Consider the following 46362-nt stretch of genomic DNA (forward strand, 5'->3'; position numbering starts at 1 on the left):
TCAGCGGCGATCCTTCGCATCGAGTAGACAATCTCCGCTTTGCTATCGAGAACGGCACCACGTTCCACTCCGTGGATGACAGTGGCATCGACCGCGAGTTCTCGGGTTACGACGTGTCGAATTATCACCTCGCTTAAGAGCCCTTAAAGGCCGCCTTTCTAGTGAATTAGAAGGCGACCTTTTCTTATAGGATATGCAGCTATGACTGTCTATCCTCGCATGAAAACCTGGTCCTGGTATCTACCAGATCAGCCTCCCACCGGGGAAACTTCTCTCACCGAAACCACCAATTGGGCAAAGCCTGGTGCTGCCACTCGGCGGCTGCTGTTTGCCCAGCCTGTTGGCGTGGTGGGCCTACTCATAGCGGCCGCCATCAACTCACCGTTGGGTGCGCTGGTCTCCGTGGTCATTGGTCAGGCCACGCAGTACGCATTCAGCGATCCTTCCTGGCGAACACTGGGCGTTCCCGTACTGGTCACGGCATTGCTGCTCTACATCATGTACCTAGCGGAGGCCACAGCGGACGCCTTCACGGATCTTAGCCAAGCTCGCACCACGCATACCTTGCGCTTGGGCCTTTTACACAAGCTTCTCGACGCCTCCACCAAAGGACTCAGCCCCGGCCGCCTCCTCAACACGATGGACGAGGACTCGCACTACATCGGCCAACTCAAGCAGGTGCTTAACTTCCCGCTTTTCATGGCGGGATATCTCATCGGTGCCATCTTCAGCCTGGCTCCGATTTCCTGGGTGGTTTCCCTCGGGCTCATCGTGGGCGCGATCCTGACCGCCATTGCTTCGTGGGCCACCGCAAAGCCCCTGACGGGCGTTGCATCTGCCCGGCGCGCCAAGGAAAACACTGCGCTGGCCCTGGCCACTGACTTTGCCCAAGGCTCGCGCGTCATCAAAGGTCTCGGAGCCAACGAGGTGGCCAAAGAACGCTTCACTCTGGCTGCCCACGACGCCCTTATTTCGATGCTCCGCGAACTGCGCCTGAGCGTCCTGTTGTCGTGGCTGCGCCAAATGGTGCCCACCCTTTTTGCCGTCTTCCTTCTCACGTGGACGGCCTGGCAGACCTTCGAAGGAAACATCGAGCCCGGCGGCATGATGTCTATTACGATGCTCGCTCCTCCCGCGCTCACCGCGTTGGGCTTGTCGCTCGGCCATCTCACAGAGAACTGGGCAAAGGGCCAGGCGTCGGTGGAACGCGTGGGTGAGTTGCTGCAGGACCTGGGCAAAGGGGACGTCGCCAAGCAGGGCACCCCGGTAGACCTTGAACCAGGGCTCAACGTGTGGATACCGGAGACGGCTAAGGGCCGCGCGCTTGTCGACGCCTGGACCGCCCACCTTTCCGCCCACGGTGCTCTTTGCCCGCCGCACCGCATTTCAGTTTTGGAGGGCACCCTGGCCGATAACATCGACCCGCTTGGCACCCTCCCTACACAGCAGGTGCACGCTGCGCTGGAGGCTGCCGCCTGCGGCGACATCGTGACGCGCCTGGGCGGCTTTGGGCACGACGGCACTCTGCCTGACTCCCCTATCGGCGAGGCCGGCCTGAACCTTTCCGGTGGCCAGCGACAGCGCGTGGCTCTTGCCCGTGCGCTCGCGCAGGATCCCGAGGTGCTCGTGCTCGATAATCCCACCACGGGTCTCGACTCCCTGACCTTGGCCACCGTGGCCGAGCGCGTGGCTAAGCTGCGCCGCGGACGCGTGACCGTGGTGATAACCGCCGCCCCGACGTGGGCCGCCAACGCGGACAAGGTAGTGGCGCTGTGAGTCAGTCTCGTGCAGATGCACTCGCGCCGGCTTCAGCGCGCGAATCGTGGCGCTTCCTCAAGACTTTGCCCTCGGCGCCAACGCGCCCGAAGATGCTGCTGGTCTTTGCCGTTTTCACCGTCACCATCGTGATGATGAACTTAGGCTCCCAGGTCTTGGGCCGCGTGGTGGACATCATCCAAGGAATGGAGCTGCCTGTCATCGGCTCGGGCCGCCCAGCGATGCTCGCGGCGCTAGGCATCATTACCGCAGCGCTAATCGCGGAGGTTACCGGCCGCGCCATCGGAGGCTACATGATCAATGCCAAGGCGCGGCGCCTAGCCGTGGACCTGCGCACCGCGGCGCTGGATTCGGTGCTGCGTGCGCCGGTTCCCCGCGTGATGGAGCTGGGCACGGGCAACGTGATTACGCGTTTGTCCAAGGACATCGACACCGTGGTCACCTCTATCTCCATGATGGGCGAGCGCCTGGCCGTCACCCTGTTCATCCTGCCACTCACCGCGCTGAGCATGGTGCTCATCCACCCGGCTTACCTGCTGATCTTCGCGTTGGCGGTGCTTATCATGTACCCGTTCATCAAAGGCACCATCCGCGACATCCCGGAGATAGCAAATGAGGTCTCCTCCGTCGAGGCGCGCCGCAACAACGTCTTGCTCGACACCATCCGCGCCTTGGACACCCTGCGCCAATTCAAGCTCGGCGGCTGGGCCGAGCAGCGCATGGAGCGCTACTCCTGGGATACGGTGCAGGCCTGGGGCGATAAGGTCCCGCTCATCAACCGCATCATCGGCCAGGGCTCCATTAGCTTCGCGGTGCTGCTACTCGGAACCTTGTCCATGTCAGTGCCGATGGTGGTCTGGGACTGGGTCACGCAGGGCCAGGCGGCGGCCGCGGTGCTGCTGATCATGCGCCTTGAGGTGCACGTATTCAACATCTTGTTCTTTGCCGGTGAGATCCAGCATGCGGTCACTTCCCTAGGCCGCGCGGTTGCGTTGGCGCTGTTGAGCAGTGATATTCCGGACCAAGAGCAGGACTCGCTTTCGGCTGCGCCAGCGATACGCATCGACGGCGTCACCTACTCCTACCCCGGCGGCGCGGAGGTTCTGTACGGCATAGACCTTACCTTGGAGGCTGGTACCACGACCGCGCTGGTGGGAACCTCGGGTGCGGGCAAGTCCACTCTGGCGGCGCTGGTGGCGGGCCTGCAGTACCCCACGACCGGCACCATTCACCTCGATGCGGTGGACACCGCCACGGTTCCCAACACGTGGGTGACCGAGCACGTCGCGCTCATCACCCAGGAGGTTCACCTGTTTTCCGGCACGCTTCGCGACGACCTCCTCCTCGCCCTCCCCGGCGCCTCCGACGCCCAATTGTGGGCGGCGTTGCACGAAGTCGGCCTGGACGAGTCCTCGCGCTGGCTGCCTGACGGTCTCGATACGTTCATCGGCGCAGGTAACGAGGAAATCGGAGCGGAGGCCTCACAACAAATTTCGCTGGCGCGCATGATTTTGCGTCAGCCGCCGGTGCTCATCATGGATGAGGCGACGTCGGAAGCCGGCTCCGAGCATGCCGCGGTGCTGGAGTCTGCGGCACGTGCTGTAACCCGCGGGCGCACTGCGTTGGTGGTGGCTCACCGCTTAGACCAGGCCCGCGAGGCGGATCGCATCATCGTGATGGAGCAGGGCGAAATCGTCGAGGACGGCACGCACGCCTCCCTCATGGCGCTCGGCGGCCGCTATGCCAAGGCTTATGCGCAGTGGGAGCACGGCCACTAGGCTGGCCACCATGTCTGATTTCAAACTGCGCCCCTTAAGCGAGGCGGACCGCACCTACTTGGCCCGCCTCAACTTCCTCACGGACACTTTCGGTGAGGAGCACAAGGAGCTCACGCCGCAATTCGACGCCGACTTCGACTACTACCTCGCCGGATGGGAGCCCTCCCGCGGCGGCTTCATCGCGTGGGAGGGCAACGTTCCCGCTGGTGGCGTGTGGCTGAACTGGGGAACTGAGCAGCGCCACGGCTACGGGCACGTGGAAGAGGGAATTCCGGAGCTCGCCCTTGCTGTGGAGCCGCGCTACCGCTCGCAGGGCATGGGCACTTTACTTATTCGCGCCGCCACGGACCTCGCCCGCGACTTAGGCGCTCCCGGCGCCTCGCTCTCGGTGGCCCTGGCCAATGAGCGTGCGCACCGGCTCTACCTATTTATGGGGTTCGAGCCGGTCGGTGAGTCGGAGGGCCATGTGGTGCTGGTGAAGCGCTTCTAGGTCTAAGTAGCAAACGTGTCAGGAACGGTGCATGCACCAAACAACAAAGAAACCCGACACCATCACGGTGCCGGGTTCCGGGCTGTGGAGCATAGGAGAATCGAACTCCTGACCTTCTGCTTGCAAAGCAGATGCTCTACCAATTGAGCTAATGCCCCAGTGCGGTTAATACTACTCCACCGAGCCCGCGCGAAAAAATCCCCACCACAACACACCTAATTTACTTTACTTTTAAAGTAACCCGCCCAGCAGGCGCAATCTTCGATCTCCGTGAACGGGCAATTCCCCTAGCTGACCAGCACCGCCGTTGGCAGCCCAGCGACGGACCCATGCCCGCCCTCTTCGTCAGCCACAGTGCCTACGCCGGACACCACCTCGATGCCTTCGATGAGTGGGCGGCGCATGCCATTCACGCGGGCGACGTCGACAAGCTCATGGCCTACATGGACAAAGCACCGGGCGCGCGCATTGCCCACTCCACCGCCGATCATTACGTGCCGTTGCTGCTGACCATGGGCGCGGCCGACGACCCTCGCACCGCCAAGACCGTGTTTACTCGGCGCGGACTGGGCAACCACATCCGTTCGATCCAGGTGGCATAGGCTTTTACGCGAGTCACATTAGCCACAAAAGATAACAATTTTCACTTCCGTTGCGTGTCACTAGGGTTTTTATAGGAAGTAGCCACCATAATCAAGGATCTGTCCACTCCTCGCTTAGAAAGGTCCTTCACCATGCGCCGCCTCGCTGTTGCCACCGTTGCCTTCCTCACCGCCGCGGCCCTACCCGCGACGGCACAGGCCGCTCTTCCCCCGCTGCCCACGGTTGAACTACCGGCAGTTCAGCTGCCTAACCTCCAGCAAGAAGCCGACCGCTTCCTCAACACCCTTCCGCCGGAGTGGGGTTCCTCGCGGCCAGCACCGGCAGCGCAGCCCGCTCAGTACCCCGCACAACCAGCACAGTCCGCAGCGAAAACCGCCCCCAACTGCGCCAACTGCGTGGCCATCACCTATGACGATGGCCCCAGCCCCCTCACCAACCAGCTCCTCGACACCCTGAAGTCCAAGAATGCCCACGCCAGCTTCATGGTCCTAGCGCCCAACGCCACCGCGCACCCAGAGCTATTGCGTCGCATGCAGGCGGAGGGCCATACCATCGGCAACCACACCAACACGCACCGCGAGCTGAACAAGCTCGCCGCCGGCGACGTCGACGGGGAAATCAAGGCAGGTGCCAGCGCCATCAAGGCGGCAACCGGCCAGAGCCCTCGTTGGCTGCGCCCACCGTACGGCGCCACCAACGGCACTGTTGACGCCGCGGCCAAAGCCAACGGCCAAGCCGAGGCCATGTGGTCCGTGGACACGCTGGACTGGAAGGACCGCAACTCCGAGCACGTATGCAGCGCTGCAGTCAGCGGCGCGCAGCCGGGCGGCATCATCCTCATGCATGACATCCACGCCACCACGGTTAATGCTGCCAGCTGCGTCATCGACGGCCTGCGCGCCAAGGGCCTCGAGCCGGTCAGCCTCGATACTCTTATCCCCAACCCACAACCGGGCAAGCAGTACTACTCTCGGAGCTGATGATTGATTTCTCGGCCCCCGCAGATGTCGTTGCACCCCAACTCTTGGGGGCAACTCTCACCTTCAACGGCGTCAGCATCCGCCTCACCGAGGTTGAGGCCTACCTCGGCGAGGATGACGAGGCAGCGCACACCTACAACGGCCAGACCCCGCGCAACGCTACGATGTTCGGCCCACCCGGGCGCCTTTACGTCTACGCCTCCTACGGCATCCACCGCAACGGCAACATCGTGTGCGCCCCGGAGGGCACGGGCCAAGGATGTCTACTACGCGGCGGCGAGGTCATCGAAGGTACCGAGCTCGCTTTCCGACGCCGCGGCACCACCGACTTCCATAACCTCGCCCGTGGGCCGGGGAACCTCGGAAAAGCACTGGGATTCACGCTGGAAGATAACGGCACACCAATTCAACTCACCGAGCGTGAGCAAGAGCCGGAGTGGGTCTGCGGGCCGCGAATTGGCATCAGTAAGAATAAACAAGCACCTTTGCGCTTTTGGATTCCTTTCGACAAGACCGTCTCGGCGCGCAGAGGCCTGCCGCCGAGCTAATGAGGCCTAGTAACGCCCGCCGTAGCGTTCATCGCTCTCGATGGCCGCGAGGATGCGATCGTTGATCTGGTTGAGCTGGCGCACCTGCGTGCGAGTGAGGTTGTCCATCACGGAACGACGCGCCTGGGCGGCGTGCCCAGGCGCGGTGGCGACAACCTTATCCCAGCCGGCGTCGGTAAGCTGCGCCAGCGTGGTGCGGCCATCATTCGGATCTGGACGGCGCGTAACCCAACCTTGCTTCTCCAAACGCGTGACCACCTGGCTAAGCCGAGAGAGCGAGCCGTTCGCCGTGTACGCAAGGTCGCGCATGCGCATCTCACGATTCTCCGACTCGGAAAGACGAGACAGAACGGTGTACTCGAAGAAGCTCAAGCCGGCGTCGTCACGCAGCTGGGCATCCAGAATGCTGGTTAAGCGGATGGTGACTCCCATGAGGGATACAAAGGAAGAGAGTTCCTCCTCATCGAGCCACTTCTTGTCCTTCTCGGTCATGAAATTTATTCTAGCAACGAAGGTTTAGAGGTTAAGCATCTGCTAGGCAGATTTCAGCGCTTCCCGGAGAAGCTGCGCCGCCTGACTCGGAGTCTTGCCGACCTTCACGCCGGCCTCCTCAAGCGCAGCCTTCTTGCCCTCTGCGGTTCCGGATCCTCCAGAGACAATCGCTCCTGCGTGCCCCATGGTTTTGCCCTCCGGCGCGGTAAAACCAGCAATGTAGGCCACCACCGGCTTGGTCACGTGCTCCTTGATATAGCGTGCGGCATATTCTTCGGCGTCGCCGCCGATCTCGCCGATCATGATGATGGCCTCGGTCTCGGGGTCCTTCTCAAAGGCCTCGATAGCCGTGATGTGGGTAGTTCCGATGATCGGGTCACCGCCAATGCCCACGCAGGTGCTAAATCCAATGTCGGAGAGCTCATACATCATCTGATAGGTCAGCGTGCCAGACTTAGACACTAAACCAATCTTGCCCGGGTTCGGAGCAGTCTCCGCTGGGATGATGCCTGCGTTGGACTGGCCAGGGCTATAAAGACCTGGACAGTTGGGGCCAATGATGCGGGTCTTCGACTCGCGCGCAAGCGCGAAGAGCTCCGCGGTGTCCTTGACTGGAACTCCCTCGGTGATGATGACGACCAGCTCGATGCCCGCGCGGATGGCTTCCTCAGCCGCGTCCTTGGTGAACTTGGCGGGGACGAAGATGACGGTGACGTTGGCGTCGGTTGCCTGCATCGCCTCGCGCACGGAGCCGAAGACTGGAATCTGCTGGCCCTCGATGTCGACGCGCTCACCGGCCTTCTTGGGGTTGACGCCGCCCACGATATTCGATCCGGAGGCGAGCATGCGGCGTGTGTGCTTCATGCCTTCGGCGCCGGTCATACCTTGGACGATGATGCGGGAATCCTTGTTGAGAAAAATAGACATTGTTACTCCTATTCAGCCAGCTCCGCGGCCTTGCGAGCCGCTGCGTCCATGGTGGAAACCTGCTCCAGCTTGGGCAGGTGCGCGTCGTCGAGAATGCTGCGTCCAAGCTCTGCGTTGTTGCCGTCGAGACGTACGACGAGCGGTTTCGGCTCGATTCCATCGGAGGCCAGAATCTTGTAGGCCTGCACGATGCCCTTGGCTACCTCGTCGCAGGCGGTGATTCCGCCGAAGACGTTGACAAATACGGACTTGACCTGGGGATCCCCGAGGATCACTTCGAGGCCGTTAGTCATGACTTCTGCGTTGGCACCACCCCCGATGTCAAGGAAGTTCGCGGGCTTGGGTTGGTTAGGCAGATCCTCGCCCGCATATGCCACGACGTCGAGCGTGGACATCACCAGGCCCGCGCCGTTGCCGATGATGCCCACCGAGCCATCCAGCTTTACGTAATTCAGGCCCATCTGCTGCGCCTTGAGCTCCAGCGGATCCGTGGCACCGTGATCGTGCAGGGCAGCATGCTCGCTGTGGCGGAACTCCGCGTTGCCATCGAGCGTCACCTTGCCATCGAGGGCGATGATGTCACCCTGTGCGGTCTTCACCAGCGGGTTAACCTCCACCAGGGTGGCGTCTTCCGCAGTGTAGACCTTGTAGAGCTGCTTAAAGACGGGCACAAGCTTGGCGACGTCCTCCTCCACAAAGCCTGCTTCATAGGCCATGTCGCGGGCGAGAGTGTCTGTCATACCATCGAGGGGAGAGAAGCTGCGGCGAATGAGCGCTTCAGGACGCTCCGCGGCGAGCTTTTCGATCTCCACGCCACCTTCCTTGGAGAGCATCGCTAGGTAGCGGCGCTTGGTACGGTCCAAGAGGATCGAGAAGTAGTATTCCTCGGCGATGTCGGCGCCCTCGGCCACCATGACCTTGCGCACGGTGTGGTCTTTGATCTTGAGGCCGAGGATTTCCTCGGCCTTTTCTGCCGCCTCAGCTGGGCTCTTAGCCAGCTTCACACCGCCAGCCTTGCCGCGGCCGCCAGTCTTGACTTGGGCTTTGACCACAACAATGGGCGTGCCGAGCTTGGCGGCTGCTTCTTCGGCCTGGACGGCCGAGGTAGCGACGATACCTCGCAGGGTGGGTACGCCATGCTTTTCGAAAAGGTCCCTGGCCTGGTACTCGTAGAGGTCCACTGGATCTCCGTTTCTCGCAATTTCTGGATGGACAACTCTTCACAGAATCGCGGAAATCTGGCACCGAATCAACAGGTTAGGAGACATTCGTAAATGGCAACTTAACAAGCTTTACGGTTCGCTGAAATTTGGCCCTAAACTGCTCAATTATTCGATTTTCTAGACGAATAGCAATTAGCTAAGTTCGCCATTGGGGGCACCCGTCCCCCTGCTCTTCATCCTGTCGATGAGTGCCGGGAACGGTGCACGCCCCCAAACAACAAAGAAACCCGACACCATTACGGTGTCGGGTTCCGGGCTGTGGAGCATAGGAGAATCGAACTCCTGACCTTCTGCTTGCAAAGCAGATGCTCTACCAATTGAGCTAATGCCCCATTGTTCCGTGGTGGGCCTAGCAAGAATCGAACTTGCGACCTCATCGTTATCAGCGATGCGCTCTAACCGACTGAGCTATAGGCCCTTGTGCGGAACGAGTTGTAACTTTACATACTCTTTGCGAGATAACACAAATCGTATGGTCAGAGGGCTAATAAAAGCAGAAAACCGACACTTAAAATCAGGTGCCGGTTAAATGCTTTTCGTCTTAGTCGACGCTCTCTTGGATACCCAGTTTGAAACCACCGAAGACGTCCACGATGGAGTTGTAGATGAACGCCAGTAGCGGAGCCATCAACGTGCCGAACACGGCCACGATGGCACCGATCAACGCCGAGATGGACAAGACCACACCAAAAGTGACCTCGAAAGCGCCACCCACGCCGCCAACCAGGCTATTGAGGGAATCCCAGATTCCCGCCTGGTCCAAGGCGAAGTACAAGATGCATACCGCGAGGATCCATGCGACGAGGCCGACGAGGGACATCGCCAAGCCCACGCGAAACGCCGACATTGGGGAGATTCGCGTAAGGGTTACGTCTCGTCTTGCCATGGATTACTCCTCGTTGCCCTCATCATTAGTGTTCTTCGAATCCGCAATCTTCAGGTGCTCCTGCTGAACATCCTCCACGGACTTCTCGCCCTTGGCCACAGCCTGAGCGTCTTCCTCACCATGGTCCTCAACGTTGCGGTCGATTGCAAGCAATTCGACGTCGTTGGAAAGGTTGACCAGCCGAACGCCCATGGTCGCACGGGAAGAAGGACGGATCTGGTTAACCTCAGTACGGATAACACCGCCAGCAGAGGTGATTGCGAAGATCTCGTCTTCCTCGTCCACTGCAATCGCACCGATGAGCTTGCCGCGCTTCGGGGTGTACTTGAAGGTCATCACGCCCAGGCCGCCACGGCCCTGCGGGGTGTATTCCTCAATCGCCGTACGCTTGCCATAGCCGCCGGAGGTGGCCACGAGCAGGTACCCGCCGTCGTGGACCACGGACATCGACAGCAGCTGGTCATCGCCGCGGAAGCGCATACCCTTCACACCGGCTGTTGCACGGCCCATCGGGCGCAGCTGGTCGTCGTCAGCCGTGAAGCGGATGGCCTGGCCCTGCTCAGAGGTCAGCAGGATGTCATCGCCTTCGTCGACGAGGGAAGCACCGATGAGCGCATCGCCCTCGTTGAGGTTGATAGCGATGAGGCCAGCAGAACGAGCGGACTCATAGTCGGTGAGGCGGGACTTCTTGACGCGGCCCTGCTTGGTGGCCAGGACGAGGTAAGGAGCGTCCTCGTAGGACTGAATCTGAATGACCTGTGCGATCTTCTCCTCCGGCTGGAACTCCAGCAGGTTAGCCACGTGCTGGCCACGTGCGGTGCGGCCTGCCTCCGGCAGCTCATAAGCCTTGAGGCGGTAAACACGGCCGAAGTTGGTAAAGAAGAGGATCCAGTCGTGCGTGGAGCAGACGAAGAAGTTCTTGACGATGTCGTCCTGCTTGAGCTCCGCACCGCGCACGCCCTTCCCGCCGCGCTTCTGCGCCTTGTAGGCATCAACCTTGGTGCGCTTTGCGTAGCCAGTGGAGGTGATCGTGACGACCACGTTCTCGCGGGCGATAAGATCCTCGTCGGTGACGTCGCCAGAAGCGGCCACGATCTGGGTACGGCGCTCATCGCCGTACTTTTCGACGATCTCAGCGAGCTCGTCGTGGACGATCTGACGCTGGCGCTCCTCGCGGGCGAGGATATCCTTGAGGTCAGCAATGATCTCTTCGATCTCAGCCAACTCGTCAATGATCTTCTGACGCTCCAGGGCTGCCAGACGGCGCAGCTGCATCGCCAGGATGGCGTCTGCCTGTACATCATCTACCGCGAGAAGGGTTTTTAACCCTTCTCGCGCTTCGTCCACCGTTGGGGAACGGCGGATAAGCGCGATGACCTCGTCGAGCATATCGAGGGCCTTGACCAAACCACGCAGGATGTGGGCGCGCTTTTCGGCCTCATCCAGGCGGTACTGGGTACGGCGAACGATGACCTCGATCTGGTGCGCAACGTAGTAGCGCAGCATCTGATCCAGACGCAGGGTGCGCGGCACGCCATCGACGATGGAGAGCATGTTGGCGCCGAAGGAGGTCTGCAGCTGGGAGTGCTTGTAGAGGTTGTTGAGCACGACGCGAGCGACGGCATCGCGCTTCAGGGTGACCACGATGCGCATGCCGACGCGGTCGGAAGACTCGTCCTCGATCTTGGCGATGCCGGCGATCTTGCCGTTAGCCACGGACTCTGCGATGTTGGAGATCATGTTGTCCGGGTTGACCTGGTACGGCAGCTCGGTGATGACGATGGTCTGGCGGTTGCCGGACTCCTCGATGGAGGTCACGCCGCGCATACGGATGGAACCGCGGCCAGTGGTGTAGGCATCCTTGATGCCCTGATCGCCGACGATGAGACCTGCGGTTGGGAAGTCTGGGCCCTTCACGCGCTCCATGCAGGCTGCAAGTGCTTCCTCATCGGAGGCTTCTGGGTTATCCAGCAGCCAATAGATAGCCTCAGCCAGCTCGTTCAGGTTGTGCGGCGGGATGTTAGTGGCCATACCAACGGCGATGCCGCCGGAGCCGTTCATCAGCAGGTTCGGAACGCGGGAAGGCAGGATGTCAGGTTCCTGGGTTTTGCCGTCGTAGTTCGGGGAGAAGTCGACGGTGTTTTCGCGAATGTCACGGACCATTTCCATGGCCAGCGGGGTCATGCGGCACTCGGTGTAACGCATTGCCGCTGGGCCGTCGTTGCCGCGGGAACCGAAGTTACCCTGGCCGTCAACCAGCGGGTAGCGCATGTTCCAGGACTGCGCCAGACGCACCAACGTGTCATAAATTGCGGAGTCACCGTGCGGGTGGAACTGACCCATGGTGTCAGAAACCGGGCGGGCGGACTTTACGTAGCCGCGCTCTGGGCGGTAACCCGAGTCAAACATCGCATAAAGGATGCGGCGGTGCACGGGCTTGAGGCCATCGCGAACCTCCGGAAGCGCACGGCCGACGATGACGGACATGGCGTAGTCGATATAGCTCGACTCCATCTCCTCGTTGATATCAATCGGTTGAATACGATCAAAAAGATCGCCATTTTGGTCACTCATAACCGCAAATTCTACCCTCTGAGACCTTCCAGCGCCTCTTACGCCGCTCTGGTGATACCACAGTGATACCGTTTAGGCATGGCCATGACCCTTCGTTTAACACCCGAACAAGACCACGCGCTCACGCTCCTCGCCTCCGCCCAAGGCACCTCCAAGCACGAGGCGGTGGTGCGCGCGGTAGTTGCGGCTGCAGCACGCACGCTTTCCGACGCCGCCGTGCAAGACACCGCACGCCACCTCCTCCCCGGCCGTGCCGAGTTGGAAGCCGAAATCCGAAGGGCCCGCCCATGACGCCTGAGCAGCTCCTTCTCGTCGCCCGCGAGTTCTGCGCCCAGCACAAGGTGACGGTGACGAACTTTGGGGCATTGGTGGCCGCGGCGTCGTTAAGCACGGCGAAAATGGAGGGAATCGCAATCCACGGAAACAGGGTCCAGGCCGCCCGGGCCATGCGCGACCTGCTCGTGGCCTACCCCGCTTTAAACGCGCACAACGACGCCTTTGCCACTGTCTGCGCGCGCGTCTACATGGAAATAGAAGACAGGCTTTCTTTACGCTGACTTATTACTGCCCAGCTTCTCTCAAACGCGCCACCTCCGAAACCTTGCAGCTTCAGTAGGATTAGGCGCATGTCTAGTCTTTCCCAGCTCCTGGAAACCCCCATCCGCACTGCTGTGGTGGCAGAACTCGTCTCTTTGGTGGACAAGGTCGTCGCTGAGCAGTCCGGTATCACCGGCATGGCCATCAAGGGCGCGGTTTCCGCGGCAAAGAAGGTCGACTCCGACATCGTTTCCAAGGGCATCAACCGCATGCTCCCAGATCTGCTCGGTGAGCTGGAGTCTTACTGGCAGGAATTCCAGTCTTCCGCACAGGATGATTTTGGCTCCTACCTCGGCGGCAATGACAAGCGGGTCACGGATTCCTTGATGAACGTGGCAGACCGCAACGCCGATCAGATCAACAACGCGGCCCTGGCTAAGGCCTACAACTCTCTGCGCAACAAGGTCTCCAAGATCGTTGAGCCTCACGTCCCTGAGTTCGGCCGCATCCTACAAAAGCACATGCATTAAAGGGGTGTAGTCTGGCCCGCATGACTTCAAGCAATAACTATTCTGAATTCATCCGCAGCCGCCACTCTGCCCGTGCCTACCTGCCGGAATCCATCCCGGCAGAGGTAATTGAGCAGGTGCTTATCGACGCCCAATCGGCACCGTCTAGCTCCATCTTCAACGTTGAGCCGGGCCATGCTGACCTTTCCGAGAGCGTCACGCTTCCCGGAATCGACGTGGAACTGTAAGACGTATTAACCGCTAAAACAAGCTAAAGGCCTTGTAGATCATGTTTCTACAAGGCCTTTAGCTTTATCGGTCTGCGTGCAGGTCCGAACACCTAAAATTAAACGTCCAAGAAGCGAACGTCCTTCGCGCGGCGAGTAATGAAGGAACGGCGAGCCGAGACATCGTCACCCATGAGGATGGAGAAGAGCTCGTCAGCACGCTGCGCGTCTTCAAGGTCGACACGGCGCAGGATACGGGTGGACGGGTCGAGCGTGGTCTCCCACAGCTCGGACGCATTCATCTCGCCCAGACCCTTGTAACGCTGGATGCCGTCATCCTTGTTGATCTTGCGGTTGTTCTCCAGGCCCTCGGCGAGCAGCTTGTCGCGCTCGTCGTCAGAGAAGGCGTAGCCAGGTTCACCCTTGCCCCACTTGAGCTTGTACAGCGGCGGATTAGCCAAGTAGACGTGGCCATCCTCAACCAGCTGCGGCATGAAGCGGAAGAGCAGTGTCAGCAGCAGGGTTGCGATGTGCTGGCCGTCAACGTCGGCATCGGCCATCAGCACGATCTTGTTGTAGCGCAGCTTCTCAATGTCGAACTCTTCGTGGATACCGGTACCCAGAGCAGTAATGATTGCCTGGACCTCGGCGTTCTTCAGAACCTTGTCCATGCGGGCCTTCTCCACGTTCAGGATCTTGCCGCGCAGCGGCAAAATTGCCTGGAACATCGAATCACGGCCTGCCTTTGCGGAACCACCTGCGGAGTCACCCTCCACGATGTAAAGCTCCGAAATCTTCGGGTCCTTGGAACGGCAGTCAGCGAGCTTACCGGGCAGACCACCCAGGTCCGTTGCAGACTTGCGACGCACCATCTCACGGGCCTTACGCGCTGCAACACGTGCGTGCGCGGAGGAAACAGCCTTGTTGATGATGGCCTTTGCCTCAGCCGGGTTAGCATCGAACCAATCGTTGACGTGCTCGTTTACGGCACGCTGGACAAAGCCCTTGATCTCAGAGTTACCAAGCTTGGTCTTAGTCTGGCCCTCGAACTGTGGGTCACCGACCTTGACCGAGATGACTGCGGAGAGACCCTCACGGCAGTCCTCACCAGAAAGGTTGCCATCCTTTTCCTTGATGAGCTTGTGTTCCTTGGCGTAACGGTTCATCAAGGAGGTCAACGCAGCGCGGAAGCCCTCTTCGTGAGTACCGCCCTCATGGGTATTAATGGTGTTCGCAAAGGTATGAACAGACTCTTTGTAGCCCTGGTTCCACTGTAACGCCACCTCAACCTCGTGATCCTCTCCCTTGACATCGAAAGCCACGATGGTCGGGTGAATGGAGGTCTTGGTCTTGTTGAGGTGCTTTACGTAGTCAATCAGGCCGTCTGGGTAGTGGTAGACAACCTTCTTCTGCAGCTTCTTTGCCGGCTTTTCCTCGCTCGGACCATCAGCTTCAGCGTCAACGTCAATGTCATCGAAGGACTCAGCTTCGAGAGCGGTCTCACCAGACTCAGCATCGGCGATTGCCTCGAGCTCGAGCTGCTCCTTGGTCACGCGCTCGTCGATGAGCTCGATGGTCAGACCCTTGTTCAGGAAGGCCATCTCCTGGAGACGGCGAGCAATGGTCTGGTAATCATACTCGGTGGTCTCGAAGATCTCTGGGTCAGCCCAGAAACGGATGGTGGTACCCGTTCCGCGTGCATTTCCGCCTTCGACCAGTTCATCAGGAATAGCGTTAGAGAAGTTCTGGTACCAGTGCTTTCCATCGCGCTTGATCTCTGCTTCGACGCGGGTCGACAGTGCGTTCACGACGGAGATACCGACACCGTGCAGACCACCGGAAACGGCATAGGAATCAGAGTCGAACTTACCGCCGGCATGCAGCTGGGTCATAACAACCTGGACGGTTGGAGCACCGGTAGCGTGCATCTCAACAGGAATGCCACGGCCATCATCGATGACCTCGACGCCACCGTCAGCGAGCAGCTTGACGACGACCTTGGTGGCATAGCCAGCCATTGCCTCGTCCACCGAGTTATCTACAACCTCCCAAATGAGGTGGTGTAGACCGCGCACACCGGTAGAACCGATGTACATACCCGGGCGCTTGCGGACGGCCTCGAGGCCTTCCAGGATGGTAATTGAACCGGCATCATATGCGTGTTCTTCAGCCACGGAAACGTGTACTCCTTTTGGCTATAGCAAAATCTAAGACTTTAGCCATTCTACACTGTGTCCCCCTACTGAAGAGCACTCCACACCAGTCAGAGGGCGGAATTTAGCCCGATTTTTCGATCCGAGTTTTATAGCCTATCCGTAAGTATCTTGCGATCCTTGGGGCTTTACCCACTGCCGGCCTTGGTAGTTTCGATGCTGCTTTGGCCCCTGAATCCGCAGCTCAACGATGACATCGGGACCTAAGCGCTCCGCAATTTTCTTAAGGATCTGGCGCTGCAGATATCGCAGTTCGGTGGCCCAAACGGAAGCATCACAGGAAATATAGACCACCTTATCCTTGATGCGCTCGGGCTTTGTGTGGGCGGCGATCCGCTCCCCCACCAAATTGGTCCAGTTGCCCATAACCCATCCATCGGCAAGATCACTCTCCCAGCCACGGCGGGAGATTTCCTTACTCAATGCAGCCCCGAGACTAGGGACGTCGAGGCTGCGGCGCAGGCGCCGCCCATCGGGCCCAGTGGGCCTTCCCACCTGATATTTCCGTGGCTCCTTGGGAGCCTCGACGTTCATCTTTGGCGAAGGTTTGTTGAGCTTTGGCGCGTTCTTGGAATTCGAGCGCACACGATCAAAGAAGTCCTTGACGGGATCAGTCATCGCCACTCACTTGGTCATCAACTTTTGAAATTTCAGAAATTCTGCCATCCTCGGTGTCTGTCACCGTGACCTCGTAGCGCACGATGGGTTCCAGGTTGCCCGGCAGATCTTCATCAACTGCAGCGGTAATCAACACTTGCTCGGCCTCTGCGGCAAGATGCACGAGCTTTTCCCTGCGCTTGGCGTCCAGCTCAGCGAAGACATCATCAAGGATGAGAATCGGGTCGGTTCCATCTTGGCGCAATAAATTGAACTCGGCCAAGCGCAAAGAAATGGCGTATGACCACGTCTCGCCGTGGCTGGCAAAGCCCTTGGCGGGTTGCGTACCAAGGTTCAACACCAGATCGTCGCGATGCGGCCCCACCAAGGAAATTCCGCGCTCGATCTCACGCTGTCTCTTAGCAGCAAGTTCTGTCAGCATCACGGCTTCCAGGACTTCCCGATCAGAAACATCGATGGTGGACTTGTACTCGATATGAGCCGGCCGCGACTCCGGCGCCAGCCCTGCGTAGGCGGAAGGAATGAGTTCCGACAGGGCGTCGACAAGCGCCAAGCGTGCCTCGATGACCTGCGCACCGAGACGTGCCAGCTGCGCATCCCACACGTCCAAGGTGGCTAAGGCCGAGGCACCGTCGCTGTCCCCGTACCCACGACGCAAGCTTGACGACGCCGACTTCAACAGCGCATTGCGCTGCTTCAAGACCTTGTCATAATCGGCCTTTACGCCTGCTAAACGCGGGGTGCGCGACGCAATGATGTTGTCCAAATAGGTGCGGCGCTCAGCGGGCTCGCCGCGCACGACCGCAAGATCCTCCGGGGAGAACAACACGCTCTTAACCACGCCGAGTAACTCACGCGGACTCTTGAGCCGCGTGCGGTTGATCTGCGCTTGGTTGGCCGCATGCGGCTTGATGAGCAGATGGGCAGTCAGCTCTCGGCCCTGGTTTACGGCCGTCGTCGAAATGCGTGCATTTACTGCACTTTGCCGCACCAACGGCGCGTCATGGCTGACGCGGTGCGAGGACAAATGAGCTACGTATCCAATGGCCTCGACAATGTTGGTCTTGCCGTAGCCGTTGCGTCCGACGAACAACGTGATTCCCGGGCCGAGCTCAATGCTGAGCTCAGGCCACGAGCGAAAATCCCGGACGTCGAGTTCGCGGATGAACATTAACCTGGCAAGCGAACCGGCATGAGAAGGTAGGTGAAGTTAGTCTCCGGGGTTGGAAAGACTCCATCTTCATCTGCCAAAGGCATCTCTTCCGGCTCTGGGATCATGATGGCTGGGCGGGAAGGCTCGGTGAATCCGAAGACAACACGGTCGGTATGAACGACGGCCAAGCCGTCCTTCAGGTAACTCGGGTTGAAGGCGATGACGAATTCATCGCGGCCGGTGAAAGCGCATGGCAGGGTCTCATCGGCCTTACCGGAATCTGCACCAGCAGCCAGGGTGACCTGGCCTTCTGAGAACTCCATGCGGATCTGCGCGTTGCGGTCAGTCAGCAGGGACACACGGCGGATGGCTTCCTGCAGCGGCGCAACCTCGATGCTTGCCATAGCGGTGTGCGTCTTTGGCAGCAGCGGGGAGACGTTGGGGAAGTCTGCATCGAGCATGCGAGTGGTGGTTTCACGGTTGTCTGCGTGCAGACCGAACAGGCCTTCAGCGCCGATGTTCTCACCGGTACCCACCGCGATCTCAACCGGGATGTTGAGGTGCGTATCCAGGGAGCGGCCGGTGTCTTGCAAGGTCTTTGCAGGGACCAAGAGCTTGGCCTCGACGTCAGGTGAGGTGGGCTCCCATTCGAAGGTGCGCATGGCCAGGCGGAAACGGTCAGTGGCTGTCATTTCTACGTGAGAGCCGTGGATTTCCATGTGCACACCGGTGAGCATAGGCAGGGTGTCATCCTTGCCTGCTGCAGAGGCAACCTGGCTGATGGCCTCAACGAAGAGCTGTGGGTTCACCGTGCCGGTGACCTCGGGCAAGACTGGCAGCTGCGGGTAATCATCAAGCGGAATGACAGGCAGCTCGAAACGTGAAGAACCACAGGTCAGCAGAACCTTGGAGTCCTGCTGAGTCATCTCCACCTCCTTGTTCGGAAGAGAGGCAACGATGTCCGCGAGGAGTTTTCCTGCAACGGCGATGCGGCCTGGCTCATCGACCATGGCAGCGATGCGGACGCGGGTGGAAACCTCGTAATCAAAGCCCGTGAATTCCAAACCATTGTCATCCGCGGTGATCAGCATTGCGCGAAGCACTGGCTGCGTCACCTTGGAGGGCAGGCTGCGGGCTACCCAAGCAACTGCGTTAGCCAGATCATCCTTGGCAACACGAAATGACACAGATTGGTCCATGGTCTCGACGAGCTCCTTGCTGGGTTGTTGTGGTGAGGCGTTCTAACGCGGTGTTTTTTGTAAGTCACAAAAGCTGTTTCCAACTTACCGCATAGCTCCGACACGACAGATTTTTGTAATTCACTCTTTGCTCCGGGCCTTGGGCCCAGCGGAGCGTCGAATTACACACATCCTCTTTTTACTTCATAGATCAGAGAATTTAGTTAGTAGTAGTAATAACCGTTGTGAGATCTGTGGATAACCCTGTAAATGACAAGCTCTTTGCACTGATCAGCGTTGTGATCTGAGTTGTGGGATCTGTGTGATCAAATGACAAAAATTGTGAGTAACTGGGCGGGAGTCGGTTTTATCCACAACCTATCCCCAGAATTGTGGAATTTGATCACAGCGCTGATCACAGGCTCCTGATCAGCGGGAATGCGCTGTGGAAAAGAAATTTGTGAGCAAGATCTACGAATTACAACAATGAAATTACACAACTGTGAATAACGCTGTGGATAAAAAATAACCCGCCACCTAGGCAGGTGGCGGGCGGTTTTAAACAGAAGCTGGCGGTGAATACTCAACACCGAATACAGAACACCGATTACAGAACTAAGAGTGGCTGTGATTCTTGATGCGTTGGGTCAGCGCCTGGATCTCGTCATAGGTATTGCGATTTTCTGTCATCTCCTTACGGATCTTGCGGTCTGCATAGATAACAGTGGTGTGGTCCTTGCCTCCGAATTGATCACCGATCTTGGGCAATGACAATTCAGTGAGCTCGCGGCACAGGTACATGGCGAGCTGACGCGCGTGCGCGACGGCGCGCTTCTTTCCAGCACCGCGCAGGGTCTCGACGTCGATATTGAAGTACTCTGCGGTGACCTCCATGATGGCGGTTGCTGTAATTTCGCGACCCGCGGAGTCCGGAGCGAGATCATGCAGAGCAATTTCTGCCATCTCCAAGCTGATCGGCTCGTTGACCAAGGAGGAATAAGCAGAGACGCGAATGAGCGCGCCTTCCAACTCACGAATCGAAGATTCAAAGCGCGAAGCAATCAGTTCGAGCACCGAGCGATCGACTTCCGTGCCATCCGCGGCAGCCTTCTTCATCAAAATCGCAATGCGCGTTTCGAGATCTGGCGGTTGGATGTCCGTGATGAGACCGCCCTCGAAGCGGGTACGCAGGCGATCCTCCAGGGTGGTCAGCTGCTTTGGCGGACGGTCGGAGGACAAGATGATTTGTTTGTTGGCCTGGTGCAACGCATTAAAGGTATGGAAGAACTCCTCTTGCGTGGACTCCTTGCCTTCCAAGAACTGAATGTCATCAACCATCAAGATGTCGAGGTTGCGGTAGCGGCGCTTGAATGACTCTTGGCGGTCATCTCGCAGGGAGTTGATGTAGTCGTTCGTAAATTCCTCAGAGGATACGTACTTCACGCGCAGGCCCGGATGCAGCAGCTGCGCGTAATTTCCGGCAGCGTGCAAAAGGTGAGTCTTACCCAGGCCAGAACCGCCCCAAATGAACAACGGGTTATAGGCACGCGCAGGGTTCTCAGCCACGGCCACGGCCGCGCCATTGGCGAAGCGGTTTGAAGAACCAATAACGAAATTTTCGAAAGTGTGCTTCGGGTTCAGCGACTCTTCCCTATTGGGATCATGAGCCGGTGCCTCGCGCGGAATGCGGGCATTGGAGTGTTGTTGCTGGTTGTAGTGATTGGCAAGCTCATCCAAGCTGGCCGGAGCGTGGCTGGTTTGCCAGGCTGGTGGCTGTGTTTGGTTGGCTTCCTGCTGGATGGGACGCTGAACCTGCTGCTGGTTAGGTTGCGGCACAGAGTGCTGCCCGTAGTGCTGCGTCGAAGCAGATGACTGAAACGGCGCCTGGTTTTGAGGCTGGCTTTGAGTGCTGGCGGTGTCGTTAAGCGCTGCGTCATCCTCCGGGTTCGCCAGAGTTACAGCGAGTGAACATGGGCGACCCAAATGGCGTGCGAGGGCGCGCGAGATGTGCGGACCTAAGTCATTCTCGATGACGGATTTGGCCGTTTCGTTGTGTGCTGCCAGCAACGCATAACCATCCATCATCATGATGGGTCGCGCGAGCTGGAGGTACAGCCGCTGCGTGTGGTTAAAGTTCGGTACATCTGAGTTGGGTTTCTCAGATTGAGCGAGCAGGTCTTCGACTACTGCTCGCCAGCTGGCGTTAAGCACCGCTTGTTGATCAGACAAAGCGCCTACCTTGTGTGGACCCTAGTGTGGGACCCTAGTTTGGACGGAGAAAATAACAGTGAATTTCACGGAAGTATCCACATTGGGATTTGCGGTACGACCTCGATCTCCACAGAGTTATCCACAAGTGTGGATGAATTGTTTATCCACAGCCTATCGGATAGCTGTGGATAACTCGCTATAGGGTACTTTAGGGTCTTTAGCTGCTAAAATGCAAAAAGTCTAAAGTGCAGATTTAGAGTTATTCACAGTCTGTGGGTAGCTGTGGAATTCGATTCTTTAGTTTTACCGCCGAGTTAGCGGGACTGTCTAACGCTTTTCGGCGCTTGCACGGCGTGAACTTAAAATGCAAGCCGCCGTATGTGCTCTGACCCCGCAAAGTAGCCGTTTAGCTGCAGATAAAAACATCTTTGTAATTTTGGGTACACCCGGGTGTCGATTTGTTTCAGGGTGCATTCGTCACGTAATCTGTCATGGTCTATCGCAACAAACCGATGTTGCGCGTGAGGGTGAACCCATCCGAGGGTTACTAACCACTCACGCAACCATTCATCAGTGGGGCTCAGGAATTTACTTCCCGGAGCCCTGCGCACAACTTCAAGGAGATAATCGTGGCAAAGGGTAAGCGTACCTTCCAGCCCAACAACCGTCGTCGTGCTCGTAAGCACGGCTTCCGCACCCGCATGAGCACCCGTGCAGGTCGCGCAATCGTCGCAGCTCGCCGTAAGAAGGGCCGCGCAAAGCTGTCGGCATAATCGTGCTTCCAGCCCAGCATAAGCTCACCTCACCCGCGGAATTCCGCAGGACGATTAAGGGCGGGCGCCGGGCGGGTACACGCACTGTTGTTGTGCACTACCGTAACAACAAAAGCCAAGACTTAAGTCACGACATCGCAGCCTCTGGCCCGCGATTCGGACTTGTGGTCTCGAAAGCCGTCGGGAACGCAGTGGTTCGCCACCGCACCTCCCGGCGGCTTCGGCATGTGTGCATGTCGCTTTTCGACGCCCTCCCTCCCACCGCCGACATTGTCATCCGGGCGCTTCCTGCTAGCGCAGCGGCCTCTAGTGAGCAACTCGCAAAAGATATCCGTAAGGCACTGCGCAAATGGGATATCTAAATTCCTCCGGTGAGGAAATACCGCACGCGCATGGGGCGGCAAAACCGATGGTGAAGGCGGTGCGCTTCTACCAAAAGTATCTGTCACCCCTTAAGATGGTTTCCACCTGTCGTTTTGAACCGACATGCAGTGCCTATGCCCTTGAAGCACTCTCCGTTCACGGAGCTTTCAAAGGCACCGGCATGGCCATCGCTAGGGTCTGCAAATGCGGCCCTTGGCATCCGGGAGGATTTGATCCTGTACCCGGCACGAACAACAACTGAGGAAAATCCTTGCTTAATTTCATCTACTGGCCAATCTCGGCCGTCCTCTGGTTCTGGCACTGGCTGTTGAGCTTCGTGATGGATCCCGCCCAGGGCATCACGTGGATTCTATCCATTGTCTTGCTGACGTGGACACTGAAGGCTGTGATGGTCAAGCCAACCATTACCCAGCTGCGCTCGTCCCGCAAGATGCAGGAAATCCAGCCGCAAATCCAGGAGCTGCGTACCAAGTACGCGAATGACCAAACCAAGGCTGCGCAAGAGATGCAGCGCATCTACAAGGAATCTGGCGTTCGCCCGATGGCAGGCTGCCTGCCAGTCTTAGCTCAGATCCCAATGTTCATTGGTCTGTTCCACGTTCTGCGCTCCTTCGACCGTACGGTTCAGGTCGCAGGTGGCATTGGACACCCAGCAGGCGAGCCGATGAGCGTCGACGCCAACGCGAACACTGCGAACTACATCTTCAAGCCGGAATTGGTGCAGCAGTTCCTGGACGCCAAGATCTTTGGCGTTCCGCTGATTGCTAACTTGCGCGTGAACTCGCCGATTCTGGATCAGCAGGGCATCACGATGTCGCAGGCAGCGGTCATCATCGTTCCGTTGATTGTCATCATTGCGGTTTTGACCCACTTCAATGCCCGTATGTCGCTCAACCGCCAGGAGGCACGCCGTGCTTCCGGTAAGACTGCCGCCCCGCAGGGTCAGAACGCGGAGATGATGCAGCAGCAGATGGCCATCATGAACAAGATGATGCTCTGGGTCATGCCAGGCATGCTGGTCTTCTCCGGTGCTATTTGGCCTATTGGTTTGCTGTTCTACATGTTGGCCAATACCGTCTGGACCTTCTTCCAGACTCGCATCGTGTACAAGAAGATGGACGAGGAAGAAGAGCGCGAGCTGGCTGCTAAGGCTGAGCTTAAGCGCACCTCTGCTCCTAAGCCGGGCGTTCGCAAGAAGGACAACCGCACCAAGAAGCAGCGCAAGAACAGCAACAACAACTAAACACAACCTCACACAGGAGTTTTAAGTGTCCGAATTGGACCCGTCTGAAGTATTTGGCTCCCGTCTGCACCTCGCGCAGACTTACCACGATTCACTCGCTACAGACGGGTCCATTCGTGGTTTTATGGGCCCCCGCGAAGTGCCTCGCCTATGGGATCGCCACATCCTGAATTGCGCCGTGATCGGCGAAGTGATGCCGGAAGGCGCCCGCGTCATCGACGTCGGAAGTGGCGCAGGCCTGCCTGGCATCCCACTGGCTATCGCCCGCCCAGATCTCGACATCACTTTGATTGAGCCACTCCTCAAGCGCTCTAATTACCTCCTAGAGGTCAAGGAGATGCTCGGCCTCGACAACGTCACCGTTATCCGTGGCCGCGCCGAGGAAGGCCCTGTGAAGAAGGCTGTGAAGGGTGCTGACATCGTTACCTCCCGCGCAGTCGCTCCGCTGGGCAAGCTCGCCAAGTGGTCTCTGCCGTTGGTGAAGATTGGCGGCGAGATGATTGCACTCAAGGGTTCCTCGGTTCATGAGGAGCTGGAGCGTGACGCCGCTGACATCAAACGCGCGGGCGGCGGAAAAGCCGAGGTCACAACCATTAAGGGCACGACTATCATCCGTGTCCCTCGCGTGAACTAGAGTAGACGGCATGACTAATCCACGTCTTATCACCATCGCGAATCAGAAGGGCGGCGTCGGCAAGACCACGTCGGCTGTCAATCTTGCCGCGGCACTTGCTGAAGCCGGCAAGAAAGTGTTGGTGATCGACCTGGACCCGCAGGGCAATGCCTCCACTGCCGTGGGTGCTGCTCATACCTCGGGCACTGACTCTAGCTATGAGGTACTTCTCGGGGACCGCACCGCGGAACAGGCTATGCAGCCCTCCCCCGGCAGCCCTAATCTTTTCTGCATCCCAGCCACGATTGACTTGGCGGGTGCTGAGATCGAAATGGTCTCCTTGGTGCGTCGTGAGTTCCGTCTTTATGACGCGCTGCACAACGGCTTCCTTGAGGAGCATGGCTTCGAATACGTTTTCATCGACTGCCCGCCTTCCCTCGGCTTGCTCACCATCAACGCAATGACGTGTGCCGAAGAGGTCATCATTCCTATTCAGTGTGAGTACTACGCCCTGGAGGGGGTGGGGCAGCTGTTGGGTAACATCTCCATGATTCGTGAGCACCTCAACGAGGAGCTACACATCTCCGCGGTATTGCTCACCATGTATGACGCCCGCACGAAGTTGGCCGAGCAAGTGGCTAGTGAAGTGCGCGAACAGTTCGGTGCCGTAGTTCTTGGTAATGTAATTCCGCGTTCGGTGCGTGTGTCCGAGGCACCAGGTTATGGCAAGACTGTTATTCAATATGACCCAACCTCCACCGGTGCGCGAGCTTATTCGGCGGCGGCCCGGGAACTGAATTCCCGCGGTGATTATCGCCCACACCCCACCACTGGCGCCATTGGTGTTAGCCCAGAGATTTACGCGGAATTGGAAGGATAATAAAGCATGGCAGAACATAAGCAAGGTGGACTCGGTAAAGGTCTGGCAGCTCTTATTCCTTCCGGCCCTGATGCACCCTCCCGTAAGCCGCGCCTGGGCAACGACGCTGCTGACATCATCCTTGGTGCTGCTACCGGTGGTCCAGCTGGTGATAAGCGCCGCGTGAAGGGTGCTCCGACTATCCAGCAGTCCAACTCCAAAAAGCGTCAGGCCAAGCCTTCCGTCATCGGAGCCACCTACCGTGAGATTGCGGTCGGTGACATCATTCCGAACCCTAAGCAGCCACGTACCGTCTTTGACGAAGAGGGCCTCGCAGAGCTCGTTCACTCCATTAAGGAGTTTGGTCTCCTGCAGCCGGTCGTTGTGCGCCCGGCTGATGAGGGCGGCTTCGAGCTCATCATGGGTGAGCGCCGTTGGCGTGCATCCTCCAAGGCAGGGCTTGCAACCATCCCGGCGATTGTCCGCGACACCAAGGATGACGACCTCCTGCGTGATGCGTTGCTGGAGAACATCCACCGCGTTCAGCTGAACCCGCTGGAAGAGGCGCATGCCTACCAACAGTTGCTGGAAGAGTTCGGTGTTACCCAGAACGAGCTGGCTGATCGCATTGGCCGTTCCCGCCCGCAGGTGACCAACATGATTCGCCTGCTCAAGCTTCCTGTCAACGTCCAAAAGCGCGTTGCGGCTGGCACCTTGTCGGGCGGCCACGCCCGTGCAATTCTTGGTCTTCCGGACTCCGAGGCCATGGAGATCGTGGCTAACCGCGTCATCGCAGAGGGCCTCTCCGTGCGCGCCACGGAGGAGGCTGTAACCCTCTACAAGAAGGGCGAGAAGCCACAGAAGGAAAAGAAGCCTGCTGCTGCCCAGCCGCAATACTTCACCGACTCTGCTGAGCGTCTTTCCGATCGCTTCGACACCAAGGTCACCGTGACCATGGGCAAGCGTAAGGGCAAGATGGTCGTGGAGTTCGGAGATCAGGAAGACTTTGAGCGCATCCTCGCGCTCATCGAGGGCAAGTAATGCTGGTCGAGTCCGTCAAGGAAGGGGTGACCATCAACCCCTTGGCGGCTCGCTCTGTTTTCTGGGAGCTCAAAACTGCCGTCGTTGATCCGGCCTTTGAGAAGGAGGCTTGGATCTCGGCGATGCTGCTCAGCCACGGCGACTGTGGACTTACCGTTGGCGATGAAGCCACGGTGTTCTTTTGCCCTTCTGAGTACGCACCAGGTGCCGCGAAACTTCCTTCCTCACCGGTATCTGAGGATGCGGCTATTTTGTCCTCGTTGTTTGTGAAATCGCACCGTGCGGCGCGGGGTTTAGAAGCAGTGCTTCTCGACGCCGCGGTGATGAACCTTACCTCGCGCGATTTCAGCGCTGTCGAGGCTTTTGGCTACCGCGACGCCAAGGAGGCGGAGTTCCTCCTACGCGAAAAACCCGCCTTCATCGGGTTGCTTCCAGTGGAAACACTCGAATCAGCGGGTTTCATGGTGGTGCAAGACCACCCAATTACGCCTCGTCTGCGCCTTGATCTCCCACCAGCATTCGATCTGCTTTCGGATGCGGCAGTGGAAGATATGCTGGCTAGGGCCTTGGCCTAAGCCCTTGGCCCGCGTTGGCCAAAGGAGGCTTAGGCCTTCTCGGCGCGCAGTAGTTCGTCGAACTTGTAGGTGCCTGTTACTGCGGTGTCCTCATCCAACAGGTAGAGACGTTTAACGGAAACAACGATTGCCTCCGCGATGTCATCTCGCATGTGTGGGTTGGTCAAGATAGCCACGTCACCTGGGTTGGTGAGGTAGCCCATGACAACCTGCACAACCGGCATCTGAGTAAGACGCAACAGATCCCATGTGCGACCGTGGTTCCAGCAGTTCTGCAACGGCGTACGTGCGACAATCTCACGCTGGATGAAGCCGGAGAGGGTCTCACCGATCAGTGAGGAGTTGCCCTGCTCTGATCCGAAGTAGAAGGTCGCAACACCGTTAGCTTTGTCATTTTGGTAGCTGTCGCAAGCCAAAGAAATGACAAGATCAGCGCCGAAAGCGTTGGCCAGCTCAGCGCGGTCCTTAGTGGTGGGGTTATCCGTGCGAGGGCGGGAGATGATGGTCTCCATGCCCGCGGCAATCATACGGCCGGCGACGCGCTCGGCAAGATCCCACAAGAGGTCTTCCTCGCTGATTTCACCAAAGCGCCCTTTAACGCGTTGGCCTTTGTCCGCACCGCCGAGCGCAGGATCGATGACCACTCGCTTGCCGGCCAACTTTGGGCCAGCGTTGCGAACTCGCTCGCGCTCCTGAATGTTGTGTGCAGAACCGCCCGTTATGCGGCGCCCCAACAGGCTCAACGCATTGATGGTCGTGGGGCCGCAGACACCATCATTTTGCAGCCCGTAGTTCAATTGGTATTCAGCCAGCGCCGCGTGAGTGTCTGGGCCGAAGTGACCGTCCACACGCTGTTGATAAAAGCCAAGCTCCTGGAGCTGCTGTTGGAGTTGCGCGACATCGTCACCAACCTGAACGTTGCCCGGCTCGTACGCCAGTACGCGTGCACCAAGGGTATAAGACGCTTGGCGCAGCTCACGAAGGGTGAGATCATCAATGACGCCGCTGGGCACTATGCCGCGGGACTGCTGGAAGGCCTTGATGACCTCGGATAGTTCGGCGTCAAAGATTTTGTCTGACTCGGAGTACTTTTGCTGTTTCCAGTCGGACAGAGTTCCCTGGTAATCCTTCATGAGGCCGAGGCGGGCGAGGGTTGCACGTGCCTCAGCGACTCGGACACTTTGGTCGCCAATGTGAAGGACGCGATTCACACCTACCCCTTTCTCGTGTTAATACTGTGCGTCCTGAGACGCATGTGAATAAGGCTACCAGCTAGAGCTGCTTTTGAATCTGCGCCACGATGTCAGACTTCGAACGAAGTCCAACAAATTCGTCGACCTTCTCACCGTTGCGGAAAATCAGCACGGAAGGGATTGACATGATCTGGAACATGGCGCCAAGAGTGCGCTCTTCATCGACGTTGACCTTGACGACCTTGACGTCGTCACCAAGCTCGCCCGCGACATCATCGAGGATTGGGGAAAGCTTCTTGCAAGGGCCACACCATTCAGCCCAGAAGTCAACGACGACAGGCTTGGAGGCGGAGGACTCGATTACTTCGGTACGGAAGGAGTCGGTGGTTACGTTTTTTACGTTGCTCATGAATGTTTAACGGCTTTCTGCGAGGAAATGTTCAGCATCGATGGCTGCGCGGCAGCCGGAGCCTGCTGCGGTAATAGCCTGCTGGTAGTGGTCATCGACCAAGTCGCCGCAGGCAAAGACACCCGGAAGGTTGGTCTTGGTGGAAGGCTGATCAACAACGACGTAGCCGCCTTCGTTGAGCGCAACTTGGCCTTCAAGGAAGGCGGAGCGCGGATCGTGGCCAATGGCAACGAACATTGCGGTTACGTCCAGCGTCGAAACCTCACCCGTGATTGCGTCCTTGATCTCGAGCCCGGCGACCTTGCCTTCGCCCTCGATCACACGCTCCACTGTCTTATTCGTAGCCCACTTGATCTGTGGATTGGCCTTTGCACGCTCCAGCATGATCTTGGAAGCGCGGAAGTTCTCAGAGCGGTGGATGATGGTGACGGTCTCGGCGAACTTGGTGAGGAAGGTTGCTTCCTCCATTGCGGAGTCGCCGCCGCCCACAACGGCGATGTTGTGGCCCTTGAAGAAGAAGCCGTCGCAGGTAGCGCAGGCGGAAACGCCACGGCCGGAAAGCTCTGCCTCGCCTGGAATGCCCAGGTAGCGTGGAGCGGCGCCGGTGGCGAGGATGACGGCGCGGGCCTCAAAGACCTCGTCGCCTACGTGCAGCTTCTTGATCTCGCCTTCGAGCTCGACCGAGTCAACAACCTCCATGCGCAGGTCAGCGCCGAAGCGGATTGCCTGGGAGCGCATTTCCTCCATGAGCTCTGGGCCCATGATGCCCTTCTGGAAGCCTGGGTAGTTCTCCACCTCGGTGGTGTTCATGAGCTCGCCGCCGTACTCGAAACCCTCGAATACGATCGGCTTGAGCTCAGCGCGCGCGGCATAAAGCGCAGCGGTGTAACCGGCAGGGCCGGAGCCTACGATGGCGACATCGTGGACGGTCATTTAAATAACTCCCTTGCAATGTACTGCTGGATCAACCCCACAGATCCTACCCGCGCTACGTTAAATAACGGGTATCAGAAACGGGGTTGATGCTTAAACGTGACCTCTCATTCAACGAGAGGTCAGGGAGCGTTATTCCTTTTTAAGTATTTGCTCCCTGCAGCATTGCTTCTCGAAGCGCTCGCCGCGCCCGTGCGCGGCGGGACTTAATGGTGCCGGGAGCGACTCCCTGGAAAGCAGCTACTTCGGCGATGGCGTAGCCCTCGACGTCGGTCCAATACAGGGCCTCGCGGTGGTCTTTGTGGAGAAGCTCCATGGCCTCCCGGACGGCCAGTGTGTCCTCGAGGTTCTCGTTGGGGTTGTGAGCCAAGAGATGATTTCTGTCATCTTCGACAAAGTCCACGTCCAGCGAAGCATTTTCGCGGTTGGCTCGGTGGTTGAGGAAGTCATATCCCGAATTCATCACCAAACGGTGCAGCCATGTAGATAACGCGGATTCCCTGCGGTATTTGTGCAGGTTGCAGCTTGCGCGCAAGAGTGCTTCTTGGAGTACATCCTGCGCATCGGTGTCGTTGTGCGTATAGCGTCGTGCCACCATGGTCAGCCTGGCACGGTGTCTTTCCACGATGAGCGAAAAGGCTTTGTTATCCCCTGCTATGAATGCGTCAACAAGTTCGTGATCACTGCGATCAGCCATGTAGATTCCCCCCGGATCAACAAGTACTTAAACCTGTTTTATCCGAGGGGTTCTACCGGACGCTAGCGAAGAGTGTCTACTCTATTGACCATTTTTCACGCGCAAGGTGCGGCGCAGGTGATCCTGGCACTCCAGCAGCACGCGGCGCAGCGCACGCGGACGCTCCTCGCGCAGGAATTCGTCGGTGGCGGCATCGGCCATCTCGAGCTCCGGGTAAAGGCCGCGGACCAGGCGATTGGCGATCTCGATCGGATGCTCCTGCCAGATCTTGTCGAGTACCTGGAAGAACTCCTCCGCAAAAGGCTCGGTGAGGTGCTTCGAACGCGGCGCATTGAATGCGGCGAGCAAGGAATCCACCTCTGCGTTGGAGTAGGCGCCCGGCTCGCGGACCATGTCGAAGACCTCGCGCTTGCAGCCCGGGAAGGAGCGGGAAACGCCCAGGTAAGCAGCTGCACCGGTCAAAGTGTTGTCGCGCTCCTTCTCGGCGTCGAGTTCTTCCTGGGAGACCGCTTCGCGTGCCGCGAGCGCACGCAGCACCGCCCAGCGGATGTCGGGATCGGTGGCGTCGTCAAGCACTGCGCGCAAACGGTCGTTGCCCGGCTCCGGGGTACTACCCAGCGCATTGATAGCGGCGCGGGTCAGCAGCAAGTGCGTATCCGTGCCCTTCTCCGCTTGCTGCAGCAGCTCCCAGATCTGGGTGGCATAATCCGGGGACTCCGGAAGGTAGTGGTTGACCGCGAATTGGGCGTTGGACAAAGCAGTGGTGAGCAGGGAGGGAGCCTCCCCTACGGCGTGCTTAAGCACGGTGTCGACGTAGTTTTGGGCCGGCCACTCGCCATCGCGGGTGAGGTTCCACAGGGAAGTCCAGATGACCGCGCGGGAGAGCTCGTCATCAATATCAGAGAGCTTGTCCTGGATGGTCTGCAAGGAGGTCTCGTCGAAGCGCACCTTGGCGTAGGTGTGGTCGCCGTCGTTAAGCAGCAACAGCGCCGGTGCCTGCAGGCCGGAAGCCTCGTCGACAATCGTGCGCGGGCCAGCGACATCGATGTCGAGGACTGCGTACTTGTGCAGGGAGGCGTCGAAAAGCGCAGCGTTCAAGCGGTGCGGACGCGTGCGGTCTTCTGCCTCGGCGAGGATCGCTAGCTCGGTGATCTTGTCACCCTCAACGTGCAGCTCCGGCGCCAGGGTGTCCGGGCCCCAGGTCTTGAGCCATGCGGTGGACCAGGCATCCAGGTCGCGGTCGGTGTGTTGCTTGAGGGCGCTGAGCAGATCGTCGAAGGTCGCGGCCGCAAAAGCATGGTTACGGAAGTAGTCGCGGGCGCCGGCGTAGAAGTTCTCGCGGCCCACGTAATGCACCAGCTGCTTGAGCACCGAAGCGCCCTTGGCGTAGGTGATGCCGTCGAAGTTCTGGCGGGCGGCGTCAACGTCAGGGATGTCTGCCTTGATGGGGTGCGTGGTGGGCAGCTGATCCTGCAGGTACGCCCAGTTCTTGCGCTGACCTGCGAAGTTGGTCCATGCCTCGGTGTATGCGGTGGCCTCGACGGAAGAATCTGCGCCCATGAACTCGGCAAAGGATTCCTTGAGCCATAGGTCATCCCACCACTGCGGGGTGACGAGATCGCCGAACCACATGTGGGACATCTCGTGAAGGATGGTGTTTGTGCGGCCCGCGCGCTGCGCACGGGTAGCGCGGGAGCGGAAAAGATAGGACTCGGTGAAGGTCACGAGGCCTGGGTTCTCCATGGCGCCGAGGTTGTACTCGGGAACGAAGATGGAGTCATACTTGCCCCACGGGTACGGGAACTTGTAGGCCTCGTCGAAGAAATCCATACCCTGAGCGGTGATTTCCAGGATCTCGTCATCGAGGTAGCCCTCCATCGAGGCGCGCGCGAAGGCGCGGAGCTCGATGTCGCGCCAGGTGCGCGTCTTAACAATGTAGGGACCGGCGGCAAAGGAGGTTAGGTAGGTGGACAGCAGTGGGGTCTCGTTGAACTCCACGGTTACGGCGTTCGCGGCAGTTGCGTTTTCCGCTGCTTGGCGACGCACCTCCGGCTGATTGGAGAGCACCTGCCAACCCTCTGGCGCGGTGATGGTGGTGTAGAAGACCGCCTTGAGATCCGGCTGGTCAAAGCACGGGAAGATGCGTCGGGCATCGGATGGCTCCAAGTGGGAGTACAGGTAGGTGTTGCCGTCCGCGTTGTCCACCATGCGGTGCATGCCTTGGCCGGTGCGGGAGAACGCAGAGACACCTTGGATTTCCACGGTGATCTCTTCTCCCACCGGCAGCTCGTGGAGGTATATGCGACTGTCGTGGAAGTCGACCTCTACGTCCTCGCCCTGCACAGCGACCTTCGTAACCTGCTCGCCGAGGTAGTCCACAAAGAGCTCGGGCTCCTGGGTGCTAAAGGTGATTCGGGAGGTTACAGGGAAGGTCAGGTTGTCTTGTGCTCCTGAAACATCGAGGTGGAGATGGTAGGAGCTGAGATCGATCGCCTGGGTGCGGGCGATGGCTTCAGCATGCGTGAGGCTGCCTGCCTGGTGAGAAGAGTTCGAGTTAGACATGACGGTCATTTTAGAACCTGGCTGTGGCAGTGGCTAGCACTTAGTTGCATACGAAAAACGCCCCAGGTTTTCCTGGGGCGTTGCGCGTTAGCAGCAGTGTGCTGTGTGAATTACTGCTTGATTGCAGAGACCTCGAGCTCGATCTTGATCTCCTCGGAGACCAGGACGCCGCCGGTCTTCAGCGGTGCGTTGAAGTCGATGCCGTAATCAAGACGGTTGATCTTGGTGGTTGCCTCGAAGCCGAAGCGGGTGTTGCCGAACGGATCCTCAGCGAGGCCCTCGGTCTCAACGTCCAGGGTGACCGGCTTGGTAACGCCCTTGATGGTGAGGTCGCCGGTAACGGTGCCGTTGCCAGCCTCGTCAACGTTGAAGGAGGTAGCGGTGAAGGTCAGCTCCGGGTACTTCTCTACTGCGAAGAAGTCGTCGCCCTTAACGTGGCCGTCGCGGTCATCGTTGCCGGTGTTGATGGAAGCGGACTTGATGGTGACGTCAGCCTTGGAATCAGCGATGTTCTCTGCAACGGTGATGGTGCCCTCGAAGTCCTCGAACTTGCCGCGGGTCTTGGTAACCATTGCGTGGCGAGCAACGAAGCCGATGGTGGTGTGTGCTGGGTCGAGTACGTAGGTACCTGCAATCATGATGTTCTCCTAAAAAATTCCGCTTTGTCTGTGACGGCGAGTTCCGGAAACGAGTTCTTGAAACCGCGCGGTCGAAACTGTCGTTTGTTGATGTAACAACATATAGCTTACTCGCGCCACTAAATTAGTCAACGCTTGAAGTAATATTGCTATTTCCAAAAGGGAACGCCACCATGCCTGAGCTGGCATGATGGCGCTATAAGGAGATGAATAAAATTAGGACAAGCCCACGGTTTGTAGTTCGGAGACTGCGACCTTGCCGTCGAACATGATGAGGACTCCGTCGAAGCCCTTCTGCACCTTCTTCAGCTCGATGTCCTGCTTGCTGGCGCTGAGTTTGCCCTTAGCCAGCTCGGTGCCCTCGGGGTCCTCCGGATCAAACTTATCAGTGTTCACGCCATAGACGGTGAACTTAGTGCCCGTGGAACCGTACTGGCTAACCTGCAGCACATGCAGCTGAGTCGGCTTCTCCAAGGTAACGAGTGCGCCCTCGGCGATGTCCACTCGTGCGGAACCCTTGCCGTCGACGAGTGCCTTCTGTTCCTTGTTATCCGGAACAGTGAACGCTGACTTTTCCTTGAGTAGCACCGGCGGGGTGTTCGGGAAGCTGGTCACGGTCTGCGTCGGCTTGGTTACGGGTGATTCCTCCCCCACCAAAGACATGATCCACGCGGTCAGTGCAGCCATACCCACAACAAAGATGGTGGCAAAGACGCCCAAGATGATCGCGCCCGATCCCGAGTAGCCGCGGCCACCGAAGCCTGGAGTGGCTTCAGGAGCTTCGACCTTTTCTTCATGCACTTCCAGAGTCTGCTCAGTCTCGTTTGCATATGCATGCAAGACCTTTGCGCGCTCCTCGAGCGACTGCTCAGAATGTGCAACGTCGCGTAGTTCCTGTGGCGTAGATGCCGTGGATTCGGTCAGCAACGTAATGGTGGAGTTGATTCCATCGACGTCCGTTTCCACACTATTGCGCTCGAGTACGGCAGGGAACGCCAGCTTGGCGACGCCGTCCGTAGCGATACGGATGCGGTTGCGGTTATCGATACCCAGTACAAGATCGTGCTCGTGCGCTGTAGTTGCGGCGTCGACCAGCGGAGCGAGCGCACGTGCTACTGCACGCGGATCGAGGTCGCCTTCTTCCGCAACCGTCTTAAGCGGCGTGCCCTCAATCCAGTCGGCCACCACAAGGCAACCCTGGCGGTAGGACAGAATCTGGATGTTGGATGCCACCGCTTCCAATCCAAGCTCGGCGAGTTTGCGGGTGTTGCGAGAAACGTCGGCAGAACGACGTGCTGCCACTGCTGGGGTTGCCGGAGCCATCGGAGCCTCGCCCGTTGTGTCTACGAAGGTCAGGGAAACGACGCGGCCGGTGGCTTGTTCGCGGGCCTTCCAGAAGCGAGCGCCGGGGACCGAACCGTAGTCGGCAAGGAGGCGGAAGCGTCCGTCGGATACTGGAGCACCTGGTACCAGGCGCGGGCCGCGGACAATGCCGGCCGACATAGGCGGTGGGACTGGCGAGGAGTTGAACGCATCCTGGTTGAAGATCGGTTGGATTTCCTGGATCTCCGGCTCCTCGACCTCGATGGCTTCGGCGTCGTCGATCTTGATAAGACGGTTCATTCCCGGAATGCGCTGCAGCTGGCGGCCCAGGTTGATAACCTCTGGCAAGCCGGAGCGTGAGAGCACCAGGCCAGTTGCAATAACGAAGGTAAGTCCTACCACCATCAAGCGGATGAGCTCGACGAAAGGCGGTAGGGAGTCCGGTAGAACGAGATTGATGACCATGTTGAGGACAAAGGCCACAACGAGGCCAGCTACGGAAGACAACGTGGCCCACAAGGTGGTGCCCAGGACTTCCTTTCCACCGAGGCTGCCCAGCTTGCGCTTGAGGAGGAAGCCGCCGATAACCGCACCGGCAATGAAACCAAAGCCGTTTGCCGTACCCAGAAGAATAACAACGCGCTCTGGGGAATCCGCCACGTGTGGTGCGAGCATGGATAGAACAACCTTGGTGAAGGTAATTCCGGCAATGATGAAGGTCGGTGTCCAGGCTTCTTCACGGGCATAGAACACGCGTAGATGCAGTAGCACCAACGCATAAGGAATAAGTGTAAATGCCGAGAAGCTGAGGGTTAGGCCCAGCAGCTCAGCGGCATCTGCGTCAAAGGCACCGTACTGGAAGAGGCCGCGGGCAATCGGAATGCCGAATCCGGTCATAAAGATGACGATTGGAATCAGCGCGATGAAGGTCAGCTTGGTGCCTAGGGTGAGATCGCGTACGACGGCCTTGACGTCACCGTCCGCTGCATTGCGGGACAGGCGTGGCATGATTGCGGTGAGCAACGTGACGCCAATAACGCCATATGGAACCTGCAGCAACAGCCATGCCTGCTGGTAAGTAAAGGGAGCACCTTTATCTGCCTGCGATGCAATACGCGAGGTGATGATGTAGCCCAGCTGGGATACGGCAACGTAAGCCACGATCGCCATGGCCATGCCGCCGAACTGCTTGAGGCGATCGTCCAAACCCCACAGCGGTTTGAGGTTGATGCCTGCCTTCTTTAAGTACGGGAACAAGATCAGGCATTGGACAATGACACCTAAAGTGGTACCCAGTGCCAGCAAGAGAACGTGAGGGTCAGAAACCGGAGATGGTGCCTCTGGGTGCAAGGACCCTGGTACCACTTGATATGCCACCAGCACCGCGATGGAGATGATGTTGTTGACCACCGGTGCCCAAGCACCAGGTCCAAAAACATTCTTGGTATTGAGTACCGCTTGGAAAAGCGCAAAGAGGCCGTAGAAGAAGATCTGCGGGAGAAGCAGATATGCGAAGGACGTTGCCTGGGTGGCATTAACCTCGCCGTCATCTGTCAACATAATGGTTGTCAGTTGGGGCGCAAAAATGCATGAGGCCACCGTGACAATACCCAGCAAAGTGAACGCCAAGGTAAAGAGGCGACGTACAAAGTTCTCTCCCCTATCCGCGTCTTCCTTCTCGGCACGCACCAGGACTGGGACGACCAAGGAAGTTAGGACAGCTCCGAGGACAATCTCAGTGATGAGGTTGGGAAGTTGGTTCGCTGTGGTGAACGCGGAAGAAATCGCGGGACCGAGCGACGAACCGATGAGAACGTTGCGCAGGAAGCCTGTGATGCGGGAGATCAGCGTGGCAATCGCCATGGATCCGGTGGCGCGAACAACCGCGCCGTCGGAAGTAGCAGTCTCTACATGTTCGCCTTTCAACGCGGATTTGTCTTCCGCCACTGGCATCGGTGCAACCCTCTTTTCCGGCACAGGTGCCGGCGGCGTGGGCGTCACAATGCGACGACGAGAGCCATTTTCATTAGTCATAAAAGGAACTAACTATCTCTTTAGGAACTTTTCTTTTTTCTCCGCCCCAGCCGGAATAGCAGGGCCAAAATGAGAGTTAGAGCGGCGATGGCGCCGACTCCGTACACGCTTACGATACCGGCACGGGTCTGAACTGCGATATTTACCGGCTCGGAGATGGCCTGTTTGGACGGCGTGGCCAACCACAAGCTGATGTTAGTTCGGTCGACGTTAGGCATGTTTGCGGTCATGGATACCGTAATGGAACCCTTTGCCGGTATGCGCACGCGCGACGGAGTGTTAAGCGTTGCTGTTTCAGATTCGTAGATGAGCGAGGCGTCGACAGGCAGCGGAAGCCCGTTTTCTGCCACGATGAGCAGCGGCGATGACTCCGAGACGCGCGTGTAAACGTTGCCAGGTGGGATCAGCGACACTGAGGAGCGCAACGTGCGCAACACCTCAGATTGCTTGCTCAGGCGGTCGTTGAAGTCACCCGACAGCGCCACAAGGAGGTCGCGGCGTAGTGGGAGCGTGAAGTCGTAGCGCGTCATCGCAATAGCCGGATCGTTGACCATGATGTTGGTCAACTCGTCCGTGTAGCGCGCCTGCTGTTCCACGCGCACGATGTCGGCGTCACTGAAAGCAGACTCGTCCTCATAGGGCGTGCCCAATGGGCGGTCGGTCTCTTCAAGTGGCAGATCCGTCACCGCACGGGGGCGCACCTTTCCGGCGTCCAACAGCTTCGTTGCTGTGTCGAGGACCTGCTCCCCTGTTTCCGGGCTCAGATAGTTCGGCAGCTTTGCCACCACGTCACCCTCGGATGCCGCCACGCTAACCGACGCCGCGCTGGTCAAGGCCTGCGAGGCCGGCGAGTCTTGCGCGAAATCATAGCGCAGGAAGGGGTTCGTGTAACCTGCGCCGGGGTTTAGCAGGGAGCCAAGAGAGGCGTCGAAAGTGGCTGCCTGACCCACCCAACCGGTGTTATTTGCTACGAGCGCCGGCCGCTTAAATTTGTGGTTTACGTACCCTGAACTGGGAAGCAGCAATGTGGACGTGGGTTTGCCCACGATGTCTTCGTAAGTGCGATTGAGCGCCTCGTAGGTGAGGAAGTCATTATTAACATGAGCTACGGCATTAATGTCCGTGTTTGCCCACGGCAGCGGCATGTGGCACTGCAGGTTTTGAAGGCGCTCGATCCAAGCCTTGGCATCGGCTGCTCCAGTACCCGGCTTGCCGCGCTGCGAAGCGTCGTCATTGAACCAGGAGTCACGTAAGCGCTTGGGGCGCTCGGCGATGGAGGGACGCGTGTCATTGACCGTGTAGCCTTCGGCCATGCGGTTTACGGTATCCACTAACGCGGGATCCAGTGCGACGCAGCCTGCGCCTTTGAGATCGTGATCGAGGTAGGAATCCAGCAGCTTATCAAGGCGGCCGCCTTCGCGCAGCTCCTCCGCCAGGTGATCATCGCTCAAGATGAGCGACTCTCCCCCGGTTTCTCCAGGCACGATGTTGATCTCCGAGGTGATCGGGTAAATCACTGTCAGTGCGTTCGGTTCTTCGGGCAGATCCGCGGCATCTTCTGTTTCAGCGCTTGGTGCTTTCTCGGCGTTGAATTCAAAGATCATCCGCTCGTCGGCGAAGCTGTTGGCTTGGCCCTCCTGTATTCCCGTCAGGGTGAACTGGAGCGGGTAGTTTCCCGGCTCCGTCATGGCCAGCGTGGGTTCCTGCCCCAGCGAGAGCGGGACCTTGAAAGTTACTTCCTTGGTCTCACCAGGATCGATTGAGGCTATGCTTTGCGACGCCCCATAGTACGGGTAGGTGCCCGCCGCCAGCTCTTCCTGAGCCTGCTCGGTGGTTGACACCGCATCGTTGCGGCGGCTGTTGATCTGGAGATCCTCCACCTTGTTCTCGGTGGGATTGTGAATGCGGAAGGTCGCTTCCATGACCCCGTCTTCGGTGGCTTCAGAAAGCAGATCGAAGTCGAGGGTGCCCGGAAGTCTGGTTTGCGCTTGCGCAGGAACCGGGGCTGCTAATAGGCCTGCGAGTATCAGCGCTGAAAGCCGCTTCACCGCGGAGTCGCCTTTCCTGCGGCGGCTTCCTTTCGTGCCAAGTCCGGCAAGAGGTCATGAGCGATGCGCGCCAGCTTGCGTTCGTCGGCGTAAGCGAGGTGCTCGATGAGCTCCGAGACAGGAACCCACGAAACCTCGGTGACTTCTGGATCCTCGTCGTTAAGGATGCCGTCGACAAAGCGCAGCAGGTGATGGTGCACCGTCTTGTGGATACGCACCCCATCAGAGACGAACCAGTAATCGATCATGCCCAGGTCCGCAAAGACCTTGCCGTGAATGCCGGTTTCCTCCCAGACCTCACGCTCGGCGGTGACGTGTTTATCCTCGCCGTTTTCCACGTGGCCTTTGGGCATCGACCACAGCAGGCGGCCGCGCCGGTCGAGGCGGCCGATCAGGGCTACGTAAATGCGCGAAAGATCGACGTTGTCTCCGTCGACTGCCTCAGCGAGCCCAGACACGACAAGTCCACCCGCGGAGGTCTCATCACGCGTTGTCATGCGCGTGATGGAGTTGCGCTGCGGGCGCCTTTCCGGGCGGCGGCCGCGACGCCGCCTGCGGGAGCCTTGTTCGTGCTTAGTCATCCTTGCTAATCGTAGTAGACTAACACCCGTGAATTTTCAGGACACTCAGCTAAACGGCGTTGAAACGACTCTTGCCTCGCTCAGTGGCCTCGCAGAGCAATTTCGAGCTCGCGGAAACCGGCTTTACCTCGTCGGCGGTTCCGTGCGTGATGCGTTGTTGTCGCGCTTGGGCCACGATCTAGATTTCACCACCGACGCTCGCCCCGAGGTGGTCCAGGAAATCCTCGATGGATGGGCCGAGACTGTCTGGGACACAGGCATCGACTTCGGTACCGTCTCGGCTGTATATAAGGGACAGCAGATCGAGATCACCACGTTCCGCTCCGACTCCTACGACGGGGATTCCCGCAATCCGGAGGTTGTCTTCGGCGATTCCCTGGAGGGCGACCTCGTGCGTCGTGACTTTAAGGTCAATGCCATGGCCATCGAGCTCAAAGAGGATGGTTACGAGTTCCATGACCCCATGGGAGGGTTGACGGATCTCAAGAACAAGATCCTCGATACCCCGGATAAGCCGGAGATTTCCTTCCACGACGATCCGCTACGCATGCTGCGCGCAGCGCGCTTTGCCTCCCAGCTGGAGTTTGACGTGGCCGAGCGCGTCAAGACCGCGATGACTGAAATGGCGGGTGAAATCCGCAGGATCACCGTCGAGCGCGTGCAGGTGGAGCTCGACAAACTCATGTTGGGCAAGAACCCGGAAACCGGCATTGAACTGCTGGTTGATACGGGAATTCTGGATCATATTTTCCCCGAGATTCCTGCCCTGCGCATGGCTCCCGACGAGCACGCGCAGCACAAAGATGTCTACGCGCACTCCCTCACGGTCTTGCGCCAGGCCATCGATCAGGAGGAGGAGCCCGACCTGATCCTGCGCTGGGCGGCGCTGCTTCACGATGTCGGTAAGCCTGACACGCGTGACACCACCGACGGCAAGGTGACCTTCCACCACCACGAAGTCGTTGGTGCGAAGTTGGTGCGCAAGCGCCTGCGGAAGCTGAAGTACCCCAAGGCCACCATCGAGGCCATCGGGCAGCTGGTGTACCTGCATATGCGCTTCCATGGCTTCGGCGAAGGTCAGTGGACCGACTCCGCTGTGCGCCGCTACGTCACCGATGCTGGTGACCTGCTCCCCCGCCTCCACAAGATCGTGCGCGCGGATTGCACCACCCGTAACGCCAAGAAGGCACGGCGCCTGCAGCGCACCTACGACCATCTTGAGGAGCGCATCGCTGAGATCGCCGCCAAGGAGGACCTCGCCCGCGTACGTCCTGACCTCGACGGTAACGAGATCATGGAGATCCTCGGGCTCAACCCAGGGCCCGAGGTGGGTCAAGCGTGGTCCTACCTCAAGGAGCTGCGCTTGGAGGAAGGACCCCTCGAGCGTGACGTTGCTATTGCGAAGCTGCGCGAGTGGTGGGAGTCTAGGTAGAACATGTATGCCGACAGACTTTTCAACGCCCTAGAGCGCAACGAACCAGGACCGGGTCAGCTGCTCGTCGCCGCGCCGGGAACGCTTTCCCCTGAGTTTGCTCGCTCCGTCATCCTTGTCATTGAGCACAATGACATGATGACCTTTGGTGTGGACCTGACCAAGCGCTCGGAGGTGGCCGTCTTTAACGTGCTGCCCGAGTGGCTGCCGGTCGTGGCCAAGCCCCAGGCCTTGTACATCGGTGGGCCGCTGAATCAGCAGTCCGTCGTGGCTCTCGGAATGACCAAACAGGGCGTTCGCATTGAGGAGCACCCGCAGCTCAACAAGCTGGCCCCGCGCCTTGTTCATGTCGATCTGCGCTCAGAACCCGAGGACATCGCTGAACTCGTCACCGGCGCGCGGCTTTTCGCCGGGTACGCCGAGTGGGGCCCTGGCCAACTCGCAGAAGAGATTGAGCGGGGCGATTGGTACGTGGCTCCCGCACTTGCTCAAGACGTCCTGACACCTGGCGCGGCGGATCTGTGGGGCGACGTGATGAAGCGTCAACCGATGCCGCTGCCTTTGTACTCCACCTACCCTGCAAACATCGACGATAACTAGTGATCTAGTATTTCCTCATGCGCGAGGAGATACTAAAGGGCCTGAAAGATACATGGGCGGTGGCCGTGGGTCTTGTCCCACTCGGCCTCGCCTTTGGAATTTTGATTGTCCAGACCGGCTTTGCATGGTGGTGGGCACCCATTTTTTCGGTGGTGATTTACGCCGGTTCGATGGAGTTTCTCGCAATCAGCATGGTCACTGGTGGAACGAGTGCGATTACCTCGTTGGTCACCGCTTTCATGGTGAACTTCCGCCACATCTTTTATGGCCTCACGTTCCCGCGGGACAATATTAAGAGCCTCTTGGGCCGCGCCTATTCCACATATGCCCTCACGGACGAGTCTTATGCCATCGTTTCCGCCAAGCCGCGTGACGAGCGATTGTCCGGTGTCCACATTCTCACCATCCAGGTCTTTTGTCAGTTATTGTGGGTGCTCAGCGGCATCGTGGGTGCGCTGGCTGGGCAGATTATCCCGCCAAAAGTTAAAGGACTCGAGTTCGCTCTCGTGGCGCTCTTCGTAGTTTTGGCCATGAATTCTTTTCACAACAATAAGGACTACTCGCTGCCTTTGTCTGCTGCAGTCTGCGGCATTCTCGCCACGGTGCTCTTTCCTGGCCAGGTTCTCATGGTGGCGTTGGTGGCTTATTTCTGCTTGCTCCTCCTGCGCTACTTCTCGCCGCGTCTGGATTCTGCGATGGTGCTGCGAAAGGGTGAGCGCTAATGCCAGCCGGTGTAACCCTCTCCATGGTCGCTGCAGTCCTCATCCCGGTCTGCATCGTTACCGTGTTGCTTAGGCAGCTTCCCTATTCCTTCATCAAGGCGCTCAAGGGCAGTCAGTTTATTGGGCTGCTTGGCATGACGATGCCTGTCGGCGTTATGACAGTGCTCGTGGTCTATACGGTCTTTGGGCAAAAAGAAGCGCCCGGCGGAATCCTCGCCGCTCTGATTGGCGTGGCGATTACTGCCGGGCTGCACTGGTGGCGGAAGGACTCCGCCCTCTCCATCTTTGGCGGCACCGCTGCCTACATGGTGCTGGTTAACTTCGTATTCTAAAGCTCTCCGTAAAGAGCCACTGCTTCGCGCCATAGCGCCGCGAATTCGTCAGCGGAAATGTGCTCTGCCGTGATGTCGGGGAAGTCGTTGTAGGTGTTGGGATGTGGCACTTGGCGCTGGGGAATGTCTGCGTTTCCCACGGCTTTGGAAGGAGTGGCTGCGCCTGCGACGGCGTCGTTTGGCGCCAGCGCAATCATGCGCAGCATGGTGCAGGTATTAGCATCGACCTCTTCCATCTCCGCGATGTGGATGGCGGAACCTACGCCGGGAATTTCCATGGTGGTGCGGACGTACATCAGAGTGCTCATGACTGCCCAGCATACCGGGCCGCGAGCCAGGAGCAGATCATGAGCTGAACCTGGTGGTAGATCATGAGCGGCAGAATCAGCAGGCCCAGCGAGGTGCTGCCGGAGGCGAAGATGACCGAGGCCATCGGTAGTCCTGTAGCGAGGGACTTCTTAGAACCACAGAATTCGATGGCAATGACGTCTGCGCGGGGGAAGCCAAGCTTGGAGCCCAGGATCTTGGTGAGCCAGAGCATAAAGGCGACCATCAAGATCGATAGGACCACCAAGAACACAATCTCCCAGATGCTGATTGAGCCCCAGATGCCATCGACTACTCCCTTGGAGAACGCGGCGTAGACCACCATTGTGATGGAGCCGCGGTCGACAATCTTCGTGCCTTTGCTTGCTGCGAAGTCCTTGACCCACTTACGGGTTAGCTGGCCGAGGATGAATGGTGCAAGCAACAGGAGGCTGATTTCGACGAAGACTGAGCTGTCGATAGAGATGCCATTTCCAGCGCCCATCAGAGCCATGACCAACAGCGGCGTCATGATGACGCCCACTAGGTTCGATGCCGACGCTGACACGATTGCGCCGGCGATGTTTCCCTTGGCCACTGACGTAAATGTCACGGAGGACTGGACGGTGGACGGCACCAAGGTGAGGTACAAGATGCCGAGGTACATGTCGTGGGAAATGAACAGAGTTAGCGGGCGCAGAGCCAAGCCGAGGATCGGGTACAGGACGAAGGTAAACGCCAAGATAGTCAGGTGTAGGCGCCAGTTCTTCAGACCGTTGAGGGCTTCTTGCGTGGACAGGCGCGCGCCGTAGAGGTAGAACAGCAACGCGATGACCACGTTGGTCAGCGAGTCAAAGACCTCAGCAAAGTGGCCGCGTGCCGGAAAGATGATCGCCACGACCACTGCGGAAATGATGAGGAGAATAAGCGGATCTATCCTCTTTAGGCGCGAAGTCATCCTCAAAGCATATCGGTAGCATAGGCCCATGACTAAACTATTTTCTCCGATTATCCTGCGTGACTTCGAGTTCCCCAACCGTGCGTGGTTACCGCCGATGTGTCAGTACCAGGCGGTAGAGGGTCTTCCGCAGGATTGGCACTTAGTTCATTACGGCTCCCGTGCGGCCGGCGGTTTTGGCCTCATCATTGTCGAAGCTACCGCTGTATCCCCCGAAGGCAGGATCTCCCCTAATTGCGCCGGAATCTGGAATGATGAACAGCGCGACAAGTGGAAAGAGATTGTCGAGTTTTCCCACAGCCTTAACGCGCCGATCGGCATCCAGCTTGGCCACGCCGGCCGCAAGGCATCGACTCATCCGATGCTGCCTGGCTATGCCCGTGGCTCGGTCCCGTTAGAGGAGGGCGGCTGGGAAACGATAGGCCCTTCCGCGATTAGCTACCCGGGTTACACTGCCCCGCGCGAGATGAGCACGCAAGACGTTGCTGCAACAGTTGAGGATTTTGCCGCTGCGGCGAAGCGTGCCGTGGAGGCAGGATTCGACACCATTGAACTGCACGGTGCCCATGGCTACTTGCTACACAACTTCTTGAGTCCGTTGAGCAACCAGCGTTCCGACTCCTACGGTGGCAGCTTTGAGAACCGCGTCCGTTTCCCTCTTGAGGTGGTTGATGCGGTTCGTGCTGTTATCCCTCAGGGGATGCCGTTGATCATGCGCGTTTCGGCGACTGATTGGGTTACTGACCGTCTTGCCTGGGACGTGGAGCAAACCATCGAATTTGCCAGGCTCTTGCGGGAACATGGCGTTGACTTCGTCGATGTTTCTACTGGCGGCAACGAGCACGCCGAAATCCCCGTGGGGCCCGAGTACCAGGTGGAGTACGCCACGCGAGTTCGAGAGGCGGGGCTTCCAGTATCAACGGTGGGTCTCATTACCGAGGCGCAGCACGCGGAGCAGATTCTTTCAGATGATCGTGCTGATGTCATCGAGATTGGGCGTGCCGCATTGAAGGACGCCTACTGGGCACGCCACGCGGCTGAGGAACTGGGTGAGCCATTGGAGCCCCTCCCCTCCTATAGCCGTGCAAAGTAATTATGATGTTTCACGTGAAACAATGGATTCACGTGAAACACTCTCATGCTACTGGGCGCCTAAAGCCCTAGATAGTCAGCCCCGTAATTCAATAGTGTTAATTTAAAGCGCTGTTGTGGCTTAAGCAGAGACGTTCTTGACGGTGGTGCCGTCCGACTCGACGCTGTACTCGGTCAGTGGCTTGGTGCCCGGGCCGTCGATGACCGAACCGTCAGCAAGGTTATAAGACGTGAAGTGGGAAGTGCAGGTGGCGGTCATGCCATCAATCTTGGTAATCAAGCTTCCCTGGTGAGGGCAGGTTTGGGAGTATGCCTTAAACTCCCCTTCTGTTGGCTGGGCAAAGATCACTTTGTCCACCATGATCGCCGATCCCACTGGGATCTCAGTGGCGGCAATCTCTGCGCTTGGCTCCTTGCCACACGCAGCAAGGTAGGCGCCGGCGAATGTTGTTGCGGCGCCGAGGAGGAACATACGACGAGAGCACGTATTCATGTTTCTAGACTATCTCACTCTCTAAGCTATCTCACTCTTTAGACTTCTAGGTCCCAAGTGGGAACAGAGTCTGCGTTTGCTCCCCCGAGATCGTAAGACCCAACCTCGTTTCCGAGATCATCGTAAATGGCTAATGCAGAATCTTGTTTGTCGGCGCCGCTGGTGCCTACGTTGTTGATGATGGCGCCTACGGCGATCGCGGATACCGCTACTGCCGCGACGGCGAGGCTTTTGATGTTCATTTCTTTCATGTCATCCATTGTGCGCGCGAGTTCTGCGTGCGGCACGCTTCCGCGCCGTTTCCAAGCGGCTTGGTGCAATCTTCCCAGACTTTACCCAGCTTCAGATTTTCAGAATTTGATTAACGGCAGAATATCGTCACCACTGACGTAGTTTTTAACCTGTAGAGCGGGCCCTGCCGTTTTAGTCACTGTGTCTTTAAAATTGGGTATAAAGATAGCCCCCGAAATCGAGGGCTGAAACTGTTTTTAGGCGTGGTCTGACTTTTCAGCGGCCTTGCGGAGTGCGCCGAGATCAACCTCGGGTGCCTCCGAACCACAACCACCGTCGCCGCAATTACAGCTATCGCCGCAACCCTCTTCTTCCTTGTGGGCCTCGTCCCACAGGAATGCAGCGCGGGAGCCCATGTTGGAACCGATGGACAGGGCGAGCACCGCGATGACGAAAGTTAACGCCGGGATTGTCCACATCCAACCAGAGGCGGAGATTGCTACGATGCCACCGAAAACAAGGGAGACTCCTGCGAGTGCCCAGAACGGGCCGGCGATCGCGTGTGCATTATCCCAAGCCTCTTTGGATTTGCGGATTTCCACCAGGCGAAGTCCTACAACGCTATTGCCCGGAAGTTTTCGTGCGGTGGCCAGTCCACCGACAACGAGGAGAATAGCGGCAAGGATAAAGAAGATGATTGCAATCGCGAGCATGCCCCTTAGTTTAACCCTGAATTTGTCAGAAGAAAATCGAGGGTAGCCTGCCAAAATAATCCATCAGTTATATGTAATTTATTCACGTACTTTGGTAATATTCTGAGCGTGTCGACCAATAGAAATTTGTGGTCACACTCAGCGCACGACAATGAAAAGAAAACGATATGAACCTCAAGGGTATTACTAACTCTTTGCTCTTCAAGATCATCGTTGCGATCATTCTAGGTATCATTGCCAGCTCTTTCTTCCCGGAGTGGGCCGGCCGTCTTTTTGCCACCTTTAACGGATTGTTCAGTAACTTCCTGGGTTTCTTCATCCCAGTTTTGATCTTCGCTCTCGTCGCTCCTGCTATCGCTGGCCTCGGCCGCGGTGCCGGTAAGTGGCTTGGCATCACCGCCGGAATTGCCTATGGCTCTACTATCATTTCCGGTCTGATTGCATACGGTCTCTCGATTGCCCTCTACCCCACCCTTCTGGCGGGTCAGTCCATCAACACTAATGTCTCCGATATTGAGGAAGGCGCACTCGCTCCCTACTTCACCGTCGAGATGCCGGCGCCATTTGAGGTCATGTCGGCGTTGTTGCTTTCCTTCTGCATTGGCGTAGCCATGACTGCGGTAAAGTCTGACAATCTCTACGCAATAACTAAGG

General features: G+C 58.3%; 47 protein-coding genes, 3 tRNA genes and 1 pseudogene. 24 read left to right on the top strand and 27 right to left on the bottom strand.

The window, feature by feature from the left end; translation table 11 throughout:
* Positions 1-201: 201 nt before the first annotated feature.
* The 3 genes from HMPREF0308_RS08480 to HMPREF0308_RS08490 all read left to right on the top strand — a co-directional run bounded on the left by HMPREF0308_RS08480 (position 202) and on the right by HMPREF0308_RS08490 (position 4044).
* Entirely contained in the window at positions 202-1776 is a 1575-nt protein-coding gene (locus HMPREF0308_RS08480) for an ABC transporter transmembrane domain-containing protein (protein ID WP_034657284.1), read from the top strand.
* 92 nt (positions 1777-1868) lie between these two features.
* Positions 1869-3554, top strand: a complete 1686-nt coding sequence (locus HMPREF0308_RS08485; protein WP_005530657.1) for an ABC transporter ATP-binding protein — start codon at positions 1869-1871, stop codon at positions 3552-3554.
* A gap of 10 nt (positions 3555-3564) precedes the next feature.
* Positions 3565-4044 (top strand): GNAT family N-acetyltransferase, encoded by a 480-nt coding sequence (locus HMPREF0308_RS08490; protein ID WP_034657286.1) that lies wholly within the window; start codon positions 3565-3567, stop codon positions 4042-4044.
* 85 nt (positions 4045-4129) lie between these two features.
* Here the strand turns inward: HMPREF0308_RS08490 and HMPREF0308_RS08495 are convergent.
* Positions 4130-4202: transfer RNA gene (locus HMPREF0308_RS08495), tRNA-Ala, on the bottom strand.
* A gap of 171 nt (positions 4203-4373) precedes the next feature.
* Between HMPREF0308_RS08495 and HMPREF0308_RS08500 the strand changes: the two genes are divergently transcribed.
* From HMPREF0308_RS08500 to HMPREF0308_RS08510, 3 genes are all read left to right on the top strand, one after another.
* On the top strand, positions 4374-4646 hold the full coding sequence (locus tag HMPREF0308_RS08500) for a class III extradiol ring-cleavage dioxygenase family protein (RefSeq protein ID WP_005530660.1): 273 nt from the start codon (positions 4374-4376) through the stop codon (positions 4644-4646).
* Positions 4647-4778: 132 nt separating this feature from the next.
* Positions 4779-5627: a polysaccharide deacetylase family protein gene (locus HMPREF0308_RS08505; protein WP_005530662.1), complete on the top strand. Its 849-nt coding sequence runs from the start codon at positions 4779-4781 to the stop codon at positions 5625-5627.
* Complete coding sequence (locus tag HMPREF0308_RS08510; protein WP_005530664.1) at positions 5627-6175, top strand: DNA-3-methyladenine glycosylase; 549 nt, start codon at positions 5627-5629, stop codon at positions 6173-6175. Before HMPREF0308_RS08505 ends, HMPREF0308_RS08510 begins: the two co-directional genes overlap by 1 nt.
* Before the next feature lie 6 nt (positions 6176-6181).
* Here HMPREF0308_RS08510 and HMPREF0308_RS08515 read toward each other — a convergent pair whose 3' ends face one another.
* From HMPREF0308_RS08515 to gyrA, 7 genes are all read right to left on the bottom strand, one after another.
* Positions 6182-6667 (bottom strand): MarR family winged helix-turn-helix transcriptional regulator, encoded by a 486-nt coding sequence (locus HMPREF0308_RS08515; RefSeq protein WP_005530667.1) that lies wholly within the window; start codon positions 6665-6667, stop codon positions 6182-6184.
* A gap of 42 nt (positions 6668-6709) precedes the next feature.
* A complete protein-coding gene (gene sucD, locus HMPREF0308_RS08520) occupies positions 6710-7594 on the bottom strand; it encodes a succinate--CoA ligase subunit alpha (protein WP_005530668.1) in 885 nt (294 codons plus the stop codon).
* An 8-nt stretch (positions 7595-7602) separates the two neighbouring features.
* A complete protein-coding gene (gene sucC / locus HMPREF0308_RS08525) occupies positions 7603-8775 on the bottom strand; it encodes an ADP-forming succinate--CoA ligase subunit beta (protein ID WP_005530671.1) in 1173 nt (390 codons plus the stop codon).
* 301 nt (positions 8776-9076) lie between these two features.
* Positions 9077-9149 (bottom strand) — tRNA-Ala (locus HMPREF0308_RS08530).
* A 9-nt stretch (positions 9150-9158) separates the two neighbouring features.
* Positions 9159-9235, bottom strand: a tRNA-Ile gene (locus HMPREF0308_RS08535).
* 123 nt (positions 9236-9358) lie between these two features.
* On the bottom strand, positions 9359-9703 hold the full coding sequence (locus HMPREF0308_RS08540) for a DUF3566 domain-containing protein (RefSeq protein WP_034657287.1): 345 nt from the start codon (positions 9701-9703) through the stop codon (positions 9359-9361).
* 3 nt (positions 9704-9706) lie between these two features.
* Positions 9707-12277: a DNA gyrase subunit A gene (gene gyrA / locus HMPREF0308_RS08545; protein WP_005530674.1), complete on the bottom strand. Its 2571-nt coding sequence runs from the start codon at positions 12275-12277 to the stop codon at positions 9707-9709.
* Between the two features lie 78 nt (positions 12278-12355).
* On the opposite strand from gyrA, the gene HMPREF0308_RS08550 reads away from it, so the two are divergent.
* The 4 genes from HMPREF0308_RS08550 (at position 12356) to HMPREF0308_RS08565 (ending at position 13571) form a co-directional block, all read left to right on the top strand.
* Positions 12356-12568 carry a hypothetical protein gene (locus tag HMPREF0308_RS08550; RefSeq protein ID WP_005530675.1) on the top strand — a complete coding sequence of 71 codons (213 nt, stop codon included), beginning with the start codon at positions 12356-12358 and terminating at the stop codon, positions 12566-12568.
* Positions 12565-12834, top strand: a complete 270-nt coding sequence (locus HMPREF0308_RS08555; protein WP_005530678.1) for a hypothetical protein — start codon at positions 12565-12567, stop codon at positions 12832-12834. The genes HMPREF0308_RS08550 and HMPREF0308_RS08555 overlap by 4 nt, the downstream gene beginning before the upstream one ends.
* 69 nt (positions 12835-12903) lie before the next feature.
* Positions 12904-13344, top strand: a complete 441-nt coding sequence (locus HMPREF0308_RS08560) for a DUF6918 family protein (protein ID WP_005530680.1) — start codon at positions 12904-12906, stop codon at positions 13342-13344.
* Between the two features lie 20 nt (positions 13345-13364).
* Entirely contained in the window at positions 13365-13571 is a 207-nt protein-coding gene (locus HMPREF0308_RS08565) for a nitroreductase family protein (RefSeq protein ID WP_005530682.1), read from the top strand.
* 98 nt (positions 13572-13669) lie between these two features.
* On the opposite strand, the gene gyrB is transcribed toward HMPREF0308_RS08565, so the two are convergent.
* The 5 genes from gyrB to dnaA all read right to left on the bottom strand — a co-directional run bounded on the left by gyrB (position 13670) and on the right by dnaA (position 20941).
* Positions 13670-15724, bottom strand: coding sequence for a DNA topoisomerase (ATP-hydrolyzing) subunit B (gyrB, locus tag HMPREF0308_RS08570; RefSeq protein WP_005530684.1), 2055 nt, complete (start codon positions 15722-15724; stop codon positions 13670-13672).
* A 135-nt stretch (positions 15725-15859) separates the two neighbouring features.
* Positions 15860-16381 carry a DciA family protein gene (locus HMPREF0308_RS08575; RefSeq protein ID WP_005530686.1) on the bottom strand — a complete coding sequence of 174 codons (522 nt, stop codon included), beginning with the start codon at positions 16379-16381 and terminating at the stop codon, positions 15860-15862.
* Positions 16374-17552 (bottom strand): DNA replication/repair protein RecF, encoded by a 1179-nt coding sequence (gene recF, locus HMPREF0308_RS08580; RefSeq protein ID WP_005530688.1) that lies wholly within the window; start codon positions 17550-17552, stop codon positions 16374-16376. The genes HMPREF0308_RS08575 and recF overlap by 8 nt, the downstream gene beginning before the upstream one ends.
* Entirely contained in the window at positions 17552-18733 is a 1182-nt protein-coding gene (dnaN, locus tag HMPREF0308_RS08585) for a DNA polymerase III subunit beta (RefSeq protein ID WP_005530690.1), read from the bottom strand. The genes recF and dnaN overlap by 1 nt, the downstream gene beginning before the upstream one ends.
* A gap of 594 nt (positions 18734-19327) precedes the next feature.
* A complete protein-coding gene (gene dnaA / locus HMPREF0308_RS08590) occupies positions 19328-20941 on the bottom strand; it encodes a chromosomal replication initiator protein DnaA (protein ID WP_005530692.1) in 1614 nt (537 codons plus the stop codon).
* 611 nt (positions 20942-21552) lie between these two features.
* On the opposite strand from dnaA, the gene rpmH reads away from it, so the two are divergent.
* Genes rpmH through HMPREF0308_RS08625 form a run of 8 tightly spaced genes read left to right on the top strand, consistent with a single transcriptional unit; the run spans position 21553 to position 26411 of the window.
* Entirely contained in the window at positions 21553-21696 is a 144-nt protein-coding gene (rpmH, locus tag HMPREF0308_RS08595; RefSeq protein WP_005530694.1) for a 50S ribosomal protein L34, read from the top strand.
* Positions 21697-21698: 2 nt separating this feature from the next.
* A complete protein-coding gene (rnpA, locus tag HMPREF0308_RS08600) occupies positions 21699-22058 on the top strand; it encodes a ribonuclease P protein component (RefSeq protein ID WP_034657288.1) in 360 nt (119 codons plus the stop codon).
* Between the two features lie 47 nt (positions 22059-22105).
* Entirely contained in the window at positions 22106-22321 is a 216-nt protein-coding gene (yidD, locus tag HMPREF0308_RS13315; RefSeq protein WP_005530697.1) for a membrane protein insertion efficiency factor YidD, read from the top strand.
* Between the two features lie 9 nt (positions 22322-22330).
* Positions 22331-23323 (top strand): membrane protein insertase YidC, encoded by a 993-nt coding sequence (gene yidC / locus HMPREF0308_RS08605; RefSeq protein ID WP_005530700.1) that lies wholly within the window; start codon positions 22331-22333, stop codon positions 23321-23323.
* A 25-nt stretch (positions 23324-23348) separates the two neighbouring features.
* Positions 23349-23957, top strand: a complete 609-nt coding sequence (gene rsmG, locus HMPREF0308_RS08610; protein ID WP_034657290.1) for a 16S rRNA (guanine(527)-N(7))-methyltransferase RsmG — start codon at positions 23349-23351, stop codon at positions 23955-23957.
* Between the two features lie 10 nt (positions 23958-23967).
* Positions 23968-24816: a ParA family protein gene (locus HMPREF0308_RS08615; protein WP_005530704.1), complete on the top strand. Its 849-nt coding sequence runs from the start codon at positions 23968-23970 to the stop codon at positions 24814-24816.
* Positions 24817-24822: 6 nt separating this feature from the next.
* Positions 24823-25836 (top strand): ParB/RepB/Spo0J family partition protein, encoded by a 1014-nt coding sequence (locus HMPREF0308_RS08620; protein ID WP_005530705.1) that lies wholly within the window; start codon positions 24823-24825, stop codon positions 25834-25836.
* Positions 25836-26411: a hypothetical protein gene (locus tag HMPREF0308_RS08625; RefSeq protein ID WP_005530708.1), complete on the top strand. Its 576-nt coding sequence runs from the start codon at positions 25836-25838 to the stop codon at positions 26409-26411. The genes HMPREF0308_RS08620 and HMPREF0308_RS08625 overlap by 1 nt, the downstream gene beginning before the upstream one ends.
* 29 nt (positions 26412-26440) lie before the next feature.
* Here the strand turns inward: HMPREF0308_RS08625 and HMPREF0308_RS08630 are convergent, their stop codons facing one another.
* The 9 genes and pseudogenes from HMPREF0308_RS08630 to HMPREF0308_RS08670 all read right to left on the bottom strand — a co-directional run.
* Complete coding sequence (locus HMPREF0308_RS08630; protein ID WP_005530710.1) at positions 26441-27622, bottom strand: N-acetylmuramoyl-L-alanine amidase; 1182 nt, start codon at positions 27620-27622, stop codon at positions 26441-26443.
* Positions 27623-27683: 61 nt separating this feature from the next.
* Entirely contained in the window at positions 27684-28013 is a 330-nt protein-coding gene (gene trxA / locus HMPREF0308_RS08635) for a thioredoxin (RefSeq protein WP_005530712.1), read from the bottom strand.
* Between the two features lie 6 nt (positions 28014-28019).
* Positions 28020-28946, bottom strand: a complete 927-nt coding sequence (trxB, locus tag HMPREF0308_RS08640) for a thioredoxin-disulfide reductase (RefSeq protein ID WP_005530714.1) — start codon at positions 28944-28946, stop codon at positions 28020-28022.
* Between the two features lie 142 nt (positions 28947-29088).
* A complete protein-coding gene (locus HMPREF0308_RS08645; protein WP_005530716.1) occupies positions 29089-29643 on the bottom strand; it encodes a sigma-70 family RNA polymerase sigma factor in 555 nt (184 codons plus the stop codon).
* An 81-nt stretch (positions 29644-29724) separates the two neighbouring features.
* Positions 29725-32205 carry an aminopeptidase N gene (pepN, locus tag HMPREF0308_RS08650; RefSeq protein ID WP_034657354.1) on the bottom strand — a complete coding sequence of 827 codons (2481 nt, stop codon included), beginning with the start codon at positions 32203-32205 and terminating at the stop codon, positions 29725-29727.
* Positions 32206-32315: 110 nt separating this feature from the next.
* Complete coding sequence (locus tag HMPREF0308_RS08655; RefSeq protein WP_005530720.1) at positions 32316-32843, bottom strand: YceI family protein; 528 nt, start codon at positions 32841-32843, stop codon at positions 32316-32318.
* A gap of 216 nt (positions 32844-33059) precedes the next feature.
* A complete protein-coding gene (gene murJ / locus HMPREF0308_RS08660; RefSeq protein ID WP_005530722.1) occupies positions 33060-36200 on the bottom strand; it encodes a murein biosynthesis integral membrane protein MurJ in 3141 nt (1046 codons plus the stop codon).
* Between the two features lie 20 nt (positions 36201-36220).
* Entirely contained in the window at positions 36221-38248 is a 2028-nt protein-coding gene (locus HMPREF0308_RS08665) for a DUF6049 family protein (RefSeq protein WP_005530723.1), read from the bottom strand.
* Positions 38245-38811: pseudogene (locus HMPREF0308_RS08670) on the bottom strand (NUDIX hydrolase); the annotation flags it as partial. The gene HMPREF0308_RS08665 and the pseudogene HMPREF0308_RS08670, both read right to left, overlap by 4 nt.
* A gap of 46 nt (positions 38812-38857) precedes the next feature.
* Between HMPREF0308_RS08670 and HMPREF0308_RS08675 the strand changes: the two are divergent.
* Genes HMPREF0308_RS08675 through HMPREF0308_RS08690 form a run of 4 tightly spaced genes read left to right on the top strand, consistent with a single transcriptional unit; the run spans position 38858 to position 41915 of the window.
* On the top strand, positions 38858-40261 hold the full coding sequence (locus HMPREF0308_RS08675) for a CCA tRNA nucleotidyltransferase (RefSeq protein WP_005530726.1): 1404 nt from the start codon (positions 38858-38860) through the stop codon (positions 40259-40261).
* Between the two features lie 3 nt (positions 40262-40264).
* Positions 40265-40861, top strand: coding sequence for a YqgE/AlgH family protein (locus HMPREF0308_RS08680; RefSeq protein ID WP_005530727.1), 597 nt, complete (start codon positions 40265-40267; stop codon positions 40859-40861).
* 17 nt (positions 40862-40878) lie between these two features.
* A complete protein-coding gene (locus tag HMPREF0308_RS08685; protein WP_005530728.1) occupies positions 40879-41583 on the top strand; it encodes an AzlC family ABC transporter permease in 705 nt (234 codons plus the stop codon).
* Positions 41583-41915, top strand: coding sequence for a branched-chain amino acid transporter permease (locus HMPREF0308_RS08690; RefSeq protein ID WP_005530729.1), 333 nt, complete (start codon positions 41583-41585; stop codon positions 41913-41915). The genes HMPREF0308_RS08685 and HMPREF0308_RS08690 overlap by 1 nt, the downstream gene beginning before the upstream one ends.
* On the opposite strand, the gene HMPREF0308_RS08695 is transcribed toward HMPREF0308_RS08690, so the two are convergent.
* Positions 41912-42223 carry a hypothetical protein gene (locus HMPREF0308_RS08695; protein WP_005530730.1) on the bottom strand — a complete coding sequence of 104 codons (312 nt, stop codon included), beginning with the start codon at positions 42221-42223 and terminating at the stop codon, positions 41912-41914. The two genes, HMPREF0308_RS08690 and HMPREF0308_RS08695, sit on opposite strands and share 4 nt — an antisense overlap.
* Complete coding sequence (locus tag HMPREF0308_RS08700) at positions 42220-43179, bottom strand: bile acid:sodium symporter family protein (protein WP_034657291.1); 960 nt, start codon at positions 43177-43179, stop codon at positions 42220-42222. The genes HMPREF0308_RS08695 and HMPREF0308_RS08700 overlap by 4 nt, the downstream gene beginning before the upstream one ends.
* Positions 43180-43207: 28 nt before the next feature.
* Between HMPREF0308_RS08700 and HMPREF0308_RS08705 the strand changes: the two genes are divergently transcribed.
* Positions 43208-44272 carry an NADH:flavin oxidoreductase/NADH oxidase gene (locus HMPREF0308_RS08705; RefSeq protein WP_005530732.1) on the top strand — a complete coding sequence of 355 codons (1065 nt, stop codon included), beginning with the start codon at positions 43208-43210 and terminating at the stop codon, positions 44270-44272.
* Positions 44273-44392: 120 nt separating this feature from the next.
* Here the strand turns inward: HMPREF0308_RS08705 and HMPREF0308_RS08710 are convergent, their stop codons facing one another.
* From HMPREF0308_RS08710 to HMPREF0308_RS08720, 3 genes are all read right to left on the bottom strand, one after another.
* The gene (locus HMPREF0308_RS08710) at positions 44393-44764 is read right to left on the bottom strand and encodes a Rieske (2Fe-2S) protein (protein ID WP_034657293.1); all 372 of its coding nucleotides are present in this window, start codon (positions 44762-44764) and stop codon (positions 44393-44395) included.
* Between the two features lie 38 nt (positions 44765-44802).
* Entirely contained in the window at positions 44803-45015 is a 213-nt protein-coding gene (locus HMPREF0308_RS08715) for a hypothetical protein (RefSeq protein WP_115340962.1), read from the bottom strand.
* 237 nt (positions 45016-45252) lie between these two features.
* On the bottom strand, positions 45253-45708 hold the full coding sequence (locus tag HMPREF0308_RS08720) for an SdpI family protein (protein WP_005530735.1): 456 nt from the start codon (positions 45706-45708) through the stop codon (positions 45253-45255).
* Positions 45709-45875: 167 nt separating this feature from the next.
* Between HMPREF0308_RS08720 and HMPREF0308_RS08725 the strand changes: the two genes are divergently transcribed.
* Positions 45876-46362 (top strand): cation:dicarboxylate symporter family transporter (locus tag HMPREF0308_RS08725; protein ID WP_005530737.1); only part of this gene is annotated, 487 nt, incomplete at its 3' end.

The organism is Corynebacterium striatum ATCC 6940, from assembly GCF_000159135.1.
Classification (GTDB): domain Bacteria; phylum Actinomycetota; class Actinomycetes; order Mycobacteriales; family Mycobacteriaceae; genus Corynebacterium; species Corynebacterium striatum.

Bases quoted from the DNA above. Each gene is read 5' to 3' on its own strand.
- HMPREF0308_RS08575 (WP_005530686.1), bottom strand. From the start codon at position 16,381: ATGACTGATCCCGTCAAGGACTTCTTTGATCGTGTGCGCTCGAATTCC.
- gyrA (WP_005530674.1), bottom strand. From the start codon at position 12,277: ATGAGTGACCAAAATGGCGATCTTTTTGATCGTATTCAACCGATTGAT.
- HMPREF0308_RS08485 (WP_005530657.1), top strand. From the start codon at position 1,869: ATGCTGCTGGTCTTTGCCGTTTTCACCGTCACCATCGTGATGATGAAC.
- HMPREF0308_RS08685 (WP_005530728.1), top strand. From the start codon at position 40,879: ATGCGCGAGGAGATACTAAAGGGCCTGAAAGATACATGGGCGGTGGCC.
- pepN (WP_034657354.1), bottom strand. From the start codon at position 32,205: ATGTCTAACTCGAACTCTTCTCACCAGGCAGGCAGCCTCACGCATGCT.
- HMPREF0308_RS08710 (WP_034657293.1), bottom strand. From the start codon at position 44,764: ATGAATACGTGCTCTCGTCGTATGTTCCTCCTCGGCGCCGCAACAACA.
- HMPREF0308_RS08490 (WP_034657286.1), top strand. From the start codon at position 3,565: ATGTCTGATTTCAAACTGCGCCCCTTAAGCGAGGCGGACCGCACCTAC.
- sucD (WP_005530668.1), bottom strand. From the start codon at position 7,594: ATGTCTATTTTTCTCAACAAGGATTCCCGCATCATCGTCCAAGGTATG.
- HMPREF0308_RS08690 (WP_005530729.1), top strand. From the start codon at position 41,583: ATGCCAGCCGGTGTAACCCTCTCCATGGTCGCTGCAGTCCTCATCCCG.
- HMPREF0308_RS08510 (WP_005530664.1), top strand. From the start codon at position 5,627: ATGATTGATTTCTCGGCCCCCGCAGATGTCGTTGCACCCCAACTCTTG.
- HMPREF0308_RS08645 (WP_005530716.1), bottom strand. From the start codon at position 29,643: ATGGCTGATCGCAGTGATCACGAACTTGTTGACGCATTCATAGCAGGG.
- yidD (WP_005530697.1), top strand. From the start codon at position 22,106: ATGGTGAAGGCGGTGCGCTTCTACCAAAAGTATCTGTCACCCCTTAAG.
- HMPREF0308_RS08705 (WP_005530732.1), top strand. From the start codon at position 43,208: ATGACTAAACTATTTTCTCCGATTATCCTGCGTGACTTCGAGTTCCCC.
- HMPREF0308_RS08555 (WP_005530678.1), top strand. From the start codon at position 12,565: ATGACGCCTGAGCAGCTCCTTCTCGTCGCCCGCGAGTTCTGCGCCCAG.
- HMPREF0308_RS08540 (WP_034657287.1), bottom strand. From the start codon at position 9,703: ATGGCAAGACGAGACGTAACCCTTACGCGAATCTCCCCAATGTCGGCG.
- HMPREF0308_RS08680 (WP_005530727.1), top strand. From the start codon at position 40,265: ATGTATGCCGACAGACTTTTCAACGCCCTAGAGCGCAACGAACCAGGA.
- HMPREF0308_RS08550 (WP_005530675.1), top strand. From the start codon at position 12,356: ATGGCCATGACCCTTCGTTTAACACCCGAACAAGACCACGCGCTCACG.
- HMPREF0308_RS08505 (WP_005530662.1), top strand. From the start codon at position 4,779: ATGCGCCGCCTCGCTGTTGCCACCGTTGCCTTCCTCACCGCCGCGGCC.
- HMPREF0308_RS08715 (WP_115340962.1), bottom strand. From the start codon at position 45,015: ATGAAAGAAATGAACATCAAAAGCCTCGCCGTCGCGGCAGTAGCGGTA.
- HMPREF0308_RS08500 (WP_005530660.1), top strand. From the start codon at position 4,374: ATGCCCGCCCTCTTCGTCAGCCACAGTGCCTACGCCGGACACCACCTC.
- HMPREF0308_RS08615 (WP_005530704.1), top strand. From the start codon at position 23,968: ATGACTAATCCACGTCTTATCACCATCGCGAATCAGAAGGGCGGCGTC.
- recF (WP_005530688.1), bottom strand. From the start codon at position 17,552: ATGTTCATCCGCGAACTCGACGTCCGGGATTTTCGCTCGTGGCCTGAG.
- HMPREF0308_RS08700 (WP_034657291.1), bottom strand. From the start codon at position 43,179: ATGACTTCGCGCCTAAAGAGGATAGATCCGCTTATTCTCCTCATCATT.
- murJ (WP_005530722.1), bottom strand. From the start codon at position 36,200: ATGACTAATGAAAATGGCTCTCGTCGTCGCATTGTGACGCCCACGCCG.
- HMPREF0308_RS08695 (WP_005530730.1), bottom strand. From the start codon at position 42,223: ATGAGCACTCTGATGTACGTCCGCACCACCATGGAAATTCCCGGCGTA.
- HMPREF0308_RS08515 (WP_005530667.1), bottom strand. From the start codon at position 6,667: ATGACCGAGAAGGACAAGAAGTGGCTCGATGAGGAGGAACTCTCTTCC.
- HMPREF0308_RS08565 (WP_005530682.1), top strand. From the start codon at position 13,365: ATGACTTCAAGCAATAACTATTCTGAATTCATCCGCAGCCGCCACTCT.
- HMPREF0308_RS08560 (WP_005530680.1), top strand. From the start codon at position 12,904: ATGTCTAGTCTTTCCCAGCTCCTGGAAACCCCCATCCGCACTGCTGTG.
- dnaN (WP_005530690.1), bottom strand. From the start codon at position 18,733: ATGGACCAATCTGTGTCATTTCGTGTTGCCAAGGATGATCTGGCTAAC.
- HMPREF0308_RS08480 (WP_034657284.1), top strand. From the start codon at position 202: ATGACTGTCTATCCTCGCATGAAAACCTGGTCCTGGTATCTACCAGAT.
- HMPREF0308_RS08655 (WP_005530720.1), bottom strand. From the start codon at position 32,843: ATGATTGCAGGTACCTACGTACTCGACCCAGCACACACCACCATCGGC.
- trxB (WP_005530714.1), bottom strand. From the start codon at position 28,946: ATGACCGTCCACGATGTCGCCATCGTAGGCTCCGGCCCTGCCGGTTAC.
- HMPREF0308_RS08625 (WP_005530708.1), top strand. From the start codon at position 25,836: ATGCTGGTCGAGTCCGTCAAGGAAGGGGTGACCATCAACCCCTTGGCG.
- HMPREF0308_RS08620 (WP_005530705.1), top strand. From the start codon at position 24,823: ATGGCAGAACATAAGCAAGGTGGACTCGGTAAAGGTCTGGCAGCTCTT.
- trxA (WP_005530712.1), bottom strand. From the start codon at position 28,013: ATGAGCAACGTAAAAAACGTAACCACCGACTCCTTCCGTACCGAAGTA.
- HMPREF0308_RS08720 (WP_005530735.1), bottom strand. From the start codon at position 45,708: ATGCTCGCGATTGCAATCATCTTCTTTATCCTTGCCGCTATTCTCCTC.